This is a genomic window from Mesorhizobium sp., from assembly GCF_004963255.1.
GTDB lineage: Bacteria > Pseudomonadota > Alphaproteobacteria > Rhizobiales > Rhizobiaceae > Mesorhizobium.
Window position 1 is genome coordinate 1 of the sequence record NZ_SUGA01000028.1, and the last position, 54,971, is coordinate 54,971.

57 protein-coding genes and 1 pseudogene (1 of these 58 running past the window's edge) are annotated in these 54,971 nt (G+C 64.2%); 23 read left to right on the forward strand and 35 right to left on the reverse strand.

The genetic code is table 11. The features are described from left to right. Positions 1–66: 66 nt before the first annotated feature. The 3 genes from E5X34_RS23750 to E5X34_RS23760 all read right to left on the reverse strand — a co-directional run bounded on the left by E5X34_RS23750 (position 67) and on the right by E5X34_RS23760 (position 4,047). Positions 67–1,950 (reverse strand): ABC transporter ATP-binding protein/permease, encoded by a 1,884-nt coding sequence (locus E5X34_RS23750; RefSeq protein ID WP_292569691.1) that lies wholly within the window; start codon positions 1,948–1,950, stop codon positions 67–69. After that, positions 1,950–2,285 carry a metalloregulator ArsR/SmtB family transcription factor gene (locus E5X34_RS23755; RefSeq protein WP_292569694.1) on the reverse strand — a complete coding sequence of 112 codons (336 nt, stop codon included), beginning with the start codon at positions 2,283–2,285 and terminating at the stop codon, positions 1,950–1,952. The genes E5X34_RS23750 and E5X34_RS23755 overlap by 1 nt, the downstream gene beginning before the upstream one ends. Before the next feature lie 259 nt (positions 2,286–2,544). Further along, entirely contained in the window at positions 2,545–4,047 is a 1,503-nt protein-coding gene (locus tag E5X34_RS23760; RefSeq protein ID WP_292569697.1) for a LysM peptidoglycan-binding domain-containing protein, read from the reverse strand. A gap of 119 nt (positions 4,048–4,166) precedes the next feature. Between E5X34_RS23760 and E5X34_RS23765 the strand changes: the two genes are divergently transcribed. After that, positions 4,167–4,778, forward strand: coding sequence for a TIGR00730 family Rossman fold protein (locus E5X34_RS23765; protein WP_127307306.1), 612 nt, complete (start codon positions 4,167–4,169; stop codon positions 4,776–4,778). Positions 4,779–4,851: 73 nt separating this feature from the next. Here E5X34_RS23765 and E5X34_RS23770 read toward each other — a convergent pair whose 3' ends face one another. Further along, positions 4,852–5,736 carry a LysR substrate-binding domain-containing protein gene (locus E5X34_RS23770; RefSeq protein WP_292569700.1) on the reverse strand — a complete coding sequence of 295 codons (885 nt, stop codon included), beginning with the start codon at positions 5,734–5,736 and terminating at the stop codon, positions 4,852–4,854. Between the two features lie 117 nt (positions 5,737–5,853). Between E5X34_RS23770 and E5X34_RS23775 the strand changes: the two genes are divergently transcribed. Next, a complete protein-coding gene (locus E5X34_RS23775; protein WP_292569703.1) occupies positions 5,854–6,144 on the forward strand; it encodes a muconolactone Delta-isomerase family protein in 291 nt (96 codons plus the stop codon). A 39-nt stretch (positions 6,145–6,183) separates the two neighbouring features. Here the strand turns inward: E5X34_RS23775 and E5X34_RS23780 are convergent, their stop codons facing one another. Both E5X34_RS23780 and E5X34_RS23785 read right to left on the reverse strand, forming a co-directional pair. After that, the gene (locus E5X34_RS23780) at positions 6,184–6,558 is read right to left on the reverse strand and encodes a hypothetical protein (RefSeq protein ID WP_292569706.1); all 375 of its coding nucleotides are present in this window, start codon (positions 6,556–6,558) and stop codon (positions 6,184–6,186) included. 101 nt (positions 6,559–6,659) lie between these two features. Next, positions 6,660–7,376 (reverse strand): FadR/GntR family transcriptional regulator, encoded by a 717-nt coding sequence (locus E5X34_RS23785; RefSeq protein ID WP_292569709.1) that lies wholly within the window; start codon positions 7,374–7,376, stop codon positions 6,660–6,662. Positions 7,377–7,540: 164 nt separating this feature from the next. Between E5X34_RS23785 and E5X34_RS23790 the strand changes: the two genes are divergently transcribed. Next, complete coding sequence (locus E5X34_RS23790; protein ID WP_292569895.1) at positions 7,541–8,572, forward strand: L-idonate 5-dehydrogenase; 1,032 nt, start codon at positions 7,541–7,543, stop codon at positions 8,570–8,572. Then, positions 8,559–9,341: a glucose 1-dehydrogenase gene (locus E5X34_RS23795; protein ID WP_292569712.1), complete on the forward strand. Its 783-nt coding sequence runs from the start codon at positions 8,559–8,561 to the stop codon at positions 9,339–9,341. Before E5X34_RS23790 ends, E5X34_RS23795 begins: the two co-directional genes overlap by 14 nt. A gap of 9 nt (positions 9,342–9,350) precedes the next feature. Here the strand turns inward: E5X34_RS23795 and E5X34_RS23800 are convergent, their stop codons facing one another. The 5 genes from E5X34_RS23800 to E5X34_RS23820 form a co-directional block, all read right to left on the reverse strand. Further along, a complete protein-coding gene (locus E5X34_RS23800; RefSeq protein WP_292569715.1) occupies positions 9,351–9,968 on the reverse strand; it encodes a nucleoside/nucleotide kinase family protein in 618 nt (205 codons plus the stop codon). A gap of 129 nt (positions 9,969–10,097) precedes the next feature. Beyond that, positions 10,098–10,856: a glutamine amidotransferase gene (locus E5X34_RS23805; RefSeq protein ID WP_292569718.1), complete on the reverse strand. Its 759-nt coding sequence runs from the start codon at positions 10,854–10,856 to the stop codon at positions 10,098–10,100. A 72-nt stretch (positions 10,857–10,928) separates the two neighbouring features. After that, entirely contained in the window at positions 10,929–11,930 is a 1,002-nt protein-coding gene (locus tag E5X34_RS23810) for a rhamnose ABC transporter substrate-binding protein (RefSeq protein WP_292569721.1), read from the reverse strand. 46 nt (positions 11,931–11,976) lie between these two features. Further along, positions 11,977–12,966 carry an ABC transporter permease gene (locus E5X34_RS23815; protein WP_292569724.1) on the reverse strand — a complete coding sequence of 330 codons (990 nt, stop codon included), beginning with the start codon at positions 12,964–12,966 and terminating at the stop codon, positions 11,977–11,979. Beyond that, positions 12,963–15,527 carry an ATP-binding cassette domain-containing protein gene (locus E5X34_RS23820; protein WP_292569727.1) on the reverse strand — a complete coding sequence of 855 codons (2,565 nt, stop codon included), beginning with the start codon at positions 15,525–15,527 and terminating at the stop codon, positions 12,963–12,965. Before E5X34_RS23820 ends, E5X34_RS23815 begins: the two co-directional genes overlap by 4 nt. Positions 15,528–15,716: 189 nt before the next feature. On the opposite strand from E5X34_RS23820, the gene E5X34_RS23825 reads away from it, so the two are divergent. Further along, on the forward strand, positions 15,717–16,967 hold the full coding sequence (locus E5X34_RS23825) for an ROK family transcriptional regulator (RefSeq protein ID WP_292569730.1): 1,251 nt from the start codon (positions 15,717–15,719) through the stop codon (positions 16,965–16,967). 20 nt (positions 16,968–16,987) lie between these two features. Here E5X34_RS23825 and E5X34_RS23830 read toward each other — a convergent pair whose 3' ends face one another. The 4 genes from E5X34_RS23830 to E5X34_RS23845 form a co-directional block, all read right to left on the reverse strand. After that, positions 16,988–17,494: a DoxX family protein gene (locus E5X34_RS23830; RefSeq protein WP_292569733.1), complete on the reverse strand. Its 507-nt coding sequence runs from the start codon at positions 17,492–17,494 to the stop codon at positions 16,988–16,990. 233 nt (positions 17,495–17,727) lie between these two features. Continuing rightward, the gene (locus E5X34_RS23835; protein WP_292569735.1) at positions 17,728–18,189 is read right to left on the reverse strand and encodes a tetratricopeptide repeat protein; all 462 of its coding nucleotides are present in this window, start codon (positions 18,187–18,189) and stop codon (positions 17,728–17,730) included. Between the two features lie 49 nt (positions 18,190–18,238). Then, complete coding sequence (locus E5X34_RS23840; RefSeq protein WP_292569738.1) at positions 18,239–19,210, reverse strand: MBL fold metallo-hydrolase; 972 nt, start codon at positions 19,208–19,210, stop codon at positions 18,239–18,241. A 220-nt stretch (positions 19,211–19,430) separates the two neighbouring features. Beyond that, a complete protein-coding gene (locus E5X34_RS23845) occupies positions 19,431–19,640 on the reverse strand; it encodes a DUF680 domain-containing protein (protein WP_292569741.1) in 210 nt (69 codons plus the stop codon). A 389-nt stretch (positions 19,641–20,029) separates the two neighbouring features. Here E5X34_RS23845 and E5X34_RS23850 point away from each other — a divergent pair, with 389 nt between their 5' ends. Further along, positions 20,030–22,585 (forward strand): EAL domain-containing protein, encoded by a 2,556-nt coding sequence (locus tag E5X34_RS23850; protein WP_292569898.1) that lies wholly within the window; start codon positions 20,030–20,032, stop codon positions 22,583–22,585. 211 nt (positions 22,586–22,796) lie between these two features. Beyond that, entirely contained in the window at positions 22,797–23,792 is a 996-nt protein-coding gene (locus E5X34_RS23855; protein WP_292569743.1) for a transporter, read from the forward strand. Between the two features lie 3 nt (positions 23,793–23,795). Here the strand turns inward: E5X34_RS23855 and E5X34_RS23860 are convergent, their stop codons facing one another. Next, positions 23,796–24,482 (reverse strand): glutathione S-transferase family protein, encoded by a 687-nt coding sequence (locus tag E5X34_RS23860; RefSeq protein WP_292569746.1) that lies wholly within the window; start codon positions 24,480–24,482, stop codon positions 23,796–23,798. 57 nt (positions 24,483–24,539) lie between these two features. After that, positions 24,540–25,466, reverse strand: a complete 927-nt coding sequence (gene rarD / locus E5X34_RS23865; RefSeq protein ID WP_292569749.1) for an EamA family transporter RarD — start codon at positions 25,464–25,466, stop codon at positions 24,540–24,542. Positions 25,467–25,701: 235 nt separating this feature from the next. Between rarD and E5X34_RS23870 the strand changes: the two genes are divergently transcribed. Further along, complete coding sequence (locus tag E5X34_RS23870; RefSeq protein WP_292569752.1) at positions 25,702–26,535, forward strand: sulfotransferase family 2 domain-containing protein; 834 nt, start codon at positions 25,702–25,704, stop codon at positions 26,533–26,535. Positions 26,536–26,550: 15 nt separating this feature from the next. Here E5X34_RS23870 and cimA read toward each other — a convergent pair whose 3' ends face one another. From cimA to cysS, 7 genes and pseudogenes are all read right to left on the reverse strand, one after another. Next, positions 26,551–28,167 carry a citramalate synthase gene (cimA, locus tag E5X34_RS23875; protein WP_292569754.1) on the reverse strand — a complete coding sequence of 539 codons (1,617 nt, stop codon included), beginning with the start codon at positions 28,165–28,167 and terminating at the stop codon, positions 26,551–26,553. A 211-nt stretch (positions 28,168–28,378) separates the two neighbouring features. After that, a complete protein-coding gene (gene pip, locus E5X34_RS23880) occupies positions 28,379–29,344 on the reverse strand; it encodes a prolyl aminopeptidase (protein WP_292569756.1) in 966 nt (321 codons plus the stop codon). Beyond that, complete coding sequence (locus E5X34_RS23885; protein WP_292569759.1) at positions 29,341–29,817, reverse strand: GFA family protein; 477 nt, start codon at positions 29,815–29,817, stop codon at positions 29,341–29,343. The genes pip and E5X34_RS23885 overlap by 4 nt, the downstream gene beginning before the upstream one ends. Continuing rightward, a complete protein-coding gene (locus E5X34_RS23890; RefSeq protein WP_292569762.1) occupies positions 29,814–30,305 on the reverse strand; it encodes a GFA family protein in 492 nt (163 codons plus the stop codon). The genes E5X34_RS23885 and E5X34_RS23890 overlap by 4 nt, the downstream gene beginning before the upstream one ends. 21 nt (positions 30,306–30,326) lie before the next feature. After that, positions 30,327–30,713 (reverse strand): VOC family protein, encoded by a 387-nt coding sequence (locus E5X34_RS23895; protein WP_292569765.1) that lies wholly within the window; start codon positions 30,711–30,713, stop codon positions 30,327–30,329. Continuing rightward, a pseudogene (locus E5X34_RS23900) lies at positions 30,710–30,823 on the reverse strand (endonuclease domain-containing protein); the annotation flags it as partial. The pseudogene E5X34_RS23900 and the gene E5X34_RS23895, both read right to left, overlap by 4 nt. Positions 30,824–30,942: 119 nt before the next feature. After that, positions 30,943–32,391, reverse strand: coding sequence for a cysteine--tRNA ligase (cysS, locus tag E5X34_RS23905; protein ID WP_292569768.1), 1,449 nt, complete (start codon positions 32,389–32,391; stop codon positions 30,943–30,945). A 390-nt stretch (positions 32,392–32,781) separates the two neighbouring features. Between cysS and E5X34_RS23910 the strand changes: the two genes are divergently transcribed. Then, positions 32,782–32,937, forward strand: a complete 156-nt coding sequence (locus E5X34_RS23910; RefSeq protein ID WP_116390227.1) for a hypothetical protein — start codon at positions 32,782–32,784, stop codon at positions 32,935–32,937. Between the two features lie 168 nt (positions 32,938–33,105). Here the strand turns inward: E5X34_RS23910 and E5X34_RS23915 are convergent, their stop codons facing one another. Next, positions 33,106–33,867, reverse strand: a complete 762-nt coding sequence (locus tag E5X34_RS23915) for an SOS response-associated peptidase (protein ID WP_292569774.1) — start codon at positions 33,865–33,867, stop codon at positions 33,106–33,108. 118 nt (positions 33,868–33,985) lie between these two features. Here E5X34_RS23915 and E5X34_RS23920 point away from each other — a divergent pair, with 118 nt between their 5' ends. From E5X34_RS23920 to E5X34_RS23935, 4 genes are all read left to right on the forward strand, one after another. Further along, positions 33,986–34,411: an NUDIX hydrolase gene (locus E5X34_RS23920; RefSeq protein ID WP_292569777.1), complete on the forward strand. Its 426-nt coding sequence runs from the start codon at positions 33,986–33,988 to the stop codon at positions 34,409–34,411. 71 nt (positions 34,412–34,482) lie between these two features. Beyond that, positions 34,483–34,860, forward strand: a complete 378-nt coding sequence (locus E5X34_RS23925; RefSeq protein WP_292569780.1) for a TIGR02301 family protein — start codon at positions 34,483–34,485, stop codon at positions 34,858–34,860. A gap of 354 nt (positions 34,861–35,214) precedes the next feature. Then, the gene (locus E5X34_RS23930) at positions 35,215–35,472 is read left to right on the forward strand and encodes a hypothetical protein (RefSeq protein WP_040984202.1); all 258 of its coding nucleotides are present in this window, start codon (positions 35,215–35,217) and stop codon (positions 35,470–35,472) included. 231 nt (positions 35,473–35,703) lie between these two features. Continuing rightward, on the forward strand, positions 35,704–36,495 hold the full coding sequence (locus tag E5X34_RS23935; RefSeq protein ID WP_292569783.1) for a hypothetical protein: 792 nt from the start codon (positions 35,704–35,706) through the stop codon (positions 36,493–36,495). Between the two features lie 78 nt (positions 36,496–36,573). On the opposite strand, the gene E5X34_RS23940 is transcribed toward E5X34_RS23935, so the two are convergent. Both E5X34_RS23940 and E5X34_RS23945 read right to left on the reverse strand, forming a co-directional pair. After that, positions 36,574–36,798: a hypothetical protein gene (locus tag E5X34_RS23940; RefSeq protein WP_292569787.1), complete on the reverse strand. Its 225-nt coding sequence runs from the start codon at positions 36,796–36,798 to the stop codon at positions 36,574–36,576. Positions 36,799–36,849: 51 nt separating this feature from the next. After that, positions 36,850–38,181: a dihydroorotase gene (locus tag E5X34_RS23945; protein ID WP_292569789.1), complete on the reverse strand. Its 1,332-nt coding sequence runs from the start codon at positions 38,179–38,181 to the stop codon at positions 36,850–36,852. A gap of 84 nt (positions 38,182–38,265) precedes the next feature. Between E5X34_RS23945 and E5X34_RS23950 the strand changes: the two genes are divergently transcribed. The 8 genes from E5X34_RS23950 (at position 38,266) to E5X34_RS23985 (ending at position 45,988) form a co-directional block, all read left to right on the forward strand. Further along, the gene (locus E5X34_RS23950; RefSeq protein WP_292569791.1) at positions 38,266–39,129 is read left to right on the forward strand and encodes a folate-binding protein YgfZ; all 864 of its coding nucleotides are present in this window, start codon (positions 38,266–38,268) and stop codon (positions 39,127–39,129) included. Beyond that, positions 39,129–39,767 (forward strand): HD family hydrolase, encoded by a 639-nt coding sequence (locus tag E5X34_RS23955; protein WP_292569794.1) that lies wholly within the window; start codon positions 39,129–39,131, stop codon positions 39,765–39,767. The genes E5X34_RS23950 and E5X34_RS23955 overlap by 1 nt, the downstream gene beginning before the upstream one ends. 158 nt (positions 39,768–39,925) lie before the next feature. Further along, a complete protein-coding gene (locus E5X34_RS23960) occupies positions 39,926–40,756 on the forward strand; it encodes an oxidoreductase (protein WP_292569900.1) in 831 nt (276 codons plus the stop codon). 34 nt (positions 40,757–40,790) lie between these two features. Beyond that, on the forward strand, positions 40,791–41,834 hold the full coding sequence (locus tag E5X34_RS23965) for an AraC family transcriptional regulator (protein ID WP_292569797.1): 1,044 nt from the start codon (positions 40,791–40,793) through the stop codon (positions 41,832–41,834). 281 nt (positions 41,835–42,115) lie between these two features. Then, entirely contained in the window at positions 42,116–42,967 is an 852-nt protein-coding gene (locus E5X34_RS23970) for an SDR family oxidoreductase (RefSeq protein WP_292569800.1), read from the forward strand. Between the two features lie 122 nt (positions 42,968–43,089). Beyond that, positions 43,090–43,671 (forward strand): methyltransferase domain-containing protein, encoded by a 582-nt coding sequence (locus E5X34_RS23975; protein ID WP_292569803.1) that lies wholly within the window; start codon positions 43,090–43,092, stop codon positions 43,669–43,671. 176 nt (positions 43,672–43,847) lie between these two features. Next, positions 43,848–44,876, forward strand: a complete 1,029-nt coding sequence (locus E5X34_RS23980; RefSeq protein ID WP_292569805.1) for a PAS-domain containing protein — start codon at positions 43,848–43,850, stop codon at positions 44,874–44,876. After that, complete coding sequence (locus tag E5X34_RS23985) at positions 44,801–45,988, forward strand: bifunctional diguanylate cyclase/phosphodiesterase (RefSeq protein ID WP_292569903.1); 1,188 nt, start codon at positions 44,801–44,803, stop codon at positions 45,986–45,988. Before E5X34_RS23980 ends, E5X34_RS23985 begins: the two co-directional genes overlap by 76 nt. 11 nt (positions 45,989–45,999) lie before the next feature. Here E5X34_RS23985 and E5X34_RS23990 read toward each other — a convergent pair whose 3' ends face one another. Continuing rightward, positions 46,000–46,917: a fatty acid desaturase family protein gene (locus tag E5X34_RS23990; RefSeq protein WP_292569806.1), complete on the reverse strand. Its 918-nt coding sequence runs from the start codon at positions 46,915–46,917 to the stop codon at positions 46,000–46,002. 84 nt (positions 46,918–47,001) lie between these two features. Between E5X34_RS23990 and E5X34_RS23995 the strand changes: the two genes are divergently transcribed. Continuing rightward, positions 47,002–47,931, forward strand: coding sequence for a LysR substrate-binding domain-containing protein (locus E5X34_RS23995; protein WP_292569807.1), 930 nt, complete (start codon positions 47,002–47,004; stop codon positions 47,929–47,931). On the opposite strand, the gene E5X34_RS24000 is transcribed toward E5X34_RS23995, so the two are convergent. The 6 genes from E5X34_RS24000 to E5X34_RS24025 all read right to left on the reverse strand — a co-directional run bounded on the left by E5X34_RS24000 (position 47,916) and on the right by E5X34_RS24025 (position 53,169). Continuing rightward, positions 47,916–48,551 carry a hypothetical protein gene (locus tag E5X34_RS24000; RefSeq protein ID WP_292569809.1) on the reverse strand — a complete coding sequence of 212 codons (636 nt, stop codon included), beginning with the start codon at positions 48,549–48,551 and terminating at the stop codon, positions 47,916–47,918. The two genes, E5X34_RS23995 and E5X34_RS24000, sit on opposite strands and share 16 nt — an antisense overlap. A gap of 110 nt (positions 48,552–48,661) precedes the next feature. Beyond that, positions 48,662–48,934 carry a DUF3303 family protein gene (locus tag E5X34_RS24005; RefSeq protein ID WP_292569811.1) on the reverse strand — a complete coding sequence of 91 codons (273 nt, stop codon included), beginning with the start codon at positions 48,932–48,934 and terminating at the stop codon, positions 48,662–48,664. Positions 48,935–49,087: 153 nt separating this feature from the next. Next, on the reverse strand, positions 49,088–50,551 hold the full coding sequence (locus tag E5X34_RS24010; protein WP_292569814.1) for a RimK family protein: 1,464 nt from the start codon (positions 50,549–50,551) through the stop codon (positions 49,088–49,090). Between the two features lie 3 nt (positions 50,552–50,554). Next, the gene (locus tag E5X34_RS24015; protein ID WP_292569817.1) at positions 50,555–51,652 is read right to left on the reverse strand and encodes a GNAT family N-acetyltransferase/peptidase C39 family protein; all 1,098 of its coding nucleotides are present in this window, start codon (positions 51,650–51,652) and stop codon (positions 50,555–50,557) included. A 207-nt stretch (positions 51,653–51,859) separates the two neighbouring features. Then, positions 51,860–52,654, reverse strand: a complete 795-nt coding sequence (locus E5X34_RS24020) for an anti-sigma factor (protein ID WP_292569820.1) — start codon at positions 52,652–52,654, stop codon at positions 51,860–51,862. Then, complete coding sequence (locus tag E5X34_RS24025; RefSeq protein ID WP_042637861.1) at positions 52,651–53,169, reverse strand: RNA polymerase sigma factor; 519 nt, start codon at positions 53,167–53,169, stop codon at positions 52,651–52,653. The genes E5X34_RS24020 and E5X34_RS24025 overlap by 4 nt, the downstream gene beginning before the upstream one ends. A gap of 207 nt (positions 53,170–53,376) precedes the next feature. Between E5X34_RS24025 and E5X34_RS24030 the strand changes: the two genes are divergently transcribed. Continuing rightward, a complete protein-coding gene (locus tag E5X34_RS24030; RefSeq protein WP_292569824.1) occupies positions 53,377–53,613 on the forward strand; it encodes a type II toxin-antitoxin system prevent-host-death family antitoxin in 237 nt (78 codons plus the stop codon). Between the two features lie 21 nt (positions 53,614–53,634). Here E5X34_RS24030 and E5X34_RS24035 read toward each other — a convergent pair whose 3' ends face one another. Continuing rightward, on the reverse strand, positions 53,635–54,971 hold the end of the coding sequence (locus E5X34_RS24035) for a DUF2339 domain-containing protein (RefSeq protein WP_292569826.1). 1,435 nt of this gene lie beyond the right edge of the window; only the last 1,337 of its 2,772 coding nucleotides appear in the window; the start codon falls outside the window, past its right edge; the stop codon is at positions 53,635–53,637.

The window sequence follows — 54,971 nt, forward strand, 5'->3', positions numbered from 1 at the left end:
CACCCCTCATCCGTCCGAGCTTCGCTCGGCCACCTTCTCCCACAAGGGGAGAAGGGGACGCCGGCGCTAGCTCACCTCCGCCGTTCTTCTCCTTACAATCACCCCAAGCTCGTCGCTTTCGCGCGCGATGCGCAGGCGCTCTTCGGCTTCGGTCGCCTCGCGCTGGCGGTCCCACATCGAGGCGTAGAGACCGTGTTTGGCCAGCAGCGCCGTGTGCGTGCCGCGCTCGGCGATCTGGCCATCCTTGAGCACGATGATCTCGTCGGCCGAGATCACCGTCGACAGGCGGTGGGCGATGACGATGGTGGTGCGGCCCTTGCTGACGAGGTCCAGCGCCGCCTGGATCTCCTGCTCGGTCTGGGTATCCAGCGCCGAGGTCGCCTCGTCGAGCATCAGGATCGGCGGCGCCTTGAGGATGGTGCGGGCGATCGCCACACGCTGCTTCTCGCCGCCCGACAGCTTTAAGCCCCGCTCGCCGACCATCGACTTGTAGCCTTCGGGCAGCTTGTCGATGAACGGGCCGATCTGGGCAAGCTCGGCGGCCTTGCGAACCTCCTCCTCGCTGGCGCCGATGCGGCCGTAGCGGATGTTGTAGGCGATGGTGTCGTTGAAGAGCACCGTGTCCTGCGGCACCATGCCGAGCACGGCGCGCAGGCTCTCCTGCGTGACGTCGCGTATGTCCTGGCCGTCTATCAGCACCTGGCCGCCCTGCACGTCGTAGAAGCGGAACAGAAGCCTGGAAATGGTCGACTTGCCGGCGCCCGAAGGGCCGACGATCGCCACCGTCTTGCCGGCGGGCACCTCGAAGGAGACACCTTTCAGGATCTTGCGGTTCGGATCATAGGAGAAATGAACGTCGCGGAACTCGACCTTGCCGGAGCCGACCTTCAGCGGCTTCGCATCCGGCTTGTCGACGATCTCCTGGGGCACGTCGAGCAGGTCGAACATGTGCTCGATGTCGGTCAGCCCCTGCCTGATCTCGCGGTAGATGAAGCCGATGAAATTGAGCGGCACCGAAAGCTGGATCAGCATGGCATTGATGAAGACGAAGTCGCCGACGCTCTGCGTGCCGGCCTGCACCTCCAGCGCCGACATGCACATGACGATGACGGTTCCCAGGCCGAAGATGAGACCCTGGCCGAAATTCAGCCAGCCGAGCGAGGTCCAGGTCTTGGTCGCGGCGATCTCGTAGCGCGCCATGGAGCGGTCGAAACGCTCGGCCTCCATGCGCTCGTTCGTGAAATACTTGACCGTCTCGAAGTTCAAGAGCGAGTCGATCGCCTTGGTGTTGGCGTCGGTATCGCTGTCGTTCATGTCGCGGCGGATCGAGATGCGCCAGTCGCTGGCCTTGACCGTGAACCAGACATACAGCCAGACGGTGACGGCAACCACGGCGACATATTTCCAGCCATAGGTGAAGGCGAAGATGCCGGCCGTCAGCGCGAATTCGAGGATGGTCGGCGCCGTGTTCAGCATGATGAAGCGCACGATCGTCTCGATGCCCTTGGTGCCGCGCTCGATGATGCGCGACAGGCCGCCGGTGCGGCGCTCCAGATGGAAGCGCAGCGACAGCTCGTGCATGTGGACAAAGGTGCGATAGGCGAGCTGGCGCACCGCATATTGGCCGACACGGGCAAACAGGGCGTCGCGCAGCTGGTTGAAGCCGAGCTGGACCAGGCGCAGCACGTTGTAGGCGATGACCAGCGCCACGGGCGCGAGCAGGAAGGACGGCAGCGGCGGCGGGGTCTTCGCGGCATGGGCCAGCGCATCCGTCGCCCATTTGAAGAAATACGGGCCGGCGACCAAAGTGAGCTTGGCGACGACCAGAAGCAGCGTCGCCCAGGTGACACGGGCTCTGAGATCGGCGCGCTCGGCCGGCCACATATAGGGCCAGAGGTTGCGCAGGGTCGTGAGGGTGCCGGCTTCGGCGGATACGGTCTTTTCGGCCACTAGTCTTGCCTTTTGGGTAAACTGCCGGGGCAGCAGGAAGCAACGAGTTGGTTGAGCGAGGCGGAGACGCCCGCAAGCGCGTTATGGTCGACCGCGTAGCGCGAGCGCTGGCGGTCGGCCTCGAAACGGACGAGCCCGGCTTCGACCAGCACCTTCAGGTGCTGCGAAACGGTCGATTGGGCGAGATCGAGATGGTCGACGACCTCACGGCACGAACAGCATGAGCTGGCCGAGAGATGTTTCAGGATCTCGATGCGCGCCGGATGCGAGAGCGCCGCCAGGCGCAGCGCGATGGCGCGGCTGTCGGGACAACGGCTTTCGGGGGATTCGGTCATCGTCCATCGGCGATAGACGATGGAGGATGGGAGGGCAAGCTAGGCGGATGGGTAGCAAGTGTAATCTCCCCCCTCGTGGGGGAGATGGCCGGCAGGCCAGAGGGGGGCGCGAAGGAACGAGATCGCTCAGGATCGCCGGCATATCGCGCAAGGTCGCGATTTGCGAAAAAGGACAAAACTTACGGGCCGGCGGGACAGCGCCCCCCTCTGCCCTGCCGGGCATCTCCCCCACAAGGGGGGAGATCAGCTAATCGCCACCCTACTCCGTCTTCGCCGGCGCGGCGGTCATCTGCTCGCCCATAGCCTTCATGTCGGCGTCCTCGCCTTCCTTGGACTTGGACGGCACCTTGAACACCTGGCCTGGCCAGATACGGTCGGGATCGCGGATCTGGTCCTTGTTGGCGAGATAGATGGTCGAGAAGCGCGTGCCATGGCCATAGACGCGGCGCGAGATGCGCCAGAGCGTGTCGTTGCGGCGGATGATGACAGCGCCATCGGCATGTTCGAGCTTCGGCGCGACCGTCTCAGCCACGTCGGTCGACGGCGTCGCCTCGGCGACCTTGGCCGGAGCCTCGGCAGGCTTGGCCGCTTCGGCCGTTGGCGCCGGCTTGGCTTCCGCCGCCTGGGATCCGGCGCCCTGTGCCTGTGCGAGCTTGGTCTCGGCCGGCTTGGCCTCGCCGGTCTTCGTCTCATTCGGAGCGACGGCTGCGATCGACTCGCCGGGCTCGCGCTCGAACGGCACGGCGGCGCGGGCGACGACCTTGACGCCGTCGCTGTCCAGGCCGTCGACATGGATCGTGTAGTTGCCGACCGGGATGTCGCGGGTCGCCTCGATCAGGAAATGCCCGTCGGCGGAGGTCTGCGCATCGCCGAGCAGGATGGCGTCGGCATAGGCGCGCACCTTGCGGCCGGGATCGGCCGTGCCGGCGACGAAGATCTTGCTGCCGTCGATCTCGACCGCTTCGACGGCGATCTTGGGCTCGGCCGCAGCCGGTGCGGTTGCCTGATCGGTGGCGGCCGGCGCTGCAGCCGAATCCGACGCGGCCGGTGCGGGCGCTGCCGGCGCGGTCGCAGCCGGAGCCTGGGCTGCCGGTGCCGCCTGACTGGTGGCGGCCGGCGCCGCCGGCTTGGTCTCGGCCTGCGGCACCGTGATCAGTTGCGAGGCCTTGCCCGGTTCCTCGACCATCGCCAGCACCTGGCCGGTCGGGCTTTGCGGCACCGAGACGACAGCGGTCTGGGCCGAGGCGATGGCCGTGCCGCCAACCGTCTGGCGCAGCGTGATCGTATAGTCGCCGGGCTTCAGCGGATCGTCGAGCACGATGGCGAAGGCGCCGTCGGGGCCGGAATCGGTCGAGCCGAGCACCGTGCCGCCACTCAGGATCTCGACCTTGGCGTTGGGCGCGGCGCTGCCGGCGACGACGATCGAGCCGTTGCTTTCGACGCGCACGACATCGAAGGTCGGCAGCGTCGGACCGGCTGCGGCGGCGGGCGTCTGGGCGGCGGGCGCCATTGCGTTCTTGTTGGCTGGCGCCATCGTGTTGGCCGGGGCCATTGTGTTTGAAGGAGCTTGAGGCACGCGCGCCTCGGTGGTCGTGCTCGAGGATTCAGCCGGTTTCGCATCGGTCTGCGGCAGCGCCGCGACCTGCGCCGGTTTCTGGCTGTCGATATAGGGATCGAGCGCGCCCGATCCGTAGGCGACCGCGGCTACGACGGCCACGCCGCCCGCCGCGAACAAGAACGCCTTAGAAGGATTGATAGCCATAATTTTATATTGCCCCCTTAGCCACCTAACGCCGGTCTAGCGTGTTTTCTCCAAGCTCACAAGAAAAAGCCCGTCCGCGGGCTTGACCCGGCCAACCGTCCCCATCACCAATCATCGTCATGAACACGATTCGATCCGTCTGCGTCTATTGCGGCTCGTCTCCGGGCCGCGACGAGGCCTATATCAAGGCCGGCCACACGCTTGGCCGCTCGCTTGCCAAATCCGGGTTGCGCCTGATCTATGGCGGCGGCACCAAGGGCATCATGGGCGCCGTCGCCGATGGCGCTCTCAAGGCCGGCGGCAAGGTCACCGGCATCATCCCGCGCTTCCTGATCAATAGGGAAGCGACCGAAACCGCGCTCGACAAGCTCGACGAATTGCTGATCACCGACAACATGCACGAGCGCAAGCACAGCATGTTCGAAAAATCCGACGCCTTTGTGGCGCTGCCGGGCGGCATCGGCACGGTGGAGGAGATCGTCGAGATCATGACCTGGGCGCAGCTCGGCCATCACCGCAAGCCGATCGTCTTCGCCAACGTCAAGGGGTTCTGGGACCCGATGCTGGCGCTGATCGAGCACATGTCGGAGGAAGGCTTCATCCACACCGCGCATCGCGTGAAGCCGCTGGTGGTCAACGACCCGGAAGCAATCGTCGCCGCCATCATGGTGGCAGGCTCCTCGGTCGATGCGCCGACGGAGGGCGTGCAGTCGGTGATAGATAAGATGTAGATTTAAGGGAGTAAGGGAATAGGGGAGTAAGGGAGTATGTTGGGTGCCGCAAACGGCGCCTAGAATGCTTCCCCTACTCCCCTACTGCCCTCCTCAAATCCCCAATCACCACCCGCCGATCATTCCTGCGCCATGCCAGATGGATCGACACGCTGCGCTTGAACCAGGGCAGGTCGCGGAAGGCGACGCCCGGAGGGGCCGCGCTGCGCAGGCTTTCCTGAACCGTCGCCAGGCCGAGGCCGGCGCTGACCAGGCCGAGCGAGGTCAACGGATCGTTCGTCTCATAGGCGATGTCGGGCATGAAGCCGGATTCGGCGCAGGCCGCCAGGAACTGCGCGCGGTTGGTGTCGCCGGGCTGGCGCACGACGGTGATCCAGACGCGGCCGTCGAGTTGGCCGGGCGCGATGGCGACGGCACCGGCGAGCGGGTCGCCCTCAGGCATTGCCAGCACCAGCGGCTCGCGACGGATCAGCGTGCTTTTCAGGTCGGGGTCAGCCTCCGGCACAGGCGAATAGACGAAACCGAGGTCGAGCACGCGCTGCCTCATATCCTCGAACTGCGCAGCCGTTCGCAGGCTCCTGAGTTGCAGGTGGAAATCCGGCCGCGCCCGGCGGAAATCCTTCAGCATCGCGGCGATCAGCCCGGCATGCACCGCGCCCTCGACATAGCCGATGGCAAGGCTGCCCGCGGCACCGCTGGCGAGGTTGCGGCCGATTTCTTCCAGCCGCGCCGCATTGGCAAGCAAGGCGCGTGCTTCGGCGAGGAAGGCCCTGCCCTCGGCGTTGAGATGGACGCGCTGCTTCGCGCGCTCGAAGAGCGTGACGCCGAGCTGCTCCTCGAGCTGCATGATCCGACGGCTCAAGGGCGACTGCGAGATGTGCAACTGCTCGGCGGCGCGGCCGACATTGCCGGCCTCGGCGACGGCGACGAAATATCTTATCTGGCGCAGGTCGAGCATTTTTCCGCCTCCAATTCCAAGTCCTCAAAGGTCTGAACTTTATCCTAATCAGTCTTGGACAGTCTGGACAGCCGGCGCGATATCTCCCCCGTCAACCCAACCACGAAGGAGAACGCCATGCAGTTCTTTGCCCTGCTCAGCCGCAACACCCAAAAATTCAGCGACGCCGATTTCGCGCCGCTGCTGCCGCCGGAGTCCGAGCAGCGCAAGACGCTTTACGTGCAAGGCGCGGTGCGCCAGATCTGGAACCGTGGCGACATCCCCGGCAGCGGCATGATGTTCGAAGCGGCCGACGAGAAGGAAGTGCGCGGCCATCTCGCCACGCTGCCGCTGATCGAGGCCGGCATGATGGATATCGCGGCGATCGTGCCGCTCAACCCCTATCCTGGCTTTGGGCCGAAGCGCTGAATCGAGCTTTGTTCGTGAGGTTGCCGTATATTGGCGACCTCACGGCCAGGCGTCCTGCATCGCGTTCACCGACAACCATGCGATCGCAGGCAACGCGACGAGCAGCGCCAGCCGCAGCCCGGCGGATCGCGCCTGGCCGGTTTCCTGACGCTGAAGCCGGCGCCAGGTCTGGAATGCCGCGAAGAGAATGAGCAGCGCATAAAACCCGGCCAGCATCCACAAGACCGCCCCACCGGATATCGGAATGCCGGCATTCTCGAGCACCTTGCCGATCAGCATCACCGGTCCGGCGACGAAGAAGGCAATGGCGATGCCGAACAGGAAGCCGATCATCGCGCCTGGAAAGGACGTCGCCGACAGCGCGACCAGCACCGCCAGGAGGACGAGCAGAGTGATGAACGCGCGCTGGCTCATGGCCCATTATTCCCCGATCGAACGCAGCGTAATGTACCAGTCCGGCCTTAACTGCGCGTGACAGCAGACCGGGACGACAGCCAGGTTCCGGCCTGAACGATTCAGCCGGCACCGGTGAGTTCAGCGGCCGTGCGCACGCGGGCGAGCACCTCGCTCAGCATGTCGTGCATGGCCGTGCGGGCCCTTGCCGAGTCGCCGGACTCGATCTCCTTCAGCACCTTGCCATGCGCGTCGAGATCGCCCACCGGATGACCGAACAGCGCGTTGGTAGTCGGCACGCTATACTGCAGCGCTGTGTGGATCAGCGCCGAGAGCGGCAGGAAGAAGCGGTTCCCGGTGGCGGCAAGCACCGCTTCATGGAAAGCGGCGTCCGACAAGACCGGATCGCCCTGGCCGGAGGAGGCCGCACGCATCGCCTCGAAGGCCTCGCGGATGGCGGCGATCTCATCCGGGTTGTTGCGGCTCGCGGCAAGTGCCGCCGCCTCGCATTCGAAGCCCAGGCGCACTTCCAGAAGCTCGATGATGAAGTGGCGCGGTGTCGCGCTGGCGCGCAGCCAGCCCAGCACCGCGGGGTCCAAGAAATTCCAGTCCTTCAGCGGGCGGATGCGCGAGCCACGCCGCGGGCGGGTGACCAGCAGGCCCTTGGCCCACAGGATCTTCACCGCTTCGCGGGCGGCGCTGCGGCTGGCGCCGAAACGGGCGCAGATCTCCTCCTCGCCAATCAAGGTCGCGCCGGGCGGAAACAGTCCGCGGAGAATCTCGCGGCCGAGACTGTTGGTTATCTCGTCCGTCACCGACGCCGTCTGGTTGCCTGCCATTTGTCCTGGACCATTCAGTCTGCCAACAACCGTCGGTGTTACCTCACCAAGCCGAACCTGTCCATATCATCTGATTTGTCAGATAAATGCAGTTGAAGGCATCGCAGGTTTCCTGTTAGCTGTTGGGGAAACAGCGGAGAGCCGGTTTGTCGCCAACATCCTCCATGCGCGCGGTGGTGCTGCGCCGGCCGCTCGACCTCGACGTCGAGAAGCGCGCGACGCCGGAGCCCGGGCCCGGCGAAGTGCTGGTGCGCATTGCGCGCGGCGGCATCTGCGGCTCGGACCTGCATTATTTCCGCCATGGCGGTTTCGGCACCGTGCGCATGAAGGAGCCGATGATCCTCGGCCATGAGATCGCCGGCCGCGTCGAAGCGCTCGGCGCCGACGTCTCCGGGCCGGCGGTGGGCACGGCGGTCGCCGTCAATCCCGCCAACCCTTGCGGCGTCTGCGCCTTCTGCCGGGCCGGGCAACCGATCCATTGCCTCGACATGCGCTTCCTGGGGTCGGCGATGCGCATGCCGCATGTGCAGGGCGGCTTTGCCGAGCATCTCGTCTGCCGCGCCGAAAACGCCGTGCCGCTGGCGAAGGGCTCCGACCCCACGGCCGGCGCCTTCGCCGAGCCTCTCGCCGTGACGCTGCATGCCGTCGCCCAGGCGCCGATCTATGGCAGCCGCGTGCTGATCATGGGCGCCGGACCGATCGGCACGCTGCTGGTGCTCGCCGCCCGCTTTGCCGGCGCGCGCGAGGTGGTCGTCACCGACGTGCAGGACAGGCCGCTGCAATACGCCGCCAAGGTCGGCGCCGACCGCACGATCAATGTCGCCACACATGCCGAGGCGATGGACGGCTACGCCGCCAACAAGGGGTATTTCGACGTCGTCTTCGAGGCCGCCGGCCAGGGCGCGACGGTGGCCAGCGCCTTGCCTGTCATCAAGCCGCGCGGCACGCTGGTGACCGTCGGCCAGGGCGCTACGGCGGAGCTTTCTATGTCGGTCATCGTCACCAAGGAAATCCAGGTGAAGGGAAGCTTCCGCTTCGACACGGAATTCGCCCTTGCGGTCGACCTGATCGGCTCCGGCCGCATCGACGTCGCGCCGCTGCTCAGCAATACGCTGCCGCTCGCCGAGGCGCGAAAAGCCTTCGAGCTGGCCAGCGACAAATCGCAATCGATGAAGGTGCAAATTGCGTTCGACTGATTATCTCGGCCGCCTCTTCGGCCTCGAGGGCAGGCATGCCTTCGTCACCGGCGCCAGCCGCGGGCTGGGGCTTGCCTTCGCGGAGGCGCTGGCCGCGGCCGGCGCGCGCGTCACGCTCGGTGGCCGCAAGATGGAAGAGCTGGAGGCTGCCGCCGACAGGCTGCGTGCCGAAGGCCACACGGTCGCGGAGTCATTAATCGACGTCACCGACACCCAGTCGGTCGATGCGGCAATCGCGGCTTCGGAATCCCGCACCGGGCCGATCGACATCCTGGTCAACAATGCCGGCATCCAGCGCCGCGCGCCGCTCGAGACTTTTTCCGATGCCGACTGGGACGTTCTGATGGCGACCAATCTCGATGGCGTGTTCAAGGTGAGCCGCGCCGCGGTGAAGGGCATGATCCAACGTCGCAAGGGCGTCATCATCAACGTCTCCTCGGTGCAAAGCGCGCTCGCCCGCCCCTCCATCGCGCCCTACGCGGCGAGCAAGGGGGCTATCACCATGCTGACCAAGTCAATGGCCGGCGAATGGGGCCAGCACGGCGTGCGCGTCAATGCCATCGCCCCCGGCTATTTCAAGACCGAGCTGAACGCCGCTCTCGTCGCCGACGAGAAATTCTCGACCTGGCTCACCGGCCGCACGCCGATGCGGCGCTGGGGCGATGTCGAGGAACTGGCTGGCGCGGCGGTGTTCCTGGCATCGGATGCCGCGAGTTTCGTCACGGGACAGACGCTGCTGGTGGATGGCGGGATCACGAGCGTGCTTTAGGGACTGCCCTCACCTCGACTCCCACGTCACATCCGCCGGCATGCTGTGCTCCAGCACGAGGTCGACATTGGGCAGGTCGTTGCCGCGAACCTTGGCGACGGCGTATTCATCCGGGTAGCTCAGGTCTGTCCAGCGTTTGAGCAGCCTTCGTTCGAGCTCGGTGCGGGGCGCGGTGAGGACGACCGTCAGGTCGAAAAGGCGGGCAAGGCCTGACCATGGCGCGCGGTCGAGCAGGAGGTAATTGCCCTCGACGATGACATAGCGGGTCGCCGGCGCGATCAGCCTGGCGCTGGCGCGCGACAGGTCGAGCGGGCGGTCGAAGGTCGGCACGGCGACGCTTGCCGTGCTATCGCGCACGCGCCGCAGGGTCAGCTCGAAGTTGTCGAAATCGAAGGTCTGCGGCGCGCCCTTGCGCTGACGCAGGCCGAGTTGATCGAGCACTGCATTGTCGTAATGGAAGCCGTCCATCGGCAGGATTTCGGCGCCTTCGGCGGCGAGCTCGGCCTGCAGGCGTTCCGAGATGGACGATTTGCCCGCGGCAGGCGGTCCGGCGATGGCGATCATGGTGCGCGCGCCGCCAGCTTCGGTCGCCAGGATGCGCGAGACGAGATCGTTCCAGTCGCTCATGGTCGGTCCTTGGGCCTTGGCGTGTTGCAAAAATGAAAAGGGTTTGACCAGCGCCGCCTCGCCAAGGCGGTCAACTCGGCGAAGCGCCCGCAGGGAGTGTCGGGGGCGGCGCTGGTCAAAGCGGTGAGGTCAGCCGCCCGCAATCCAGCGGATGATGTTCGCCATCAGCCGGCCGTAGAGCGGCCACGCGAGAAAATCCTGCGACAGCCAGTGCGGGCCGATGTCGGTCGTCCAGGCGGCGGTCCGGCCCTTGCCAAGCTCGCGCACCGAAAGCAGCGGCCAGTCCGCGCCGCGATGATGGCAGGAAGCGAGCAGCCGCGAGGAGCCGTCGCGGCGCAAATCTGTCTTGTTCATGCCGAGGATCGGCGGCAGCGGCCCCTCGACGCCGGCAAGGATCGGATGCGACGCCTGCAGGATGGAAGGCTGCAGCCCTTGCGGCACTTCCAGCCCGTCGCTGAAGGGCAGGCAGCGCACCGGCAGCACGTCCTCCACCGGCGTGTCGTGGAAGCGCGCGGTGCCGAACATGCCCTGGAAGCCCATATAGCCGCCGGCAAGCATCAAGCCGCCGCCAGCCTCGACATAGGTTTTCAGCACCTCGAGTCGGTTGACGCCGACGCGGCCCGCGCGGGCCTCGGGCGTCACCAGCAGGCTCAGCGCGCCGACATCGGAGATTACCACCGCCTTGTAAGGCGCCAGTGCTTCGAGGTCGTAGGGGAATTCGGCCGGGCAGCGCTCGCCGCCGATCTGGGTGACCGAAATGCCTTCGGCGGCCAGGGCGGCGTTGAAGGCCGCGGCGCCGTTGACATAGGCGGCGCTGGTTAACACCTCGGCGCCGGAAGCCACCGATGTAGTGGCCGAAAAGGTTTCACCCGCTAGCAGGATCTTCATGCCTAACCGTCCGTCCATTGGGGAAGAGGTGGCGGACGCCGTGGTAGACGGCGCCCGCCTGGGTTCACAGGGTCAGAACTTGAACTCGGCCAGGTTCTCCGGCGTCACGATCTTGGCCGGGCCGAGCACCAGCTCGCCGCCGGCGCCGATCGTGTATTCGCCGAGACGGCCGGCCTTGAACTTCTCGCCTTCCTTGCCGGTGATCTTGCACTGCGCCAGTGCCTGGGCGGCCTGGTAGGTCAGGTAGCCGAGATCGGAGACGTTCCACCAGATGTCCTGGGCGGAGCCGTCCTTGATGTATTTCGAGATCAGCGTCGCCGGCGCCAAGCCCGTCAGCTTGACCTTGCCCATCAGGCCGGCTTCCTCCAGCGCGCGCGCCGCTGCCGGCAGGCCGATGCCGGCCGGCACGATGATCGCCTTGAGGTCCGGGAAGGCCTGGACGAGCGCCAGCGCCTGCTGCTGGTTGACCTGCTCGCTTTCCTCGCCATAGGCGACCTGCACCAGCTTCATCTTCGAAAATTTCGGCTCGGCCGCCATCTTCTTCTTCATGAAATCGATCCAGGCATTCTGGTTGGTGGCCGTCGGCGTCGATGACAGGATGGCGAAGTCGCCCTCGCCGCCCATCAGATTGTAGGCGCTTTCCAGCATCATCTCGGCGAGGCTGTCGCCCTTGGCCTGATTGGCGAAGACGGCGCGGGCGTCGCCGGCGACGTCGGAATCGTAAGACACCACCTTCACGCCCTGCTGCGCCGCGCGCTTCAGCGCCGGGGCGACGGCGTTGGCATCGTTGGCCGAGATGGCGATGACGCCGACCTTCTGGGTGACCAGGCTGTTGATGAAGTCGATCTGCGCTTCCGCGGTGGCCTGCGAGGGCGCGACCTGGATCGCCTTACCGCCGATCTCCTTGGCGGCCTCCTCCGCGCCCTGCTGGGCGACCTTGAAATAGGGATCGGTGTCGAGCTTGGGCAGGAAACCGACGGTCACCGGCTCCTTGGCGCATTCGTCGGCCAGGGCCAACGAGGCAGGGGCAAGCAGAATGGTCAATGCGAGCAGGGCTAGTCCAAACGCTTTCATTGTACACTCCTCCGTTTAATTCGGGCTTGCAGGAAGGGGCCCGAGATCACCCCTTGGTTTCGCGCAAGGCGCGCGATCTTGAGAGCCGCTCCTCCAGGGAGCGCCAGTAATTGCCGACCAGCAGCGAGCCGATCAGAAGCAGGCCGATGATCATCCCCTGCGCGTCGCCGCCGATCTGGTTGAGCGCCAAGACGTTGCGGATGATGGCGATCAGCACCAGCGCCAGCATCACCCCGGTGAGCTTGCCCTTGCCGCCGAAGACGCTGACGCCGCCGAGCAGCACGATGGTGATGACGTCGAGCTCCATGCCAAGCGCGTTGTTGGCGCGCGCATTGGCAAGGCGCGCCGTGTAGACGATGCCGGCGATGGCCGCGACGACGCCCGATACGACGAAGAGGGAAAGCACCATGCGGCGCGTGTTGATGCCCGAATAGCGCGCGACTTCGGGGCTGCCGCCAAGCGCGTAGAGCCGCTTGCCGGTCGCGGTCTTCTGCAGCATGACGGCGAAAACCGGAGCGAGCAGCAGGAAGGGCACGACGGTCCAGGGGATCTGCGTTCCCGGCAGATTATCGATGCCGAAATCGACGATCGCGGGTGGCAGGATGTTGACCGAGCCGGTGCCGAGCAGGATGTAGCCGATGCCCCTGTAGAGGGCCATCGTGCCCAGGGTCACCACCAGCGACTGCAGGCCGAGCGCGGACACCAGAAAGCCGTTGAAGGCGCCGAGCAACGCGCCGAAGAGCAGCGTCAGCGGGATCGCGACGAATGTGGGCATGCCGGCCTGGACGGCGAGGCCGAAGATCACAGATGTCAGCGCCAGCACCGATGCGATAGACAGGTCGATCTCGCGGCAGATGATGAGCAGCGTCATCGGCAGGATCAGCAGCGCCTTTTCCGACGCGCTGGCGGCAAGCTGCGAGAGATTGAAGCCGGAAACGAAGTTCGGCACGAAGATCGCGGCGTAGAGGAAGACAGCGAGACAGGCGGCGGCGAGCAGCAGGTCCCAGAAGTCGATCGAGCGGAGGAACTTCGTCATCTCATCCTCGCCTGTCTGGCCTGCTCGGCGCGCCGCACGATGAAGGTGTCGATGCCGATGGCGACGAGGATCACCAGGCCGTAGACACCCTGCAGCCACAGCGGATCGACGCGCACCAAAGTGAGCCCGTTCTTGATCACCAACAGCGTCAGCGACCCGAGCACGATGCCGAGCAGCGTGCCGGAGCCGCCGCGGATGGCGACGCCGCCGACCACGGCGGACGCGATCACCGTCAGCTCGAAGCCGAGCGCGACGCGGGCGTCGATGGTGGCGTAGCGCGAGGCCCACAACGCGCCGCAGAGGCCGCCGAGCAGCCCGGCCAGGCCGAAGGCCATCAGGATGCGCCGGTCGACCGGAATGCCGATGAGGCGCGCGCCGTCAGGATTCGAGCCAGTGGCGAACAGCTCGCGGCCGATCGCCGTGCGGTAGAGCAGCACATAACCGGCGCCGAGGATGAGGATGGCGATGGCGACGATCAGCGGCACGCCGGCGAGCTTCAGCCCTGTCATGTCGAGCCATCTCTGCGTCACCTCGTCGGCGCTGACCTGGTCGCCGGCGGCCCAGATCGAGTTGAAGCCGCGGAAGATCGACATCGAGGCCAGCGTGACGACGATCGCCGGGATTTTTCCCCGAGTGACGACGAGGCCGTTGATGAGCCCGCAGACCGTACCGACGGCACAAGCGGTCGCCAGGCCGATCGCGATGTCGAGGCCGGGATAGGCCTGGACCATGCTCGCCGCCATATAAGCTGACAGGCCGATCACCGAGGCGATGGAGAGATCGATGTTGCGAGTGATCAGCACCAGCATCTGGGCAAGTGCTGCGACGACCAGCAATGCAGCATCCATCGATACCGCCGTCAGGTTCGCGGCGCTGACCATGCGCGGATTGATGATGGTGACGGGAATGGCGACCGCCAGCATCGCGGCGAGCAATCCGAACTCGCGACGCTTGAGAATATTTGCCGGGCCTTTGCTTGCTTCCTCGAGCGCGGCTTGTTCCGTCTGCGTCGTCGCGCCGGCCCGCTCGACCGTACGGGTCGCGGCCTCGAGAACCTTTTCCTGGGTCGCTTCGCCGCTAGCGAACTCGGCCGTGCGATGGCCCTCGCGCAGCACGACGATGCGGTCGCACATGCCTATGAGCTCGGGCATTTCGGAAGAGATCAACAGGATCGCCATGCCCTGCGCGGCGAGGTCGGCGATCATGGCATGCACCTCGGCCTTGGTGCCGACGTCGATGCCCTGCGTCGGTTCGTCAAGGATCAGGACGCGCGGCTCGGTGCGCAGCCATTTGGCCAGCACCACCTTCTGCTGGTTGCCGCCGGAAAGTTCCTTGACCGGCTGACCGTAGCCGGCGAAGCGCAGCTTCATGCGATTCAGCCAGTCGGCGACGAGGCCGATGGCGCGGTCGGTGCCGTAGAGGCCGAAGCGCGATGCCTTGTCCAGCACTGGCAGCACGGCGTTGTCGAGGACGCCGAAATCCATCACCAGGCTCTGGCCCATGCGGTCCTCCGAGACATAGGCGATGCGCGCATCCATGGCGTCGCGCGCGGAAGCGAAGCGCACCGGCATGCCATCTATGAGGATCTCGCCGCCGTCCGGCTGGTCGATGCCGAACAACACGCGCGCGATCTCGGTGCGGCCGCTGCCGACCAGACCGCCGAGGCCGACCACTTCGCCGGCATGGACCTTGAGGTCGATATCTGCGAAGGCGCCGGCGCGCGACAGTCCCCTCGCCTCCAGCACCAGCGCGCCGGGCGTTTCGCGGCGGTCGGGATAAAGGTCGCTGATCTCGCGGCCGACCATCATGGAGATCGCAGCGGCGCGGCCAAGCTCGGCTTTTGGCCGGACGCCGACGAGGCGACCGTCGCGCAGCACCGCGATGCGGTCTGCGATGCGGAAGATCTCATCCATGCGATGGCCGACGAACATCATCGCCACGCCATGCGCCTTGAGATCGGCGACAACGGCGAAAAGCCGCTCCACCTCACGCTGCGAAAGTGCCGCGGTCGGCTCGTCCATGATCAGCACGCGCGCGTCGAGCGATAGCGCGCGGGCGATCTCGACCAGTTGCTGCTCGGAGGTGCGCAGGGCGCCGAGCCTAGTATCGGCCGTCACGGCAAGGCCGACGGTCGCCAGCACCTTCCTGGCGCCGACAAGCATGGCGGCGTTGTCGATGCCGCCGAGACGGTCGCGCGGCATATGGCCAAGATAGATGTTCTCCGCCACCGACAGGTCGGGAAACAGGCCGGGATGCTGGTGCATGACCGCAATGCCGGCACCTTGAGCGTCGTGCGGCGAGCGGAAGGCGGCGGGTTTGCCGTCGACCTCGACATGGCCGTCGGTCGGTGAATACACCCCGGCGAGCAGCTTCACGCAGGTGCTCTTGCCGGCGCCGTTCTCGCCGAGCAGCGCCAGCACCTCGCCCGAACGCAAGTCGAAGGAAACGTCCTTCAGCGCAATCGTGCCGCCAAAGGCCTTGGTGGCGCCGACCAGCGCCACTGGAACGGCTGTTCCTCCCGCCGTCGCGACGACTTCGCCAAGCGCGCCTTGCTGCAGCACGTTTCCTCCCTGGTCGTAGTTATTTTTTCAGTTTGCTATATTAAATACCCCAGAGCCGCAACCGGAAAATTGACTTCCTTGCGCGCAACGCGCAGTGTCTCGCCGTGCTTCGACGCGATCCAACGGCTTCACGGTCGCGATTGCAGATAGAGCCGGCCGTGCTTGCGGCAAGACCTGGGAGATGGCGTTTTGTCGGGAAAAGGCAGCAATTCGGTCAAGGTTCGGCATTATAACGAGCGTTTCGTGCTCGATGCCATTCGCCGCCTGAAGGAGGCGTCCAAGTCCGATCTGGCGCGCGCCGCCCACCTCACCCCCGCCGCTGTCGCCGATATCGTCGACGGGCTGGAGCAGGCCGGTTTCGTAAAGCAAGTGGGAAAAAGGTTCGGGCAGCGCGGATCGCCGTCGATCCTCTACCGGCTGGCGCCCGAGCGCATCTACAGCGTCGGCATCAAGATCGGCCGGCGCGCGCTGGAAGCGGTGCTGGTCGATTTCGCCGGCGAAGTGCGCGCGCGTGCCTCGCACGAATACCGCTATCCGGACCCGGATCTGGTGCGCCGGGCCGGCAACACCTCGCTCGCCAATTTCGAGGCGCTGGTCGACGGGCTCGACGACGCCTCGATCGTCGGCGTCGGCATCGCCTCGCCCTATTTTCTGGGCGGATGGAGCGAGGAGCTGGGTTTCCCGGATGACCTTGGCGCCCGCTGGGAAGCGATCGACCTGATGACCTTCTTCGCGACGCCGCCGAAGACACCGGTGTTCATCGAGAACGACGCCACCTCGGCGGCATTGGCCGAGCTCGTGCAGGGTGCCGGCGCTCGCTTCCACGATTTCATGCATATCTCGATCGACACTTTCGTCGGCGGCGGCCTGGTGCAGGGCGGCAAGGTGCATACCGGACCGCATGGCAACAGCGCCGCGCTCGGTCCGCTGCCGGTCTCGCCCTCAAGCCTGGATTCGGTGGCGGCTAAGCCCGCGCGCTACCAGAGCCTGCTGCACCGCGCCTCGATCTATGTGCTGGTCAATCACCTGAAATCGCGTGGCGTCGAGATCGTGCGGGTGCGCGAGCTCGATCCCATGCCGCCCGGCGCGCGCGAGCCGCTGTTCGAATGGATCGAGGATTGCGCCAACGCGCTGGTCGAGGCGATCATCGCGATCACCTCGGTCATCGACATCGAGGCGATCGTGCTGGACTCGATCCTACCGCGTTCGATTCATCTCGAGCTGCTGGCGAAGGTGCAAAAGCAGTTCAACCGCGTCAGCGCCATCGGCATTGTCGCGCCCGAAATTGTGCCTGGACAGTTCGGCCCGGAGGCCTCGCCGATCGGCGCGGCGATGCTGCCCTTCTCGGCGCTGCTCGCCCCCGACAGCAGCGTCCTGATGATCGGCAAGGACCGGCCCAAGCTGCTGGGAAGCCTGTCCGCGCTCGCCGGCCAGGGCTGATCGAAAGGCGCCTCTGGACATCACACCGGCAGGCTCGTCACACCGGTCGACAGATGCGGCTCGGCAGGTGCGGCGTTAGTGCCGGCCTTGGCGCTCGCGCCGGCCTTGCCCTTCAGCGTCGCGCAAAGCACGCGATCCACCGCCAACCTGCCCGCCCCGCTCAGCGCCAGGATGAACATGCCGCCGGCGATGGCCAAGTCCTTTTCGAAATGCAACAGTTCGTTCTGGCTGGCGAAATTGGTGTGGAAGAGACTGGCCGTCATCAGACAGAACAGGCCGAGCCCGATCGCACCCAGCCGCGTCAGGATGCCGAGCGCCACCGACAGGCCGGCGCCGAGTTGCAGCGCGATGGTGGCAATGAGCAGCGGCGTGCCGACGCCAAGCGCGGCCATCGCCTTCTGAGCGCCCTCGAAATGCGTCGCCAGTTGCAGTCCCTCATGCACGAAGATCAGCGACAGAAGCAGTCGGCCGGCCAGCAGGACGAGGTCCCTGGCGTTAAGTTTTTCGGCAAGTTCGGTCGGTGTCATGATCGGCTCCAATCCTTGGAAACAGGTGGCCGTCACGCGCCCGCGTGGACGCGCGCTCGAGGTTGAAAGGTCGGAGCCGGCGCGAGGGAGAGGAACGCCGGCTCCGGTTTTCGGGCGCTACCGCCGTGGCGCCCAAAACGTTGTATTGGAGGGAGAGATCAGCGCCAGGGCCCCTCTCCGGCCGCTTCGCGGCTACCTCTCCCCCACTTTGTGGGGGCGAGGAACGGGCTGATCTACTTCGTCACCTTCGTGTCGATCGCCTGCTTGAGGTCGGAAAGCTCCTCGCAGCCCGACGGGCAGAGTTTTTGCAACGAGGCGAGCTGTTCATTGGCCTTGGCCTTGTCGCCGGTCTCGACATAGAGCTCGCCCAGATATTCATGCGCGGCCTTGTGGTCGGGCTTAAGCTCCAGCGCCTTGGTGTAGTAGGTCAGCGAGGTCTGGTAGTCGCCGGTCTTGCGCAGCGTGAAGCCGAGCAGGTTGTAGACGTCGGCCTGCTGGGTGTCCTGCGCCAGGTCGCGCAGATCGGCCAGCGCGCCCTTATAGTCCTTGGCGTCGATCTTGGCCTTGACGGCCGTCAGGTCGGGCGCATCAGTGCCTTCGATGTCGTCCACCGCATAGGCCGGAACGGCGATGACGATGGGTGCCACGGTCAGGACCGCTATGGCGCCGAGCACCGCGAAAGTTAAGTGTTTCATTGGCGTTGTCGCTTTCTGTTCAGGATCTGATTCAGATCGGATTTCCCGATCAGATCTGGGTTGGGGTGAAGGCGTAGGCGTTGCCGTCCTTGACGAAGCTGCCTGTGCCGGGGAACGGGAAGTGCGAGCCGCAGATGCGGACATTGTCGGCGATCACCTGGTCGATGATCCGGTGGCGGGTGGCGATTGCCGTCGGACCGTCCTGGTCGTAGGCGCCCTGCCATTCGGGATGCGGGGCAAGCAGCGCCGGCACGTACATGGTGTCGGCCGAGACGAGGAACTGCTCGGCGCCGGCATCGACATGGTAGACGGAATGGCCAGGCGTGTGGCCGGGCGCCGCCATGAGGCGGATGCCGGGCACCACTTCCGCGCCGTCGTCGACCAGCTTCCAGTTCTTCCATTTCGGAAAATTCTCGGCGATGCGCTTGCCCGCCGGCTTGCGGCCCTCGGGCAGCTTGGCGAGGCGGCTCGGATCCGTCCACCAATTGTACTCGGTGGCGTTGACGACCAGCTCGGCATTGGGGAACACCGGATTGTTGGTGCCCTTCTCCATCAGGCCCCAGACATGGTCCGGATGGAAATGCGAGATCAGAATAGTATCGATCGCCTTGTAATCGATGCCGGCGGCCTTCATGTTGGCCGGCAGATGCGTGGCGTTGGCCTGCCACTGGCCGACGCCCGAGCCGGCATCCATCATGATGGTGCGGCCGTTCATCTTGAGCACGACCACGGTGAGCGGGATCGGCATGAACTCGGTGGTCAGCCCCGCCTTGGCGAGCGCGGCCTTGGTATCGTCGACCGACACGTCCTTGATGAAGGCCGGGTCGTGGGGCTTGCGCCAAATGCCGTCATAGACGGCGGTGACCTCGAGCGAGCCGACCTTGTATTTGTAGAAGCCGACCAGCGGCTCCACCGGGGTTTCGGCGTAAGCCGCGGGCGCGAATTCCAGCTTGCCGGCAATGCCGAAGGCGGCAGCGGCGGCGGCGGATCCGAGCACCATGCGACGTGTCATGTTGAACATCAGAAATCTCCTCTTGTGGCTGCAAATTTGCGTCAGGTTTCAGGCGGTGTGAGAAATTGGCGGAGGGCCCGGTGCGACCCTCCGCCGGCTGCGGAAGCCGGTGCCGGCCGGTCCGACTGAAGACCGGCCGGCGCCGGGGAGATCGGGACGTCTGGTCGTTGAACCGGGCGAGGCGTGCCTTCCTCGCACATGGTCAAGACCTTTGGCCTCGACTCCTAGCTCAGCGACCCCAGATGCCCTGGCCGGGCTCATCCGCAGCGATCTTGGCCGCCGGCTTCATGTCGTGGCGGTCCAGCTTCACGATCGAAGCAGTGGTGGTGGTATCGACGGCGGCTGCCTGCTGAGCGGCCGCGGAGAAGTGGTCGCTGCCGGCAAAGGCGCCGCCGGTGGCAACGAGGATGGCGACTGCGGTGAGGGCGATCTTGTTCATATGCGTATTCCTTCCGGGTTGGTTGATGCGTGCCTTGGGAGGATGGCCTCGCTACAGCCAAGACCCGGAAGGCCCGGGCTTTATTCCCGGAACGCGGAAGAATCTTTTCAGGGGGCGATAGAAATCGCGACTCGCCCGGATGAAACGGGAAGCCGCGGCCAGTTAGCCGGCGTTAAGCATCGCTCCAATTTTTGGGCTGAAAATAAGCCGCGAAGCTACCAGTGACGCAACTTGAAGCCGGGCCGGAAGTTAAATTTAAGCACTTCCTGTTAGCTTCAGCCGATGGATTTCTGTCCGCGAAAGGTATTCCTGTCGAATTGACCTGGACGGGTTTCAATATCGGCCGCATCAGACCGGCCGTTTTCTCTTCCGCCAACTTGCCGGCGGCTATCGCTGTTTTCGTGCTTGCGATCTGCGCGATCTTCGTCGATCAGCAAAACAGAAAAGTCTCCGACCAGCTGATGCGCGCCGAGGTGCTGGCCAAGGTCAACATCATTCGCGCCAAGCTCGAGGGCAACATAAACGGCAACCTGCAGCTGGTGCAGGGCCTTGCTTCAGCGGTCACGACCGAGCCGTATATGGGGCAACAGCGATTTGCGGCGCTCGCCGCGAACCTTTTCAATGAGAAATCGCAGCTGCGCAACATTGCCGGCGCGCCCGACCTTGTGATCTCGTTGATGTACCCGATGGAGGGCAACGAAAAGGCGCTCGGGCTCGACTACCGCAAGAATGAAGCACAACGCATGGCGGCGCTACGGGCGCGTGACCAGCGCGCCTTGGTCCTGGCGGGTCCGGTAGACCTCGTCCAGGGCGGCCGAGGCTTCATCGGCAGGATTCCGATTTTCGTACCGACAGTGGGCGGCGGTGACCGGTTCTGGGGCATTCTCTCGGCGGTCATCGATGTCGACAGGCTTTTTGCCGCAAGCGGCCTCACCGACCCGGACCTCGATATCGAGGTCGCCCTGACAGGCAAGGACGCGCTGGGCGGCGGCGGCCAGCGCTTCTTCGGCAGCGAGAACGTGGTCGACGGCACCCCGGTGACGGCCGAAGTGGAACTGCCGCTGGGGTCCTGGCAATTGTCGGCGATACCGAAACACGGCTGGCCGGCCACGCCGAAGAACGAGGCCACCTTGTGGGCAACGATGGCGCTGGCCGGCGCGCTGGTTGTGTTGCCCATCCTGATAGCCGGCTGGTTGTTCGGCGAGAGACAGAAGAACTACGCGGAGCTGCGGCGGCTTTCGCAGCGGCTGGAGCTTGCCCTCGACGCCTCGGGCATCGGCGTGTGGGAACATGACCTCGCCACCTCGCAGCTCGTGTGGGACGACCGCGTCAACGAAATCTATGGCAAGCCGGCTGACGGCCGGCCGCGTGGCTATGACGACTGGGCGCTGACCATTCATCCAGACGACCTGGAGCGCGCAAGGAAGGACTTCGACACGGCGGCCGAAACCCACGGCCGCTATTCCTCGCAGTACCGTCTTCTCCTACCTGACGGTACCGTCCGCCATGTGCGCACCCGGGCAGGCTTCCTGCAGGACGTCGACGACACGCCGAAGATGATCGGCGCTGAATGGGACGTGACCAGCGACGTCCTGCTCAACGAGAATCTGGTGCGTGAGCGGCAATTGTCGGAATCGAAGAATGCCGAGCTCGAGACCGCCAAGGCTAGGATCGAGCACGTCGCGCTGCATGATTCCCTGACAGGCCTGCCTAACCGCCGTTATCTCGATGAGATGCTGGCCGGGGCGCACGATGATCGCACCGCCTTGCTGCATCTCGACCTCGACCGCTTCAAGCAGATCAACGACACGCTTGGTCATGCGGCAGGCGACGCCATGCTCATGCATGCATCGAAGGTCATCAAGGCCAACGTCCGGACAGCCGACTTCGTGGCGCGCATCGGCGGGGATGAGTTCATCGTGGTGTGCCGCGAATGCAGGGACGATGAACTCGCCGTCCTCGCGGACCGGATCATCGAAGAGATGCGCCAACCCGTCGACTATAAGGGCCATCAATGCCGGTTTGGGGTCAGCATCGGGATTGCGGCCAATAACGGCATCGATGCCAAGCAATTGCTGGTCAATGCCGACCTCGCGCTCTACCGGGCCAAGAGCCGAGGGCGCAACCGCTACGAGTTCTTCAACGAAGAGCTGCAAAGCGAGATCGTGAAGACCAAGCAGACCGCCGACGAGATTCTCGGCGGCTTGGAGCGCAACGAGTTCATTGCCTATTACCAGCCGCAGTTCGACGCCAACACGCTCGAGATCGTCGGTGTCGAGGCGCTGTCGCGCTGGCGCCATCCACAGCGCGGCATCCTTGGCCCCGACGTGTTCCTCAAGGTTGCCGAGGAATTGAACGTGGTCTCGCTCATCGACCGCACGATCCTCGAACAAACGCTCGAGAATTTCCAGCGCTGGTCGCTCGACGGGCTCAACATCCCGCGCGTGTCGGTCAACGTCTCGGCACGAAGGCTGGAAGACAAGGATCTCATAAAGGGCCTGCGCAAGCTGGCGATCAAGGCGGGAACCGTCTCGTTCGAGCTCGTCGAGTCTATCTTTCTCGACGAGCACGACGACCTCGTCGCCTGGAACATCGAACACATCAAGGAACTCGGAATCGACATCGAGATCGACGATTTCGGCACGGGCTACGCATCCATCGTCAGCCTGCTCAAACTGCAACCGCGCCGTCTCAAGATCGACCGGCAGCTCATCACGCCGATAACCGGCTCGGCGGCGCAGCGGCGATTAGTGTCGTCAATCATAGAGATCGGCAAATCGCTCGGCATCGGGGTCGTGGCGGAAGGCGTCGAGACGATGGAACATGGGCGCATACTGAAGGAGCTTGGCTGCGACATCCTGCAGGGCTACGCCTTCGGGCGCCCCATGGACGCAACATCCTTCAGGACCTTTGCGCAGTCGCGGGAGTGGCTGGCAGCGGGATAGCGATGCCGGCTCACCGATCTACCATTTGACCGGGCCGTTTGCCGGCTGCACGACCCGTTCGGCAAACGAGCAAACGACAGGACAGCCCTCGCCGAGAGGGAGACGCGCTAAGCCCGGTCATCAAACTGTCACACCAGGCGGCAATCGCCATGGTAGGTTTGCCGTGGCCGCCCCCGCGACCACGACCGCATCAAGAACCGGCGAAGCCGCCATGAACATCGCCCTCCCCGCTGAAGGCACTGACCTCTCGCCCTATCTGCCGGACGAGCACGGGCTGTTCTTCATCTACCATTTCAAGGCGGACGGTTCCCGCACCGCGGATCCCGCCGAGGCGCATTGGAGCTGGCGCAGCTACCAGATCACCGACATGCGCGCCCGCCACGAGATCGGCGCCGAGACGGCCCTGCCGGCGCCGGTGCGCGACGCCTTCCTGTCGCCAAGTCATGGCTGCCAGATCGATTTCGAGGACGACTTCCTCTACGGCGACCTGCCCGACCTCAGGCACGATTTCGCCGAGGCGCGCGGGCTCACGCATTTCCGCTTCGCCTTCAACGACAGGATGCTGGTCGGCGCTCGCAAGCAGCCGCTGGAATCGGTAGACAGGATCCGCAAGCTGGTGGAGAGCGGCACGCGGAAATTCCGCAGGCCGGCCGAGCTGATCGAGGCGGTTATGGGCCAGTCGCTCGACGGCATGGCGGCCGAGCTCGACAAGATGGGCGACACGCTCGACGGCATCGAGGACCGCATCGTGTGCGATGCATGGCACAATGAACGCCAGGCCCTGGTCGACGCGCGCCGGCAGCTGGTGCTGATCCACCGGCAGATGGCGACGCTCACCAGCCTTTTCCGCCACCTCGACCATTCGCATCGCAACGAGCTGCCCGACCCGATCAACGACATGGCCACACGGCTCTCGCATCGGGCGCACACGCTGCATCACGACGGCGAGCAGCTGCAGGCGCGCACGCGCCTGTTGCAGGACGAGCTGATGGCGAAGCTCACCGAGCAGTCGAACCAGTTGCTCTACATCCTGTCGGTCATGACGGCGGTGCTGTTGCCGACGACCATCATCTCCGGGCTGTTCGGCATGAATGTCGGCGGCTTGCCGCTGGTCGATACGCCGCACGGCTTTTGGGTGGTGACGGCGATCTCGGTCGTCATCGCCGGCGTGGTTTACAAGATCGTGCGACGACTCGGGCGCGTCTGACCCTCATGCTGTTGCCCGCAGGTCCTCTACAATGGTGCCGGCGGCGCTGACTTCCGCTTCATGGCCGGGTTCGCGCCACGTCTCGGCGAGGCCGGCCGCGTACCATTCGCGCATGGCCGGCAGGTCGAGAAGCCGCCGCGGATAGTCAGCCGCTTCACCTTCGAAAGGCAGGCCGTAGGACTGCGCCCTGAACGCAACGGGGGCGAAGAAGGCATCGACGGCGCCAAAACGGTCCCCGGCCAGGAAGGGCCCGCCGAAACGCAAAAGACCATCGTTCCACAAGTCTCCCATGCGGAAGAGATCGTGCTTCAGCGCGGGGGACATCGGCAACGGCTCGACGCGCACACCGCAGCACATTGGGCAGTCGTTGCGCAGCGCGGTGAAGCTCGAATGCATCTCGGCGGCGGCCGAGCGTGCCCAGGCGCGCGCCTTCGCATCCACCGGCCACACGCCCGGATGGCGTTCGGCCAGATATTCGACGATCGAAAGCGAATCCCAGACCGCCCAACCGTCATCGACCAGGCAGGGCACGCGGCCATTTGGCGAGAACTGCCTGTAGAGGTCGAAACTCGGCCCGACCGGGAACGGCGTCAGCCGCTCCTCGAAGGGAATGCCGAGGACACGCATCAGCAGCCATGGCCGCAGCGACCACGACGAATAGTTCTTGTTGCCGATATGCAGAACGTACATCGGGCGCCCTCCTCTGTTCGACGCGGTTGCGGACGGATAGCCGTCTCGCGCTTTTGCTTATCTCGCGGGTGCCGCCGGCCGAACCTCGCGGCCCCTGAACATCGACCAGCTGTACATCGCCAGCGCCATCCAGATCAGCGCGAAGGCGATGGCCTGTGTGGTGCCGAACGGCTCGTTGAAGATCAGCACGGCGATCAGGAACACCATGGTCGGCGCGATATATTGCATGATGCCGATGGTGGAGAGGCGCAGCAGCCTGGCGCCGAAGGCAAACAGCAGCAGCGGTACCGCGGTGATCGGGCCGCAGCCGATCAGCAAGGCCGTGTCGGAACCGGTGCTGGAGATGAGGTGATCCTGGCCGGTGGCAATCAGGTAGACGATGTAGCAGAGCGCCGGCATTGAGAGCAGCAGCACTTCGAGCAGGAACCCCTGGCTCGGGCCGATCGGCAGCGTTTTGCGGAAGAAGCCGTAGGCGGCGAAGGAGAAGGCGAGCGCCAGCGACACCCAGGGCAATTTGCCTGCCTCGACGGTCAGCACCGTCACCGCGATGGCGGCCAGCGCAACAGCCGCGATCTGGAGCCGGTCGAGCCGCTCGCCGAGCAGCACGGCGCCGACCACGACATTGACCAGCGGGTTGATGTAATAGCCGAGCGCAGTCTCCACGGTGCGGTCGACCGCGATCGCCCAGACATAGATGCCCCAGTTGACCGAGATAAGCACCGCCGTCAGCGCGGCCATGGCAAGGCTTTTGGGGGAACGGATCGCCGCCTTGAAGTCGGCGGTGCGGCCAGCCCAGATCAGCACCGCCGCCGCGATCGGCACCGACCAGACGACGCGGTTGGCGATCACCTCGGCAAGCGGCAGATGCGCCACCGCCTTCATGTAGAAGGGCAAGAGCCCCCAGAGGAAATAAGCGCCAAGCGCCAGAAGGAAGCCGCGTCGGCCCTTGGCGTCTTGATCGAGATCGGCTGTAGCGGTGACCATGGCCCAACGCTATGGCCCAGTAGGCCGCCCAAGACCATCACAAAATTATGATGGATCAACGGAGTTTTGGTGATGGCTCAGCGGGCTCGGACCGCTTCCTTTCCGTGGTGCCGCATCACAATTCGCCTCCGCAGCCCGCCTACAGAATTTTCTGTTTGCGATGGCCCGCCCGTAGTAATAGCCTCATTTTAGCGCTTGGGGGAATTCTAATATGAAGTGATTCTGGAGCCCTTCAATGTCGCGCCTGACAAGTGCTATAAAGAATAGGAAGTATACTTTTTTCCGAGCACAGCTCGGCGTAAGGCGTCATCTGGCCGACTCGGTCGCCTATCGGGCTTACCGCGCAACAACAGACATCGATTACTTCTTTCACGTTTTCCCGGACCGAAAGCTGATCTATGTGGAAGTACCCAAGGCGGGTTGCACCACAGTCAAGCGACTGCTTTCGATCTGCGCCTACGGAATCAACCATGATGACGATCCCGAGGCATATCATTCGCGTCGAAAATCCGGACTGCTTGCCCCGAGCGACGTCGGCGTAAAACTGTTCGAATCGCTGCTGCGCGACCCGGAAACGCTGATTTTCTCCGTGGTGAGAAATCCATTCTCCAGATTGCGGTCATGTTATCTCAACAAATTCTATGAGCTCAAACTATCCGACCCAGGAAATACCGGACTAATCGAGCAATTGATGGGTGACATGACCTCATTGTCCTCGTCCGACATCGACCGAGACCAACTGTCTTTCGACAGCTTCGTCAAAGGCGCATGCACAACGGCTGCTCTCGGCAAGAATGGCCATTGGGGCCTAATGTCAGCAATAATTCCGAATTCGAGCGACTTCAGGGTCGAGATCATAAAGCTCGAATCCCTGGCCGAGGGCTTGAATCCCGTCTTGGCCCGATTAGGCGCTTCGGAGGAAATTCGAAACTCGCTGGCAAAACCGCTCAACCAGTCTGCCCCTACGCCAGGAATTGCATGGACGCGTCCGCTGGTTGATGCGGCCAGGCGGGCCTATGCGGAGGATTTCAGGCGGTTCGGTTATGATGCCGACTATCGAGCCGGCTGACGGTCCGAATTCCCCCTACTCCGCCGCCACCAGCCCAGCCATCTCGCGGTTCTTCATCAGCTTGTAGACGATCGAATCCATAAGCGCCTGGAACGAGGCGTCGATGATGTTTTCCGAAACGCCGACCGTCCACCAGCGGGCGCCGGTGGAATCGTGCGATTCGACCAGGACGCGCGTGATGGCCTCTGTGCCGCCATTGAGGATACGCACCTTGAAGTCAGCGAGCTCGAGGTCGACGATTTCGCTCTGGTATTTGCCGAGGTCCTTGCGCAGCGCGATGTCAAGCGCGTTGACCGGGCCGTGGCCTTCCGCCACCGACATCTTCTCTTCGCCGTCCACCTCGACCTTCACAATCGCCTCGGAGACGGTCTTCAGATTGCCGTTGGCATCGAAGCGGCGCTCGACCATGCAGCGGAAGGAAGTGACGTTGAAGAACTCCGGCAAGCCATGCAGCATTTTTCGCGCGAGCAGCTCGAAGGACGCGTCGGCGCCTTCATAGGCATAGCCTTCGGCCTCGCGCTCCTTGACGACGGCGATCAAGGAGTCGAGCCGGTTGTCGTCCTTCGGCACATCGATGCCGCGTCGCTTCAGCTCGGCGAGGAAATTCGCCTTGCCGCCCTGATCGGAGACCATGACGCGGCGGCGATTGCCGACGGCTTCCGGCGGCACGTGCTCGTAGGTCGCCGGCTCCTTGGCCAGCGCGGAGGCGTGGATGCCGGCCTTGGTGGCGAAGGCGGAAGAGCCGACATAGGGCGCCTGCGCTTCCGGCGCGCGGTTGAGCAATTCGTCGAAGGCACGGGAGAGCCTGGATATTCCGGTCAGATCCTCCGCCGAAATGCCGGTTTCGAAGCGGTCGGCGAAGGCGGGCTTCAGCGAAAGCGTCGGGATGATGGTGATCAGATTGGCGTTGCCGCAGCGCTCGCCGATGCCGTTCAACGTGCCTTGGATCTGGCGCACGCCAGCTTCCACGGCGGCCAGCGAATTGGCCACCGCCTGTCCAGTGTCGTCATGCGCATGGATGCCGAGATGGTCGCCAGGGATGCCGCCGGCGACCACCTTGCCGACGATTTCGCGCACTTCCGAGGGCTGGGTGCCGCCATTGGTGTCGCACAGCACCACCCAGCGGGCGCCGGCTTCGTAGGCGGTCCTGGCGCAGGCCAGCGCGTAGTCAGGATTGGCCTTGAAGCCGTCGAAGAAATGCTCGCAGTCGACCATCGCCTCCTTGCCGGCGGCCACCGCCGTCTCGACCGAGGCCTTGATCGACTCCAGGTTCTCTTCATTCGTGCAGCCGAGCGCCACGCGCACATGATAGTCCCAGCTCTTGGCGACGAAGCAGATGGCGTCGGACTTCGACTGCACCAGCGCCGCCAGCCCTGGATCGTTGGAAGCCGAGACCCCTGCCCGCTTGGTCATGCCGAAGGCAACGAATTTCGCGCTTTCCGTCCGCTTCTTCTGAAAGAAGGCGGTGTCGGTCGGATTGGCGCCCGGATAGCCGCCCTCGACATAGTCGATCCCGAACGCGTCGAGCAGTTTTGCGATGGCGATCTTGTCCTCGACGGAAAAGTCGATGCCCGGCGTCTGCTGGCCGTCGCGGAGCGTGGTGTCGAAGAGGTAGAGGCGTTGTTTCTTCATGGCGATAGCTCGAAATGCCGGGATCCTTCGCGCCCCCCTCTGTCCTGCCGGACATCTCCCCCGCTTGGGGGGAGATTGGACGGCACTTCGGCTTTCGCCAATCTCCAGCGTTGCAGGAGAAGCGGCAGGGCCGAAGCTGCTGATCTCCCCCCTTGTGGGGGAGATGGCCGGCAGGCCAGAGGGGGGCGCCGTAGAGCACGAACCTGCATCATTATTTCCCTGCAAACCGATCCGTCGCCCGGATCAGCCGATCCAGAATCCCCGGCTCGGAATAGGCGTGGCCAGCGCCTTCGATGAGGTGAAAATCCGCTTTCGGCCAGGCCTTGTGCAGCGCCCAGGCATATTTCGCCGGGCACGGCATGTCGTAGCGGCCGTGGACGATGGTGCCGGGAATGTCCTTCAGCTTCCAGGCATCGCGCAGAAGCTGCCCTTCCTCCAGCCAGCCGGCATGGACGAAATAATGGTTCTCGATGCGGGCGAAGGCGACGGCGTAGTCGTCCTGGGCGAACGGGTCGCTGGTCTCGGGTTCAGGCAGCAGCGTGATCGTCTCGCCCTCCCAGATGCTCCAGGCGCGGGCGGCCTCCACCTGGCGCGCGCGGTCGGAGCCGACCAGCCGCTTGCGATAGGCGGCCATCATGTCGCCGCGCTCGGCTTCGGGGATCGGCGCGAGAAAACGCTCCCATTTGTCGGGAAACATCTCCGAGACGCCGAACTGATAATACCATTCGAGCTCGGCGCGGGTGAGCGTATAGATGCCGCGCACGATGAGCTCACTGACGTGCTCGGGATGCGTCTCGGCATAGGCGAGCGCCAGCGTCGAGCCCCAGGAACCGCCGAAGACCAGCCATTTGTCGAAGCCGGCCATCTCGCGCAGGCGCTCGATGTCGGCGACGAGATGCCAGGTGGTGTTGGCTTCTAGCGAGGCGTTGGGCGTCGATTTCCCGCAGCCGCGCTGGTCGAACAGGATGACGTCGTAGAGTTTCGGGTCGAACAGCCGCCGGTGTTTCGGCGAGATGGTGCCGCCCGGACCGCCATGCAGGAACACGGCAGGCTTGGCGCCCCGGGTGCCGCAACGCTCCCAATAGATGGTGTGGCCGTCGCCGACATCGAGCATGCCCGACTCGAACGGTTCGATCTCGGGATAGAGCGTACGCAAGGAACTGCCGTGCATCGTCATAGTTTCAAGCCCTGCTCCGGCCAGTTGGCCGTCTCGTGGTCGGGGTGCTGGAAGGAGATGATCTGCTCCTGCCGTCGGTAGAAATCGGGATCGTCGAGGGTCGGCGCCTCGAAGATCTTCTCCACCCAGGGCAGCCGCACCGCGTAGTTGACCTGGATCTGCGGCGCGAGATCGGAGCGGTCGTCGAAGGCGCCGATCGCGATCTCCAGCGCGCCCGGCTGGCGATAGGTCAGCGGCGTACCGCAGCGGGCGCAGAAGCCGCGGTCGATGTTGACCGAGGACTGGAAATAGCTCGGCTCCTCATGGGTCCATTCGACGCCGTCCTTCGGCACCGTCACCAGCGCGCCGAAGAAATTGCCGAACTGCTTCTGGCACATACGGCAGTGGCAGATGGACGGGCGCCCAAGCTTGCCGTGCACGCGGAAACGCACGGCGCCGCACTGGCAGCCGCCGGTTCGAACTTGATCGGTCATGGTCTTTCCTCCGGCGGCCATTGGTCGGTGTCGTAATCTGGATGCTGATAGGAGACGAGCTCGGCGAGGTAAGGCGCAGAGGCGATATCGGCCATCGTGTCCTCGGACGGCAGCTTCGGGATGCCGTCGACATAGGGAAGCTTCGCCTCCGTCCCCCACTGGATGGTCGGCACGATGCCGGTCGGGTCGTCGAAGGCGGCGATCGCCAATGCGATACCGTCGGGCGCCTCGAAGGTCAGCGGCGTGCCGCATTCGGCGCAGAAACCGCGCCAGGCGGCGTTGGAGGAACGGAAGCGTTTCGGCTCGCCGCGCGTCCAGTCGAGCGTGGCGCCGCGCACCGACACCAGCGGCAGGTAGAAATTGCCGCTCGCCTTCTGGCACATGCGGCAGTGGCAGACCGAGGCGTCGCCCAACGCGCCTTCGACGCGGAAGCGCACGGCGCCGCACTGGCAGCCGCCGGTGTAGATCGGCCTGTTGTCGAGGCTCATCGCTCACTCCGTTTCACGGACTTAGACAGGGTCATGACAGACCGCCTCGACATTGTTGCAGTCGGGATCGAAGACGAAGGCGCCGTAGTAGTTCGGATGATAATGCGGACGCAGGCCCGGCCCGCCATTGTCCTTGCCGCCGACGGCAAGCGCTGCCGCATGAAACGCATCGACCTCGGCGCGGCTGCGCGCGGTGAAGGCGATGTGCTGATGGTCCTTCGGCTTCTCCTTGCCCGCGCTCACCCAGAACACCGGCCGATCGCGGCCATAGCCGCCGACCTTGGCGCCGCCGGTGTATTCCTCCGGCACCATATAGAGCAGCGAAGCCCCCAAAGGCGCCATCGCCTTGTCGTAGAAGGATTTCGACACTTCGAAATCGGAAACGGTGATGCCGAGATGATCGATCACAGGACGAGCTCCTCCCTTGGTGGCGCGGCGGCCAGCCCGGCCACGATGACGATATGCTGGCAGACATTGTCGATATCGCGGATCACGTCGTCGTTCCAGAAGCGCGGCAGACGCCTCCTGACAGTCGAGGTCAGCGCTCTACGGCGCCCCCCTCTGTCCTGCCGGACATCTCCCCCGCAAGGGGGGAGATTGGCCGTCACCACGGCCTTCGCCAATCGCCCAAGCCGCATCACCTTTTGACCTCCCACGTCGTCACACGCGCGCCGGTGACAGGATCCTTGCCGTCCTTCAGCTGCACGCCCTGTGCCAGAAGCTCGTCGCGGATGCGATCAGCCTCGGCCCAGTTCTTGGCAGCGATGAACTCCAGACGATCCACGATTGCTTTTGCCACTGCCGCCTCGTCAACCTTGGCCGCGCCGACATCGAAGCCGAGGAAGGCTAGCGCCGCTTTCAACGAAGCGGCGGCATTGCCACCATCGCCGCCAGCCTCGACGGCCTCGCCGGCAAGCTGCGTCAGCCGCTGGAAGGCGGTGTAGGTGGCAAGGTCGTCCGACAGCGCTTCCACCACTTCGGCCGGCAGCTCCTTCGCGGCCGCGGGCGCCAGATCTGCCGCGCGTTTCCATTTGCGCAGCGTGTTTTCCGCCTCCTCCAGCTTGCGCACGGAAAAGTCGATCGGCTCGCGGTAATGCGTCATCAGCATCGCCAGCCTGAGCACCTCGCCCGGCCATGTGCGGCCGCCGAAGGTCTCGGTCTCCAGCAGCTCATGGATGGAGAAAAAATTGCCGAGGCTCTTCGACATCTTCTGGCCTTCGACCTGCAGGAAGCCGTTGTGCATCCACACATTGGCCATGACCTTGGTGCCGTGGGCGCAGCGCGACTGGGCGATCTCGTTCTCGTGGTGCGGGAAGATCAGGTCCAGCCCGCCGCCATGGATGTCGAAGACCTCGCCGAGATAGGCGGCCGACATGGCCGAGCACTCGATGTGCCAGCCGGGCCGGCCCCTGCCCCACGGGCTTTCCCAGCCGGGCTCTTCGGGCGAAGACAATTTCCACAGCACGAAATCGCCCGGGTTCTTCTTGTGCGCGTCGACGGCGATGCGCGCGCCGGCCTGCTGCTCGTCGAGATTGCGCTTCGACAATTCGCCATAGTCCGGCATCGATGCGGTATCGAACAGCACCTCGCCGCCGGCGACATAGGCATGGCCGCGCTCGATCAGCTGGCGGATCAGCGACAGCATGTCGGCCTTGCCATCGGCGCGGGGTGCGACGAACTCCGTCGCCCGCGGCTCATAGGTCGGCTGCAGGCAGCCAAGCGCGGCGACATCCTTGTGGTACTGATCGGCGGTCTTTTCGGTGACCTTGCGGATCGCATCGTTGAGCGACAACTTCCCGGCCGCGATCTCGCCGCCGAAGTCTCGCAGCGCCCTGGCGTTTATCTTGTCGTCAACATCCGTGATGTTGCGCACATACGTGACATGCTTTTCGCCGTAGAGTTGGCGCAACAGACGGAAAAGCACATCGAAGACGATCGCCGGCCTGGCATTGCCGATATGGGCAAAGTCATACACGGTAGGGCCGCAGACATACATGCGCACATTTTGCGGATCGATCGGGACGAACGGTTCCTTCGTCCGCGTTAGCGTGTTGTAGAGGCTGAGGCCCTTTGATGCGTCAGACATGCAGTCCCGGTCCTTGGTTGGGTTCACTGGAACCGGGTCCGCGCCGAAGGCACAAATCAGGCTCCAGCCTGCTGGCCGGGGCGTTTGTCCAATCTAGGAGAAGATGAGGCGAAAACGTCCGGACCAGCGCGAGGCTAGCCAATAATGCAAATGCCACAAATGGCGAAAGACGTTTTCATGGCGGGCTTTATCGCGCTGGCGGGTGTTGCCGTCAAGTCGCTCGGCTTAGGAAAGATGTCGTTGGATCACAGGTAAAGACGGGGCGAAACATTTTATTAAACATGTCGGCACAGTGATGAAACATTCGCCGGCTAGACCGCCCGGTGTCACGATTTGGTCCGAATCGACCGGCAAACGCTGAACACGAAACCGTTACCAGGGAAGAGAATCATGGCTCGCAGCAAGCAGGAACAAAACCGACAAACGCAGCCGGCTCTCACCAGCCACTACCGCGCGATCGGCCCGGCGGCCATCGTCGCCGCCCTCCTCCACACCGCGAAGAAGAAGAAGCCCGCGCAGAAGATCGTCTCGCCGCGCGCTGCCTGAAACGGCGCAACCGGTGCGGTCCCCGACGACGGGGGCGCCGGTGACGAGGGCGCTACGAGCGCCCTGGAGATGAAGGCCCCAAAGCAGCCTTTCGGGCAGGCAGCCTTCTTTGGATGGTTTGACGCAATTCCGAACGGAAAACCGCTCCACACTTTTCCTGGAATTGCTTTAAAATAAGCTCATCTGGTTTTCGTCCGCGCCAGGCTTCTGGCGCTTGGGCTTTTCGGCCTGCGGCGAAACGATGCCGCGCTCCTGGATCTCCGGCCCGGTGTTGGCGACCTTGTTGACCAGGTCGGAAACCGGTATCGCCTCGAAGAAATCGGGCTCGACGGGCTTCAGCAGATCAAGCACGTGGCGCGGCTCCTGCGTGCGGCAATCGAGCCAGCGGGCGAAGTCGCGCTCCTCGATCACCACCGGCATGCGATCGTGGATATGGGCGATGCCGGCATTGGCCTCAGTGGTGATGATCGCGCCGGTGTCCATCTCGGAACCGCCGGGCTCGGAGTAGGTCTCGATCAGGCCGGCGAAGGCGACCACGCCGCCGCGTCGCGGGCGGATCCAGTAGGGCTGCCCCTTGGCCGAACCCGATTGCTGCCACTCATAGAAGCCCGATGCCGGCACAAGAGCGCGGCGGTGGCGCATGGCGGTCTTGAACGATGCTTTTTGCAACACGCCTTCGGCGCGGGCGTTGATGAGCAGCGGAAACGCCTTGGTGTCCTCGACCCAGGCCGGAATCAAGCCCCAGCGCACCAGCATCGCCTGGCGGTCCGGCAGGTTGGAGCCGGGTTCCCGCGGCGGGCCGGCAAGCGCCATCAGCACCGGCTGTGTCGGCGCGATGTTGTAGCGGGCCGGAAATCCCTCCAGTTCGGCCAGGCCGAGGAAGGCGGCGGTCCGGTCCGGCGTGGCGGTCAGGGAAAAGCGTCCGCACATGGATCTGGGCTCTTCGATTGACGTGCCATCAAAAGTGGCGATGGAACCGCCACGCCGCAACGGCTAAAGCTGGATTCGCCCAATCGGTCCACAAAAGCCTGCAGAAAGATCGGCACGCATGGAAGAGCGCAAGATCATACCTGCCGTTTCCGTCGCGGTCGTGCGCGACGACACCGTGCTTCTGGTCAAGCGCGGGCGGGCGCCATCGCAAGGGCTCTATGCCTATCCGGGCGGCAAGGTCGAGCCGGGCGAGACCTTGCCGCAAGCCGCCGCGCGGGAGTTGCACGAGGAGACCGGACTTGAAGCCATCGACTACCGCCCGCTGCGCGACATCCATATCGACGGCAGCGGTGAAAACCACGCGGTCGACTATCTGCTGACGGTGTTCGGCGCCGCCTATGCCGGCGGCGAACCCGTGGCAAACGACGATGCCGAGACCGCGGCATTCTATACGCTGGCGCAAATGGCTGACATGCCGCTTGCCGGCGACGTGTTCTCGGTCGCCGAGGAGTTGCTCGGCCCTGCGCAACGCGCCATGCCGTGAGCATCCAGAATGGCCTTGCAGGCGACAAAATGTTTCGCCACAAAGCCTTGCCCTTTCTTCGCAAGGCCCCGATGACCCGCGCTTCCCCTCTTCTCGCCGCGTGCCTCGCTGTCGGCATCGCCGCTTCGCCGGCCACGGTGCGCGCCGCAGAAGCGCCGTTCGAGCCGGGGCTGATGCGGCTGGCGGAAGTGCTGGGATCGCTGCATTTCCTGCGCAACCTGTGCGGCGAAAAGGGCGACCAGTGGCGGATCGAGATGGAAAAGCTGCTCGAGTCGGAAAATCCGGACCCCGACCGGCGCGCCCGCTTCATCGCCTCCTTCAACCGCGGCTACCGCTCCTTCAGCGGCACCTATACGCGATGCACGCCTTCGGCGACCGAGGCCATCGCCCGCTACATGAAGGAAGGCGAGACGCTGTCGCGCGACATCGCTTCGCGCTACGGGAACTGAGGCAGCTCGGGCCGCCAGCGCGTTTTGCCCAGATTTCTTGCGACAATCGGCGCCAATGTGATGTGCCTTATTGTCTCCTGTCCCGCTCTGGTGCAATCATGTGTTGCGGTTTCGCAACAGTGTTAATGAAACGTTAGCGCGCGATTGCGGAATTAACTCAAACTGAAGGTTTTGATCCCGCAAGCCGGCCTAATCGGCTAAGCTCGGCATCGATTGAGCACAGTCTCGCCGACAATGTGAATTTCGACCCTAAGAATGTCGTATTTACAATGGCTTAATTGAGACTGCGGACGAACTGACAGCCCAAGCCGGGTCCACTGTTGGATCGCCGCTTGCAGTAAGGTGGACATCGCAATGGAACATGGTGTCAGCGACATCGACGCATTGGTCAGGGAAGAAAAACGCCTGACCGCCGTTGAGAGCCACAGCGAGGCTTGGGCGGAAGGCCTGTCGGCTGGCATCGAACCGGAAATCATCGCCGAGGCGGCGCTGGAGACAGCTTTCGGCGAGATGCTGCGCGCCAATGGCGAGACCTCGGCGCTGGCGCTGCTCGACCGCATGCGGGAAAAGGTGATCGCCGGCGCCTTCGAGCCGGAGCGGCTGAAGCACTAGTCATCCGTTTAAACAGCGACTTTTCGACAGTGACTTTTGACGAGGGCACGCCGTTTGGGCATCATGCCCATGCGCTTGACCATTCAAGGCGCCGCCCGGACTAGAGCATGATCCCGAAAAGTGGGAACCGGTTTTCGGAAAAGATCATGCTCCAACAAAAGGTTAGATCAGGAGGACGGTTCAACGAAACGTCATTCTGATCTAGGCCGGGGAACAATGGAGAGGCAAGCGGTGAGATTTTCGATGTCAGGCCGGCCGCGCGGGCTGACGCTCAACATCCTGATCGCCGCTTCCTGCCTCGCGCTGCCTTTGTGCCTCGCCAGCACGTCTTCCTACGCACTGAGTGAGATCCAGCGCGAGGACCTGCCTTCCCCGGTGACCCCGCCCGCCGACAGCGACAGCGCCGCGCCCGGCGCGACCGTGCCGATGCCGGAAGCGCCCGGCTCCAAGCCTTCGGACAGCGGCCAGCCGGCAGACGACACCGACAAGTCGGAGCCGGAAACGCCCCCCGCCAATGGCGGCATCACCAGCCCGCGCGCCGATCCGGACGCGCCGCCGCCGGCGGTCGTTTACGACCTCAACACGCTGCCCGAACCGGTCAAGCGCATGCATGGGCTGATCATCGAGGCCTGCCGCACCGGCGACATCGAGAAGCTGCGGCCGCTGATCGGCAAGGGCGATTCCATGACGCAATTGTCGCTGGGCGATATCGACGGCGACCCGATCACCTTCCTCAAGGGCCTCTCGGGCGACGGCGACGGCCAGGAGATCCTCGCCATCCTGGAAGAGGTGCTTTCGGCCGGCTATGTCCATGTCGACACCGGCACGCCGCAGGAACTCTATGTCTGGCCGTATTTCTTCGCGCTGCCGCTCGACAAGCTCGACGCGAGGCAGCGCGTCGAATTGTTCAAGCTGGTCACGGCCAGCGACTATGACGACATGAAGCAGTTCGGCGCCTACATCTTCTACCGCGTCGGCATCACGCCGACCGGGCAGTGGCTGTTCTTTGTGGCCGGAGATTAAGGCATCCCAGGTATGGCAATGTGGCGAGGCAACGAAACGACGTCCGTCAAGCCTATTGGTTAGGACTGTCGCGACAGCTTAGGCGGTGGTCAGAAGGATGCCGTGGCCGAATTCGTCAGCCAACTTCATGATAAGCAGCTTCTCACGTGCCGTAAGGCGCTTTTGATCGACAAAGCGCCAGTTGCGCTCGTAAAGCGCAAAGGCCTCTTTCGCGGGGATGGGGCGCGCGACATCGCGGTTCCAGGCAATCGCCTGGAGCTCGGGAAAGTCTGCAGGAATGATCGGCGCGATGTTCTCGCTCATAGCGCCTACAAGATAATGCGGAGCGCTTAACAAATCCAACTTTTGGCAGGGCTAAGCCGGCAACGCCTCGGAAAACTCCACCGCCTTGCCCTGGCCGGGTGTGACGATCTCGCCTTCCCACATGGCACGCGTGCCGCGCAGGATGGTGCCCACCGGCCAACCTGTCACCTGCTTACCATCATAGGGTGTCCAGCCGGCCTTGGAACCGGCCTGGGCGTTGGTGATGGTCTCGCGCCGTTTCAGGTCGACGATAGTGAAATCGGCATCGTAGCCGGCGGCGATGCGGCCCTTCCTGGCCATGCCGAAGATGCGCTGCGGGCCGTGGCTGGAAAGGTCGACGAAGCGCTGCAGCGTGAGCCGGCCGGCATTGACGTGATCCAGCATGATCGGCACCAGCGTCTGCACGCCGGTCATGCCCGACGGCGAGGCCGGATAGGTCTTCGCCTTCTCAGCCAGCGTGTGCGGCGCGTGGTCGGAGCCCAGCACGTCAATGATGCCTTGCGAAACGCCGTGCCAGACGCCGTCACGGTGGCGCGAGGCGCGCACCGGCGGGTTCATCTGGAGCAGCGTGCCAAGCCTGGCATAATCGTCCGCCGTCAGCGTCAGATGATGCGGCGTGGCCTCGCAAGTCGCGACATCCTTGTGCTGTTCGAGGAAGACGATCTCCTCGGCCGTCGAGATGTGCAGCACATGGATGCGCGCGCGCGTCTGCCTGGCGATGCGCACCAGGCGCTCGGTGCAGCGAAGTGCTGCGATCTCGTCGCGCCAGACGGGATGCGACGACGGATCGCCCTCGACGCGCTCGCCGAGCCGCTCGCGCAGGCGGAATTCGTCCTCGGAGTGGAAGGCGGAGCGGCGGCGGGTGTTGCGCAGGATCGAGGCGACGCCTTCATCGTCCTCGACCAGAAGGTCGCCGGTGGACGAGCCCATGAACACTTTGATGCCGGCCGCGCCCGGCAGCCGTTCCAGTTCGCCGACATCGCGAGCATTGTCGCGCGTGCCGCCGACCCAGAAGGCGAAATCGCAATGCATGCGGCCGGTGGCGCGGCGCACCTTGTCGTCGAGCGCCGCCTCGCTGGTGGTCAAGGGATTGGTGTTGGGCATTTCGAAGACCGCGGTGACGCCGCCCAGCACCGCCGCGCGGGAGCCGGTCTCCAGATCCTCCTTGTGCTCCAGCCCCGGCTCGCGGAAATGCACCTGGCTGTCGACGACACCCGGCAGGATGTGCAGGCCGGTGCAGTCGATGGTCTCGCGGGCCGAGGCCTGGCCGAGATCGCCGATCCGCGCGATGCGTCCGCCCTTCACGCCAATGTCGCGGCGGCCCTCGCCATCATGGTTGACGACCGTGCCGCCTGTCAGGATGAGGTCGAAGGTGGTTGCCATGGGCAGGTCCAATCTCTTGCGGGGGGAGTGTGGCCGGCTTACGTAATGGCCGAACGTTTTGCAAGATCAGGCCGACTTTCCCTCATGCCCTCTACCCAGCTCAACGACCGCGCGCTCATTTCCGTGTCAGGCCCCGACGCCGAGCATTTCCTGCAGAACATCCTCACCACCGATCTCGACGCGCTGAAGCCTGGCGAGGCGAAAGCCGGCGCGCTGCTTTCGCCGCAGGGCAAGATCCTGTTCGATTTCCTGATCTCGCGCGCCGGCGACAACGGTTTTCGGTTCGACTGCCGGGCCGACATCGCCGACGACTTCGTGCGCCGACTGATGCTTTATCGGCTGAGGGCAAAAGCCGAGATTGCCAAGCAGGATCAGGTGGTTGTCACGGTCGCGTGGGGCGATGATTCAACCGCCTTATCTTCCGATTCAACGGCGCTTGCCGACACGCGTTTTCGCGATGTGGCGGTGAGGCGTATTTATGGCGGCGGGGCAAAGGACGGTGGCGATCCTGATGGCTGGAAAGCCGCCCGCATCGCCAACGGCGTCGCCGAAAGCGGCGTCGACTACCAGCTTGGCGACGCCTTCCCGCATGACGTGCTGCTCGACGAAGCCGGCGGCGTCGGCTTCAGGAAGGGCTGCTATATTGGCCAGGAAGTGGTCTCGCGCATGCAGCATCGCGGCACCGCGCGGCGACGCGTGCTGATCGTGTCGGCCGACGGCCCCCTGCCCGCTTCGGGAACCGAGCTTACCGTCGCCGGCCGGCCGGTGGGCGCGCTCGGCTCGGTTAGCGGCAGGACCGGGCTTGCCATTGCCCGCATCGACCGGGTCAAGGCGGCGCTCGATGCCGGCGAGGCGATCCTGGCGGGCGAGGTTCCAGTGACGCTCGCGATTCCCGCCTGGGCGAAGTTCAGCTTCCCTGAAGGCGCGGCCAGCGCGGAGGAGGCCTGATGGCGGCCGACCGGGCCGGCGCGCCGCCGCGCGCCTGGCAACGCATGCTTTCGGGACGGCGGCTCGACCTGCTCGACCCTTCGCCGCTCGACGTCGAGATCGCCGATATCGCGCATGGGCTCGCCCGCGTCGCCCGCTGGAACGGCCAGACCAGCGGCGATCACGCCTTCTCCGTCGCACAGCACTCGCTGATGGTCGAGGCGCTCTATGGCGAGCTGGCACCGCAGGCCACGGCGGAGGCGCGGCTCGCCGCGCTGCTGCACGACGCGCCGGAATATGTCATCGGCGACATGATCTCGCCGTTCAAATCGGTGATGGGCGGCTCCTACAAGGATTGCGAGCTGCGCCTGCAGCGCGCCATCCATCTGCGTTTCTCGCTGCCGGCGGAGCTCGCCGCCTCCTTGCGCAAGGACATCAAGCGCGCCGACCAGATCGCCGCCTATTTCGAGGCGACGCTGCTGGCCGGCTTCTCGACGGCGGAAGCGACCGAGTATTTCGGCCGCCCGCGCGGCTTCTCCGCCGACCGCTTCGACTTCACGCCCAAATCCGTCACTTGGGCGCAAACGGCTTTCCTCAAGCGTTTCAAGACACTGGATGCCATGCGCCAGTCCTCGTTCGTCGCCAATTCGGCAAGCTAAAGAAGGCAGGCCGGCGACCCTCACTGGACACAACCGCCAATCAGTTTCATGAAAACCTGCGCAGGTTGGCGCAATCTGCCACTGCGATGGCGTGCTTCGTCACTGAATGGGCGAGCGCCTGCCACTATATCCGTGCCGAGCAAGATCAAGAGGCAATCATGTTTGACAGGAAGAGAAAGACAGCCCTTGTGACCGGCGCGTCGTCCGGCATGGGCAAGGAAATCGCCAGGCGCCTGATCCGGGACGGATATCAGGTCTATGTCGCCGCGCGCCAGATCGAGAAGATGGACGACCTCGCTGCATTGGGCGCGCGCGCGTTGCGCATGGACATTTCGAAGGACGCCGATATCGAAGCGGCTGTTGCCAATATCCTTGCCGAAGTGGACGGCGTCGATGTCCTGGTCAACAATGCCGGTTTCGGGCTTTACGGGCCGGTCGAGGAAATCGGAATCGATGAAGCGCGCTATCAGTTCGAGGTGAACGTCTTTGGCCCCGCGCGCCTGACGCAGATTTTGCTGCCGGCAATGCGTAAGAAGAAGGCTGGCACGATCGTCAACATCACCTCGATGGGCGGTAAGATCTATACCTTGCTCGGCGCCTGGTATCACGCGACCAAGCATGCGCTGGAAGGCTGGTCCGACAGTCTGCGGCTCGAGCTCGCGCCCTTCGGCATCAAGGTCGTGGTCATCGAGCCGGGTCTGATCGAGACCGGATTCGGCGATGTCGTCGCGGATGGACTTTTGAAGCGATCCGGAAGCGGCGCCTATGCGAAGGTGACGCAGGCCGTGGCGAAGACGACCCGAGCGAGCTATGGCCACGGCCGCGGCAGCGATCCGAGCGTGATCGCCGATGTGGTGTCGGAGGCTGTGAGCTCGGCCAAGCCGAGAACGCGCTACGCCGCCGGCAAATATGCGAAGATGATGATCGGTGTGAGAAAATGGTTCGGTGACCGCATGTTCGATCGCCTCATCCTCAGCCAGATGCGATGAGCGGCGGAAGCGGCAGCAGGGCGGGAAAACGGGCATGAGCGGAGTTCCAGGCGACAAGTGCAAGGTGCCTCGGGCCTTCTGGCGCGCCGTGGAGCGTCTGGGCCTGCCCGCGTCAGCCCTGTTGCGCCAGGCCCGGCTTCCCGCCACGCTCCACCTCAACGAGCAAGCCTTCATCACGACCGCGCAGTATTTCGCGCTGTGGAGGGCTCTCGAGGAACTCTACGCTAGACCGGCTCTGGGCCTCCGGCTGGTCGAGGTCGCCGACACCGCGATCCACCCGCCCTCCACGCTCGCCGCTTTCCACGCGCGGAACTATCGCGACGGCATCGCCCGGATTGCTCGCTTCAAGCGGCTTTGCTCGCCCGAGCAGTTGCATATCGTCGAGGAGAACGGCGAATGCACGATAAGTTCCGAGTGGCTCTATGCCAACGAGCCGACGCCTGCAGTCGCAACCGATATCGCTTTTGCCTTTCTTGTCGAGCTCGGCCGGCGGGGAACGGGGCAGCATCTCGTCCCCCTTCGTGTCGAGCTCACGCGTCCCGACGACAAGAGCGGCGCGCATCCGGACTATTTCGGATGTCCGGTCCGCTACGGCGCTGCGCGCGACTTGCTGGTCCTGCGTTCTGCCGATCTCGACCGTCCCTTTCCGGGCCACAACCCAGAGCTTCTCGAGATCCTCACGCCCGCGCTGGCCGCCGCGCTCGGCGAGCTTAGCGCGCAAAGCTCGATTGCCGAGCAGGTGAAGGTCGCGTTGAAGCGAGGCCTGGCGAGTGGAAGGCCGGAGCTTTCCGACATCGCGCGCGAGCTTGGGATGAGCGAGCGCACGCTGCAGCGGCGCATCACAGAGGAAGGAACCAGTTTCCGCGAGCTTCTCATCAGCGCACGACAGGAACTCGGCCGGCAGTTGCTGTCTGATCCGACTGCCGATATTGACGAGGTCGCCTGCCTGCTCGGCTACCAGGACGCGAGTTCCTTCTACCGCGCCTTTCGCGAGTGGGAGGGCACGACTCCCAATCGCTGGCGGGAACTCAATTTCGGTAGCGCGAAACCGGCGGTTCCGGGCAGCTTCATACACTAGCGTTTCACCGTTTCACAGCAACGGCGAACCCGCTCTATCTCATTGTTTTAACGAAATTTCCGGGCGGAAGGCTACGGTGAAGGCGCCGAGCCTAACCGCTCACACCTTTTCCTGGAATCTCCAGCTGCAGCCGTGCATTCCGTTCGGCGCAATCTTGGAATGCGCCGCTGGCGCTTTGTGCAAGTGAATTGGCGCCCTCCGTCACTGCGCCACCTGCCCACAAGGGCTATCCAAATCCTCGTCGAGTAACCCTCAGCCTTCGCGAATGACGAGGAAAGATTATGTCCGGCAAAGTTTGGTTCATTACAGGCGCATCGCGCGGCTTCGGCCGCATCTGGGCCGAGGCCGCGTTGAGGCGCGGCGACAGGGTGGCGGCGTCGGCTCGCAACCCTGCAAGCCTCGCCGACCTCAAGAAGAGCTACGGCGACGCCGTGTTGCCGCTGGCCCTGGACGTGACCGACAGCGAGCAGGTCACGGAAGCGGTCGAGCAGGCACATCGCCATTTCGGCCGCCTCGATGTCGTCCTTAACAATGCCGGCTACGCGCTGGTCGGTGCGGTGGAAGAAGCGGCCGAAGTGGCCATTCGCGCCGAGTTCGAAACCAACTTCTTCGGTGCATTACATGTGATCCGGGCCGCCTTGCCGCTGCTGCGTGAGCAAGGCAGCGGCCATATCCTGGCCGTCTCCAGCGTCGCGGGCGTCGTGGCAAGCCCGATCGTAGGCTTCTACAACGCTTCCAAATGGGCGCTCGAGGCCTTGCATGAAAGCCTGGCCCAGGAGGTCGAGGGTTTCGGCATCAAGGTGACGCTGCTGGAGCCCGGCGCCTATGCCACCGACTTCTCCAGCCACTCCTCTCTCAGGATATCGGGCGCAATCGAGGCCTATGCCGAGCTCAAGGCCCAGGTCTTCGAGGCGGGCGCCGCCATGGAGTTCGGCGACCCGCAGGCTACAGCCGATGCGATCCTCCAGATCGTCGACCTTGAGGAGCCGCCGTTGCGCTTCTTCGTGGGCACCGAAGGACTGCCGATCGCGCGTGCAGCCTACGCCAATCGCCTCGCCACCTGGGAGGCGTGGGAGGCCGTGTCGAACGTGGCTCAGGGCACCCCGAAGAAGCACAGGATCGCGTCGCTTTAGTCGACGATGTCCGACGTCTCGAAGCGATTTGCGCGGCCGCCGCCGGTCACCGCCGGTCCGGCTTCGAAATCGATCGATCGAAATCGCGCCAAAAAACTCACAGCTTCTTCAAAGGACGGGCAATGCAGGGCGACTATTGGATGTTTCTCCGGTCCTGGGCGGCCGCACCGCTTCGCGTGGCGGCGATCGCTCCATCCGGCAACGCGCTTGCGAGGATCATCACGCAAGACATTACGCCGGGGATAGGACAAGTGATCGAACTGGGACCGGGCACTGGGGTCTTTACGGCAAAACTGCTTGAGCGCGGCGTTCTGCCAGAAAACCTCACTCTGATCGAATATGGCGCGAACTTCGCTGCTCATTTGAAATCCCGGTTTCCTATGGTGCGTGTGCTTCGAATGGACGCCGCCGACGTGGCGGAGATCAAATTGCCGAACGGCGCACCGGTCGGCGCAGTCATAAGCGGCCTGCCTCTGCTGAGCATGCCTGACCAGAAGGTGATCGCGATCCTGGACGGTGCATTTGCGCACCTGAAACCGGACGGAGCATTCTATCAATTCACCTACGGCCCGCGATGCCCTGTCGCGCGACCGATCCTTGAGGGACTGGGTCTCAAAGCAACACATGTTGGTCGTACGATGCTGAATGTTCCACCGGCCGCGGTCTACCAGATTTCGCGGCGACGAGCCTTGCGCCAACACTGACGACCGTTCCAGCAAGCATTCCAAAACTCGATCATGGGTGTTCATTTTCTGGCGACTGACTGCGCCAGAAGCCAAACGCCGGGTCTTCCTGCTGTTAATTCCGACATGTAAAAGAACGCTAAATTAACCGGCTACCAGGACAGTATAGCGTTCGGTCACGGTCCGAAGGCGTGCTCATGCCCGGCGTTCATGTCAAGACGGCTTCCACCGCCGGCAAGCGAAGAACGGCCGCTTTTGGTCCGGCACGGCGGATTGCGGAAGAATTACGGGCCCAGAACGAGCGTTTCGCGGCGGCGGTCGAGAACATGTCGCATGGGCTGTGCATGTTCGACGCCGACGAGCGGATGATCATCTGCAACCGCAACTATATCGATCTCTTCCGCCTCGACGCCAAGGTGGTGAAGCCTGGCATCCGCTTCTTCGACATTCTGCAGCACAGCGTCGATGTCGGCGTCGCCTCGCAAAGCGCCGAAGAACTTCATGCCATCCGCAAGCCCTATATCGACGGCGCCAGGCCTTCGACCTACGAGGAAGTCCTGTCCGACGGGCGCATCATCGTCATTTCCCATCGGCCCATCGCCGTCGGCGGCTGGGTTTCGATCTATGAGGACGTGACCGAGCGGCGGCGAGCCGAGGCGGAGCTGAAGGAGCAGCACCGACGCTTCGACGCCGCTTTGGCCAACATGTCGCAAGGCCTGTTGATGTACAGCGCCGAGGGCCGCCTGATCGTCCGCAACCAGCGCTTCCTGGACCTTTGCAACGCGAAGGCTGCCGATTTCACGCTCGGCATGACGCACCGTCAGATGCTGGAGAAACTCGTGGCTCTCGGCATCTTCGTGCCTGTTGAAGTCGACATAGAGGTGGAAAAGGCGAAGGCGGCCCTTGACGCGGGCCAGCCGCGCTCGAGCTATCGCGAACTGGTCGACGGCCGAACGCTCTTCGTCCTGCGGCGGCCGCTCGCCGGCGGCGGCTGGGTTGCCACGTTTGAGGACGTGACTGAACGACGCCGTGTCGAGGAGCGCATGACGCATCTTGCGCATCATGACACGCTGACAAACCTGCCCAACCGCTCGATGTTTCGCGAGAAGCTAGACCAGGCGCTTGGCGAGGCCAAGGCCAAGCGCTGGCGATCCTCTCGCTCGACCTCGACCGCTTCAAGGCCGTCAACGACACATTCGGCCACCCGGCCGGGGACTGGCTGCTGAAATGCGTCGCCAGGCGGCTGCAGCATGCCGTGCGCAGCAGCAAGGACATGGTCGCCCGCTTCGGCGGCGACGAGTTCGCCATCATCCAGTCCGGCATCAAGAGCGCCGCCGACGCCGAAAAGCTTGCCAAGCGCATCGTCGAAATCGTCGGCAAGCCCTATCGCGACAAGGGACGCGAAATGCATGTGGGCGTGAGCCTGGGCATCGCGCTCTATCCCGGTGACGGGCGCGATGCAGACACGCTGCTCACCAACGCCGACATGGCGCTCTACCGGGGCAAGAGCGAAGGTCGCAACGTCTATCGCTTCTTCGAGCCGGGCATGGATGCCCTGATGCGGGAGCGCCGCGCGCTTGAAGCGGATCTCGAAGCAGCCCTTCCCAAGCGCGAGTTCGAGCTCGATTTCCAACCGATCCTCAACATCGGCTCCGGCGAAATTGTCGGCGCGGAAGCCCTGATGCGCTGGCGCTCGCCATCGCGCGGCCTGGTGTCGCCGGAAAACTTCATCGCCGCCGCCGAGGAGACCGGACTGATCGTGCAGCTCGGCGACTGGGCGCTTCGCAAGGCTTGCAGCGTGGCCGCCCATTGGCCGCCGGAGATGCGCATGGCCGTCAACGTCTCGGCCGCGCAGATCAAAAGCGGCGGCTTCGCCCGCAGCGTGATCTCGGCGCTCGCCTTTTCGGGCCTGCCGGCCAACCGCCTGGAGCTCGAAATCACCGAAACGGTGATGATGGACGAAAGCGACGCGGTGCTGAGGACGCTCAGCCAGTTGCGCGGTCTCGGCGTGCGCATCGCGCTCGACGATTTTGGCACCGGCTATTCGTCGCTCGGCTACCTCCGGCGCTTCCCCGTCGACAAGATCAAGATCGACCGCTCCTTCATCCGAGACCTCGACAGACGCGACACCGCAGCGATCGTGCGCACCGTGATCGGGCTTGGCGCCGAGCTCGGCATTACTGTCACCGCCGAAGGCGTCGAGACCGAAGCGCAGCTCGACATGCTGCGCAAGGCCGGCTGCGGGCAGGCGCAAGGCTATCTGATCGGCGTGCCGGCCAAAGCGGCCGACATGAGTCGGCTGCTGCGTTCGCAGGCGCTGCTGCGCCAGTCAGGCTGATGCCGTTGCCGTCAGCGCAGCGTCTCGATGTATTTCTCGTGGAAGCTCACATAGCCGGGCTCGACCACTTTGAGATGGCGCTCAATCAGCCGGTGGAATTCCGGCAACTGGTGAAACGGCACGCCGGGATAGGCGTGGTGCTCGGCATGGTAAGGCATGTTCCAGGCGAGCTTGCGCACGAACCAGTTGGTCAGCGTCGTGCGGGTGTTTTCCAGCATGTTGGCGACGAAGGGACAGCGGCCGTGCTCGGCCAGCAGATAGAGCCTCAGGAACGGCTGGCCGAGCAGCGCGGGCACGATCCAGACAGTGAGCAGCACCGACGCCTTGAACCACACCGCGAGCGCCAGCAGAACGAGATAGAAGGCGATCATCGTCCGCGCCTCGGCCTTCACCTTCGGCAGCCCCTTCGGCGGCACGTAGCTGTCCCGGCAGCGCCCCATCGCATTGGTGTAGAGCGTCTTGAAGTGGCCCCACCACACGGGCAGCCCTGAGACGTGGACGATGTATTGCCGCATCGTCTCGGGCTTCGGGAAAGCCAGCTCCGGATCGTTTTCCGGATCCTGAGTAAACCGGTGATGGGCGAAATGGAAGTAGCGGAACCAGTCGGCCGGCAACGCGATCGCCAGGCTGCAGAAGCGCGCGATCGCATCGTTCAACCACTGCGTTTCGAACGCCGTCCGGTGCACGGTTTCATGCAGCAGGGTGAACAGGAAAACGATCAGGATGCCCTGCGGCAGCATCAGGACCGGCCAGAACGGCACCCTGGCCGCGATCAGCGCGCCAAGGACGATGATCGCGCCGAGATGGAGCGCGAACTGGACAAGGCCCGGCCGATTCGATTTGCCAGTCAGCCGGCCGCGCTCCTCATTCGTCAGCGAGGCGATCACCTGGCGATGGTCTACGGTTTCGTGATGGTCGATTGCGTTCATGCGGCCAAGGTACTCAAAAAGAAACCTTTCGAAAACCGAGGATTTCTGCGAAATGGATAAGGTGAACTTATCTTTTGGATTGCCATGGTCGCCCTTCCCTCCTTGCGCGGACTTCAGGCCTTCGAAGCGGCGGCGCGCGCAGGCAGCTTTGCCGCCGCGGCGGAGGAACTGTCGATCTCGGCCGCGGCCGTCAGCCAGCTGATCCGCACCGTCGAGGAGCAGATGGGGCGAAAGCTGTTCCACCGGGTCAACCGGCGGGCCGTGCTGACCGAGGCCGGGGTGGAGATGCTGCCCAGGCTCAGCATGGCCTTCCGGGAGATCGGCAGCGTCGCGCGCGATGTCGGCGGCGGCGCGTTCCGGCCAAGGCTCGTGATCTCGGTGCCGCCTTCCATGGCGATGGGCTGGCTTTCCGAGCGGCTCGCCGGCTTCGTCGCCGACCATGGCGCCGCCGACATATCGCTCAGGGGCGACGACGACCCCGTCCCGTTCGACCATGAGTTAATCGACATCCGCCTCTCCTATGGTCCGCACTACCGCGAGCATCCGACCGAGGAGATCGTCAGGGACGCCGTCTATCCCGTCTGCGCGCCGACGCTGGCCTCAACCAATAGCGAAAACCTTGCTGGCCTGCCGCTGATCCACACCGATTGGGGACCGACCGGCGCGTCCTTTCCATCCTGGCGCAACTGGTTCGAGGCGTCGGGAAGCGAGCCCGGCCGTGCGGCGCAGCGCGGCCTTTCGGCAAACTCCTCGCGTGCAGCACTCGATCTCGCCATTTCAGGGCTGGGCGTGGCGCTGGCGCAAGGCATCTATTGCGCGCAAGCGCTGGAGGATGGCAGGCTGGTGCGGGCCGCCGCGCAGTCCCTGGAACTGCGCCAGCCCTATTGCCTGACGATCCCCGAACGCAGCGCGAGGCGCGATGCCGTTGCGGCGTTCCGGGAATGGCTGGTCGAGGAATGCCGGCGCGCCGTCGGATCGCCGGCGCTGGGCGTTGCTGCTCAGCGTCGTCTTTGACCGAATTGGCCTGCGGCGCGACGCGCCGGCTCGGCTACGGCTGCCTGTCGAACCGGCTGGGCACGCGGTCCGTGGGCAAATCCACCCGGCACGAGCCCAAGCACTATTATGGCGGCGATGAAACCGTATTGCAGAATGTCGAAGGTCAGTTGCGGAAGACTGCCGGGAAGAACCGAGATCGCGAGCTTCGGAGCAAGAATGCCGAACCCCACGGCGGCAGGCCAGCCAATGTCGCGCACGCGAGCAAACACCATCCAAATGATCGCAACGAGGGTGGCAAAGCCCATCGCCGCAAGCATCGAGATGTAAATCGTCCCGATGGCGGAGCTTTTTGCCTCCATGGCGATCGCCTGGGCGACGATGGCGGAGGCATGCTCCTCGGCGGATTTCGGAGCATCGTGCATCCCATAATCCGGGACCCTCAGTTCCTCGACAAAGGACCTCTGAGTACGGGCTATATTGTTGCCGTCAGCCGCATAGATTTGCTTCTGAACACCTTCTTTTGCCCCGACCAGAAAATGCTCGATCGGGTCCTTGGCAAAATCAAATCCGATCAAAAACACAAGAAGGAAAATGTAGAGTATTTGGCCGCAATTACCTGATTGAAACAGCCTGATCATCTTCTGAGAGCCTTGAGGCAATCCACAATACAGGCGGGATAGCAAATCGGGCTTAAGACGCAGTTAGACGGTTCCACGCAAATTGAGCAAACGGCTGCCGGGATCGTTGCTCAGAGATGCCCGGCCAGCGCAACCACCATGTCCTTGCTGGTCGCCACCGGGACGATCTCGAACTCGACCAGATCCGCCCATTCGATGACCCAGCGCTGCAGCACCGTCGCGTCATCGGCTTCGACCAGCATGAAGCAGCGGCTCATGTCACCCGCGATCCAGCTGTGATGCACCACGAGTTCATCCGGCTTCAGCCGGCCCTTGTCGCGGAACCGGCGGTAGATTTCCTTGCGGTCCGAGCCGTGAAAATCCTCGATCACGAAGAACAGCATACTTTTCCCTCGGCTTGAATGATTGGAATTGAAGAACTGCAGAACTGAGAGGGTAGGAAAGGAGGAGCGGATAATGCAAGGACGGATGGTCCGCGAGACACCCCAGTCTTCAGTTCTTCAGTTCTTCAATTCCCCAGTTCCTCTTTCCCGCCCCTACTTCTCCGGCCGCTCCAAGCGTTCCAGGAACCATTGCGTCAGCCGCACCCAGAGCTCGTCCTTCTCGCCGGAATCCTCCCAGCCATGATCGAGATTGGGATTGTCGTTGACCTCGATGACGAAGACCCCGTCCTTCGTCTCCTTGAGGTCGACGCCATAGAGCCCGTCGCCGATGCATTTTGCCGCCCTCACAGCCGTCTCGACGACATGCGGCGGCGTCTGCTTAAGCGTGAACGTCTTGATGCCGCCCTGGTCGGGCTTGCCGCTGGCCTTGTGGTTGACGATCTGCCAGTGCTTCTTTGCCATCAGGTAATGCACGGCAAACAGCGGTTGGCCGCCGAGCACGCCGACGCGCCAGTCATATTCGGTCGGGATGAATTTCTGCGCGATCAGGAGATCGGAATCCTCCAGCCATTCGGTCGCGAGCTTGGTCAGCTCCGCCATGTTCTCGCATTTCTTGACGCCGCGCGAGAAAGACGAATCCGGGATCTTCAGCACCAGCGGAAAGCCAAGCGTCTGCGCCGCCACTTCGAAGTCGGAGGTGCCGGCGATCATCACGGTCGGCGGCACCGGCACCTTGTTGTAGGTCATCAGCTCGTTGAGATAGACCTTGTTGGTGCAGCGGATCATCGACAGCGGGTCGTCGATCACCGGCATGCCTTCCTGCTGGGCGCGGCGCGCGAAGCGGTAGGTGTGGTTGGAGATCGACGTGGTCTCGCGGATGAACAGCGCGTCGTAGTTGGCAAGCTTGGCGAGGTCCTTTTTGGTGATCGGCTCGACCTCGACGCCCATCTTCTCGGCGATCCGCGCCCAATAGCGCAATGAGGAAATCTCCGACGGCGGCAGCTCCTCATGCGGATCGACCAGCGTCGCGAAGGTATAGCGCGCCGGCGTGCGGCCCTTGGTGTCGCGCCATTCGCGGTTGGTGTAGGTCTCCAGGCATTGCAGGAAGAGCTCTTCCTCGTCCTCAGTCATGCGGGCGAGCGGCAGGAAGCCGATCTTGCGGATCGAGGCCCATTCGGCGCTGTCCTTGATGTGCACCTCCAGCGCCGGCGCGCGGAACCAGTCGAACAACAGCTTGGCGAAACGGTCCCACACTTTCGACGGGCCGATGCCGAAGAAGATCGCGACCTTCGCCGGAAAAGTCCCGCCAAGGTCCTTGCGGCATTTGTTCAAGGCAAGCTCGAGCTCCGGCAGCGCGTGCTCGTAAAGCTTGCGCTCGGACAGGTCGATCATGGTCTCGACCGTCGGGATCACCCTATGGCCGCGCGAGCCTGCGAGCAGCGAAGCGTAGTAGCCGCGGCTCTGATAGCCGTAATTGTTCGACAGGTTGATCACCTTCGGCCGCTGGCCGCGAAACAGCGCCGGATGCGCGAGATAGTCGCGGTTGGTGATGATCTTGTGGGGTGTGGCCACCTGATCGAGATCGTTCTGCCTGCCTGTGAGGATTACCCAGGTCATTGTTCAGCGTTTTCCCAGAGTGATGGCGGCGCGCAGACCGTCGCGGCCGAACTGCGCCATGTTCATGAAGATGTCGTAGGGCACTGGAATGTTCGCGGCATCGAGTATGGTTTCCTGCCTTTCATCCTCGACCCAGGGGTCGTGGATCAGGATATGGTCGCCATCGTCGCCGATGGCCAGCACCCAATGCGGCACCTTCTTGCCAAACATAAGGAAGCCGCTGACCAGCACCAGCACCAGCTTGCCCTCGGCGAGGGCTTGGCGGATATCGCCGATGCCGAACGGACGGTAGTTGACCGGTATGCCATAGAGCTCGGCGCGGCGGCGGAAATCGACCTGGGCGAGCTCCATCACGCGGCGCTTGTCCTCGCTCCTCACCGACTGCAGGAACAGCGCGCCATAGAAGGAGACGAATATCTCGGCGGCAAGCCCGCTCTCATAGCCGGCGACCGCCAGGCCGAAAGGCTCGCAGCCGCCCGGACCCGACATCATGAAGACCGTGGTCGCCTCGCGCCACAGGCGGATTTCCATGACCGGATCGGGCACGAAGCCCCGGTCGAAATTCGCCATCGCCATCATCAGGCAGCAAGGGCCGCAGGTGAACTCGCAGGTCTGCTGGTAGAACGGCACTTTGGTTGCCGTGGGCGTGTCGCCGCGCAGCGTCTTTTCATAGCGCAGCGCGGTCGCGCCATCCTCGTAGTAGTCGGGCTCGCGACCCAATTTCCGATAGCCGGCCTGCTCGTAGATGCGGATGGCGCGATCATTGTCCTCGCGCACTTCGAGGCGCAGCAACAGACGGTCGTGCTCGAAGGCCGCCTCTTCGGCGGCCGCGAGCAGGAGCCGGCCGATGCCGAGGCGGCCGAAAAAAGGACCGACAGCGATGGAATAGAGCCGCGCCACGCCGCTGCCCTTGCGAAACAGCACAACGGCATAGCCGGCGACCCGGCCCTCGTTCTCGGCCACCAGCATCTCGGCGGTTTCGCGTTCGATGAACTGGCGGAAGGAGCGGCGCGAGAGCCTGTCGCCCGGAAAAACAGCCTTCTCGATGGCGGCGAGGTCATCGACGTCTGACGCGCGGGCCTTGCGGATCTCGGCAGGCATACGGGCTTGGGAGAACCTCGATTGGGTTTAAGAAACGGCCCCGGTGGATGCGTCGCGAATACTGGCCGAAGCGCCAGTATTCATCAAGCGCTATCGCTCCTTGATTAGGGCCGAATTGTGACAGTTTCCGCGGCGGCAGCAAAGGGTCGATCGTTTGAACAGAATTGCTGTTCAAGCGACTGCCGGCCACCGAAAAACACAGCCGGTTCAGCTCGATATGCCGGCCACGAGCTGGCCATAGGCGCTCTTTGCGACGTCCGACAGGCGCTCCCGCGGCAATGAGCCGACGACCGCGCAGGCGTAGCCCTTGTCGAGCCAGTAGACTGCTTCCGGTCCGCCCGTCTCGGCCGCGTAGGTGCCCTTCGATGTCTCCGACGAGTCGGCAGTGACGTAGAGCGAGATGCGCTCGCCCTTGGCGTCCTCATAAAGCAGCATCGCCGCCTTGCCCTGGCCGCCGGCAGGCAACAACCGGCCGCCGACCAGCTCGAAACCCTCGGCTGCAAGATCGGGCGCGACCAGCTTCAGCCCGACGCGGTTCGACAGCCAGGTCTGGAGATGGTCCTTGTCGCTTGCCGGGACTTCGACGGCGTGGCGATTCTCGGCAGCGTAGGTAACATGGGCGGCGATTGCTTGCTCGGCGAGCTGGTCGTCGCCTTCGCCGCCACGGGCGATGCTGTCGACACCGGCGACATAGCCGCCGAGCCCGCCGACCGCGAGCATCACGGCCGCGGCAGCCGACAGCCACCAGCGCGAGCGCCAGGCCGATGCTTTTGAAGGCGCCTCGCCAAGCACGACCTGCCGCAGCCTCGCAGGCACCGGCTCGTCCATGACGTCCGCGAAGGCGGAGCGCATGGCGGCGCGGTCGGCAATGTAGCGCGCGGACTTCGCCTTCATCTCGGGATTGGCCTCGAGCCATGCATCGTAAGCCATGCGCTCCTCGCCCGGCAGCTCGCCGTCGAGGGCCATATGGATATCGCGTTCGGAAAAATCGCGGCGGGTCATTTCTCGACGATCCTTATCGAGCGGCGGCGCGATGTGTCGTCGAGCAATCCTCGCAATTCCTCGCGGCCGCGCGCGATGCGCGACATCAGCGTGCCGGCCGGCACGCCAAGGATGTTGGCGGCCTCGGCATAGGAAAAGCCCTCGATGGCGACCATCACCAACGCCGCGCGGCGATCGGGGCTGATCGCCTGCAGGGCATCCATGATCTCGCGCGAGGCGATGGTCTCGACCTGATCGGCGGGCGCGGCTTGGGCCTCGCCGGCTTCGAGAGGCAGCATCGCCGCCTCGCCGCGCCGGTTGACCTTGCGCATCTGGTCGATGAACAAGTGATGCATGATCGTAAACAGCCACCTCCGGGGGCTTTCTCCAGTCTGCCAGTTGTCGAGCCGCACAAGCGCCCGCTCCAGGCAGTCCTGGACGAGATCGTCGGCGGAATCGCGGTCGCGTAGCAACGAGCGCGCATAGCGCCGCAACCGCGGTATTTCGCTCAGGATCGCTGCCTTCTTGTCGTCCATGACCGCTTGTTTCGTGGTCGCTTTCCATCCCGATAGAACGCGCCTTCCCGGCGCGGTGCAAGCAGTCAGCGCGAAGCGGCCGAACCGCTGCGATTACCCAAGCAAAGTGGATAACGATGGTGGCTGGGGATTTATTCCCGCGGCACTGTGCTGGTTGTCGAATTACGTAAAATACCTATAGTAGGCGAAATACCTAGGAGGCCCACAATGAAGCAGTTCACGTTTTCGGATATGAACCGGGCGTCCGGCGAAATTCTCGATGCAGCGATGGTCGAGCCTGTCGCGCTGACAAAACGCGGCAAGGAAAAGCTGATTATCCTGTCGGTCAGACACTACCGGCAACTCGTCGGTTCGTCCCATGCCGCCGCTTATACACTGGAGGGCGCACCGGACGAGGTCCACGACGAGCTGATGTCCGGGTTGGACGCAAACGTCCAGAAATAACGGTCCCAGAAGGCCTGGGCCTCACTGCCTCGCCGCCCGCATCAGCAGCCGCTGATAAAAAAGCCCGATGCCGATCAGCACCGCGCCAAGGCCGATGAAGGACAGCGCGCGCAGCACGCCTTCCAGCTCCGACATGTCGAAGAGGAAGACCTTCACCACCGCGACCGCGATCAGCACCGCGGAGGCGATGCGCAGCACCTGCGATTTCAGCCAGACGCCGGCGGTGAGCAGCGCCACGCCGATGACCAGCCACAGCGCGGAATAGGTGTAGGTCTCGAGCTGGCCGAGTCCGCTCCACAGGGCGATGAACTCGCCCTTGAACAGGCGGCGCACCGACAGCGTGGCATAGGCGAAGGCAAGCAGTGCGGCAATCAGCACCAGCATCGCCGCATACCATCGCGGGCGCTTGTCGCGGACATAGAGCGCCAGCGCGCTGGCGGCGACCGCCGGCAGCAGATAAGCGAGGAACAGAAGGTTGAAGACCGGGATCGTGCCGGTCGACTCGTCCGTCAGCAGCGGGTTCAGCACCACGAAATGCTGAATCGCGATGAGGCCCGCCGAGATCACGCCGGCGGCAATCGAGCCATAGCGCAGAACCGCACTCGGCGAGCGCATGTCGATGGCGACCAGTATGGCGCCGGCGCCGAGCGCGATCAGCGTGTAGATCGCCTGTTCGGCAAGCGTCACCGCGCCGGTGTCGATAACGCCGCCATGCATGGCGTGGCGCACCAGCATGGCGATGGTGAGCAGCGCGAACAGTGCCGAGGCCGCCTCCATGGCGAGGCGCGGCCGGCCGTTGGTGGTGCGTGCGAGCTGCCAGGCGGCGAAGCCGAAGGCGAGCGCCGGCACGCCATAGCCCGGCAGCAGCCAGTTGAAGACCGGTGTCCTCGACAGAAACGCCGCGCCGACGATGGTCGGGTCGAAGGCGACGCGGCCAAGCACCGCGACCGCCGCGCCCACCGCGATCCAGCCCAGCACGGGGTAAGAGCGCCAGCGCGTCGCCAGCGCCGGCAGAATGGCGCCGGCGCCGAGCAGCTCGGTCGTCCAGCCCGAGCCGAAGGCCATGTGCAGCATCAGCAGGCCGGTAACGCCGGCGCCGCCGAGCGCGAAGGACACGGCCGGGCCGCCCGCCAGCGGCGGCTCCTCGGCGCCTGCGATCCATTCGCCGCCAGCCGCAAAGACGAGCAGCAGCAGCAGCGCCGGCAGCGCATAGCCAAGGTCGCGGTCGATATCGCCGAAAGTCAGCCACAGCGCGGTCAGCACCACCAGCGGGGCAATGACGCCCCAGGCAGCCCAGCAAGCCGCGCGTGTCGGAACGGTGGCGGCGAAGCGGCGCGCCGCCCAGAAGCCAGCGGCGA

Excerpts from the sequence above, each read along its gene's own strand:
- cimA (WP_292569754.1), bottom strand. The coding sequence starts at position 28,167 with ATGAAGAAACAACGCCTCTACCTCTTCGACACCACGCTCCGCGACGGC.
- E5X34_RS23840 (WP_292569738.1), bottom strand. The coding sequence starts at position 19,210 with ATGTTCAACATGACACGTCGCATGGTGCTCGGATCCGCCGCCGCCGCT.
- E5X34_RS23845 (WP_292569741.1), bottom strand. The coding sequence starts at position 19,640 with ATGAACAAGATCGCCCTCACCGCAGTCGCCATCCTCGTTGCCACCGGC.
- cysS (WP_292569768.1), bottom strand. The coding sequence starts at position 32,391 with ATGTCTGACGCATCAAAGGGCCTCAGCCTCTACAACACGCTAACGCGG.
- E5X34_RS23835 (WP_292569735.1), bottom strand. The coding sequence starts at position 18,189 with ATGAAACACTTAACTTTCGCGGTGCTCGGCGCCATAGCGGTCCTGACC.
- E5X34_RS23980 (WP_292569805.1), top strand. The coding sequence starts at position 43,848 with ATGCCCGGCGTTCATGTCAAGACGGCTTCCACCGCCGGCAAGCGAAGA.
- E5X34_RS23810 (WP_292569721.1), bottom strand. The coding sequence starts at position 11,930 with ATGAAAGCGTTTGGACTAGCCCTGCTCGCATTGACCATTCTGCTTGCC.
- E5X34_RS23940 (WP_292569787.1), bottom strand. The coding sequence starts at position 36,798 with ATGAGCGAGAACATCGCGCCGATCATTCCTGCAGACTTTCCCGAGCTC.
- E5X34_RS23855 (WP_292569743.1), top strand. The coding sequence starts at position 22,797 with ATGAACATCGCCCTCCCCGCTGAAGGCACTGACCTCTCGCCCTATCTG.
- E5X34_RS24015 (WP_292569817.1), bottom strand. The coding sequence starts at position 51,652 with ATGCCTGCCGAGATCCGCAAGGCCCGCGCGTCAGACGTCGATGACCTC.
- E5X34_RS23965 (WP_292569797.1), top strand. The coding sequence starts at position 40,791 with ATGAGCGGAGTTCCAGGCGACAAGTGCAAGGTGCCTCGGGCCTTCTGG.
- E5X34_RS23925 (WP_292569780.1), top strand. The coding sequence starts at position 34,483 with ATGACCCGCGCTTCCCCTCTTCTCGCCGCGTGCCTCGCTGTCGGCATC.
- E5X34_RS23815 (WP_292569724.1), bottom strand. The coding sequence starts at position 12,966 with ATGACGAAGTTCCTCCGCTCGATCGACTTCTGGGACCTGCTGCTCGCC.
- E5X34_RS23785 (WP_292569709.1), bottom strand. The coding sequence starts at position 7,376 with ATGGCAGGCAACCAGACGGCGTCGGTGACGGACGAGATAACCAACAGT.
- E5X34_RS23975 (WP_292569803.1), top strand. The coding sequence starts at position 43,090 with ATGCAGGGCGACTATTGGATGTTTCTCCGGTCCTGGGCGGCCGCACCG.
- E5X34_RS23770 (WP_292569700.1), bottom strand. The coding sequence starts at position 5,736 with ATGCTCGACCTGCGCCAGATAAGATATTTCGTCGCCGTCGCCGAGGCC.
- E5X34_RS23995 (WP_292569807.1), top strand. The coding sequence starts at position 47,002 with ATGGTCGCCCTTCCCTCCTTGCGCGGACTTCAGGCCTTCGAAGCGGCG.
- E5X34_RS23800 (WP_292569715.1), bottom strand. The coding sequence starts at position 9,968 with ATGAGCGACTGGAACGATCTCGTCTCGCGCATCCTGGCGACCGAAGCT.
- E5X34_RS23765 (WP_127307306.1), top strand. The coding sequence starts at position 4,167 with ATGAACACGATTCGATCCGTCTGCGTCTATTGCGGCTCGTCTCCGGGC.
- E5X34_RS24025 (WP_042637861.1), bottom strand. The coding sequence starts at position 53,169 with ATGGACGACAAGAAGGCAGCGATCCTGAGCGAAATACCGCGGTTGCGG.
- E5X34_RS23915 (WP_292569774.1), bottom strand. The coding sequence starts at position 33,867 with ATGTGCGGACGCTTTTCCCTGACCGCCACGCCGGACCGGACCGCCGCC.
- E5X34_RS23870 (WP_292569752.1), top strand. The coding sequence starts at position 25,702 with ATGTCGCGCCTGACAAGTGCTATAAAGAATAGGAAGTATACTTTTTTC.
- E5X34_RS23830 (WP_292569733.1), bottom strand. The coding sequence starts at position 17,494 with ATGACACCGACCGAACTTGCCGAAAAACTTAACGCCAGGGACCTCGTC.
- rarD (WP_292569749.1), bottom strand. The coding sequence starts at position 25,466 with ATGGTCACCGCTACAGCCGATCTCGATCAAGACGCCAAGGGCCGACGC.
- E5X34_RS23955 (WP_292569794.1), top strand. The coding sequence starts at position 39,129 with ATGGCGGCCGACCGGGCCGGCGCGCCGCCGCGCGCCTGGCAACGCATG.
- E5X34_RS23760 (WP_292569697.1), bottom strand. The coding sequence starts at position 4,047 with ATGGCTATCAATCCTTCTAAGGCGTTCTTGTTCGCGGCGGGCGGCGTG.
- E5X34_RS23910 (WP_116390227.1), top strand. The coding sequence starts at position 32,782 with ATGGCTCGCAGCAAGCAGGAACAAAACCGACAAACGCAGCCGGCTCTC.
- E5X34_RS23970 (WP_292569800.1), top strand. The coding sequence starts at position 42,116 with ATGTCCGGCAAAGTTTGGTTCATTACAGGCGCATCGCGCGGCTTCGGC.
- E5X34_RS24005 (WP_292569811.1), bottom strand. The coding sequence starts at position 48,934 with ATGCTGTTCTTCGTGATCGAGGATTTTCACGGCTCGGACCGCAAGGAA.
- E5X34_RS23780 (WP_292569706.1), bottom strand. The coding sequence starts at position 6,558 with ATGAGCCAGCGCGCGTTCATCACTCTGCTCGTCCTCCTGGCGGTGCTG.
- E5X34_RS23805 (WP_292569718.1), bottom strand. The coding sequence starts at position 10,856 with ATGAAGATCCTGCTAGCGGGTGAAACCTTTTCGGCCACTACATCGGTG.
- E5X34_RS24000 (WP_292569809.1), bottom strand. The coding sequence starts at position 48,551 with ATGATCAGGCTGTTTCAATCAGGTAATTGCGGCCAAATACTCTACATT.
- pip (WP_292569756.1), bottom strand. The coding sequence starts at position 29,344 with ATGACGATGCACGGCAGTTCCTTGCGTACGCTCTATCCCGAGATCGAA.
- E5X34_RS24020 (WP_292569820.1), bottom strand. The coding sequence starts at position 52,654 with ATGACCCGCCGCGATTTTTCCGAACGCGATATCCATATGGCCCTCGAC.
- E5X34_RS23890 (WP_292569762.1), bottom strand. The coding sequence starts at position 30,305 with ATGAGCCTCGACAACAGGCCGATCTACACCGGCGGCTGCCAGTGCGGC.
- E5X34_RS23755 (WP_292569694.1), bottom strand. The coding sequence starts at position 2,285 with ATGACCGAATCCCCCGAAAGCCGTTGTCCCGACAGCCGCGCCATCGCG.
- E5X34_RS23920 (WP_292569777.1), top strand. The coding sequence starts at position 33,986 with ATGGAAGAGCGCAAGATCATACCTGCCGTTTCCGTCGCGGTCGTGCGC.
- E5X34_RS24030 (WP_292569824.1), top strand. The coding sequence starts at position 53,377 with ATGAAGCAGTTCACGTTTTCGGATATGAACCGGGCGTCCGGCGAAATT.
- E5X34_RS23775 (WP_292569703.1), top strand. The coding sequence starts at position 5,854 with ATGCAGTTCTTTGCCCTGCTCAGCCGCAACACCCAAAAATTCAGCGAC.
- E5X34_RS23930 (WP_040984202.1), top strand. The coding sequence starts at position 35,215 with ATGGAACATGGTGTCAGCGACATCGACGCATTGGTCAGGGAAGAAAAA.
- E5X34_RS23945 (WP_292569789.1), bottom strand. The coding sequence starts at position 38,181 with ATGGCAACCACCTTCGACCTCATCCTGACAGGCGGCACGGTCGTCAAC.
- E5X34_RS23790 (WP_292569895.1), top strand. The coding sequence starts at position 7,541 with ATGCGCGCGGTGGTGCTGCGCCGGCCGCTCGACCTCGACGTCGAGAAG.
- E5X34_RS23860 (WP_292569746.1), bottom strand. The coding sequence starts at position 24,482 with ATGTACGTTCTGCATATCGGCAACAAGAACTATTCGTCGTGGTCGCTG.
- E5X34_RS23960 (WP_292569900.1), top strand. The coding sequence starts at position 39,926 with ATGTTTGACAGGAAGAGAAAGACAGCCCTTGTGACCGGCGCGTCGTCC.
- E5X34_RS23885 (WP_292569759.1), bottom strand. The coding sequence starts at position 29,817 with ATGACCGATCAAGTTCGAACCGGCGGCTGCCAGTGCGGCGCCGTGCGT.
- E5X34_RS23950 (WP_292569791.1), top strand. The coding sequence starts at position 38,266 with ATGCCCTCTACCCAGCTCAACGACCGCGCGCTCATTTCCGTGTCAGGC.
- E5X34_RS24010 (WP_292569814.1), bottom strand. The coding sequence starts at position 50,551 with ATGACCTGGGTAATCCTCACAGGCAGGCAGAACGATCTCGATCAGGTG.
- E5X34_RS23990 (WP_292569806.1), bottom strand. The coding sequence starts at position 46,917 with ATGAACGCAATCGACCATCACGAAACCGTAGACCATCGCCAGGTGATC.